General features: G+C 70.4%; 52 protein-coding genes and 2 riboswitches (2 of these 54 only partly in view). Of the genes, 30 read left to right on the top strand and 22 right to left on the bottom strand.

Annotated features, from left to right (window positions below; all coding sequences use genetic code 11):
* From gcvT to V5E28_RS19170, 5 genes are all read right to left on the bottom strand, one after another.
* On the bottom strand, positions 1–715 hold the 5' portion of the coding sequence (gcvT, locus tag V5E28_RS19190) for a glycine cleavage system aminomethyltransferase GcvT (protein WP_336208306.1). The gene continues 371 nt to the left of window position 1, outside the view; only the first 715 of its 1,086 coding nucleotides appear in the window; its start codon is at positions 713–715; its stop codon lies off the left edge, out of view.
* 34 nt (positions 716–749) lie between these two features.
* A riboswitch (glycine riboswitch) is annotated at positions 750–847 on the bottom strand.
* Positions 848–945, bottom strand: a riboswitch (glycine riboswitch).
* Positions 946–1,054: 109 nt separating this feature from the next.
* Positions 1,055–1,744, bottom strand: coding sequence for a gamma-glutamyl-gamma-aminobutyrate hydrolase family protein (locus V5E28_RS19185; protein WP_336208305.1), 690 nt, complete (start codon positions 1,742–1,744; stop codon positions 1,055–1,057).
* Positions 1,745–1,754: 10 nt separating this feature from the next.
* Positions 1,755–2,519 (bottom strand): 3-oxoacyl-ACP reductase, encoded by a 765-nt coding sequence (locus tag V5E28_RS19180; protein ID WP_336208304.1) that lies wholly within the window; start codon positions 2,517–2,519, stop codon positions 1,755–1,757.
* 5 nt (positions 2,520–2,524) lie between these two features.
* Positions 2,525–3,868: an aldehyde dehydrogenase family protein gene (locus V5E28_RS19175; RefSeq protein WP_336208303.1), complete on the bottom strand. Its 1,344-nt coding sequence runs from the start codon at positions 3,866–3,868 to the stop codon at positions 2,525–2,527.
* 11 nt (positions 3,869–3,879) lie between these two features.
* Positions 3,880–5,250, bottom strand: coding sequence for a glutamine synthetase family protein (locus tag V5E28_RS19170; RefSeq protein WP_336208302.1), 1,371 nt, complete (start codon positions 5,248–5,250; stop codon positions 3,880–3,882).
* A gap of 123 nt (positions 5,251–5,373) precedes the next feature.
* Between V5E28_RS19170 and V5E28_RS19165 the strand changes: the two genes are divergently transcribed.
* Together V5E28_RS19165 and V5E28_RS19160 are read left to right on the top strand one after the other, a co-directional pair.
* Complete coding sequence (locus tag V5E28_RS19165; RefSeq protein ID WP_336208301.1) at positions 5,374–6,078, top strand: FadR/GntR family transcriptional regulator; 705 nt, start codon at positions 5,374–5,376, stop codon at positions 6,076–6,078.
* Positions 6,079–6,142: 64 nt separating this feature from the next.
* Positions 6,143–6,898, top strand: a complete 756-nt coding sequence (locus V5E28_RS19160; RefSeq protein ID WP_336208300.1) for a hypothetical protein — start codon at positions 6,143–6,145, stop codon at positions 6,896–6,898.
* A 139-nt stretch (positions 6,899–7,037) separates the two neighbouring features.
* Here the strand turns inward: V5E28_RS19160 and V5E28_RS19155 are convergent, their stop codons facing one another.
* From V5E28_RS19155 to V5E28_RS19145, 3 genes are all read right to left on the bottom strand, one after another.
* A complete protein-coding gene (locus V5E28_RS19155; protein ID WP_336208299.1) occupies positions 7,038–8,531 on the bottom strand; it encodes a nickel/cobalt transporter in 1,494 nt (497 codons plus the stop codon).
* A complete protein-coding gene (locus V5E28_RS19150; RefSeq protein WP_336208298.1) occupies positions 8,528–9,742 on the bottom strand; it encodes a tetratricopeptide repeat protein in 1,215 nt (404 codons plus the stop codon). The genes V5E28_RS19155 and V5E28_RS19150 overlap by 4 nt, the downstream gene beginning before the upstream one ends.
* A gap of 147 nt (positions 9,743–9,889) precedes the next feature.
* The gene (locus V5E28_RS19145) at positions 9,890–11,266 is read right to left on the bottom strand and encodes a DUF4331 domain-containing protein (protein WP_336208297.1); all 1,377 of its coding nucleotides are present in this window, start codon (positions 11,264–11,266) and stop codon (positions 9,890–9,892) included.
* Between the two features lie 218 nt (positions 11,267–11,484).
* Between V5E28_RS19145 and V5E28_RS19140 the strand changes: the two genes are divergently transcribed.
* From V5E28_RS19140 to V5E28_RS19130, 3 genes are read left to right on the top strand one after another with little or no spacing between them, the layout of a single operon-like run.
* The gene (locus tag V5E28_RS19140) at positions 11,485–13,194 is read left to right on the top strand and encodes an ABC transporter ATP-binding protein (protein WP_336208296.1); all 1,710 of its coding nucleotides are present in this window, start codon (positions 11,485–11,487) and stop codon (positions 13,192–13,194) included.
* A 51-nt stretch (positions 13,195–13,245) separates the two neighbouring features.
* On the top strand, positions 13,246–14,895 hold the full coding sequence (hutU, locus tag V5E28_RS19135; protein WP_336208295.1) for a urocanate hydratase: 1,650 nt from the start codon (positions 13,246–13,248) through the stop codon (positions 14,893–14,895).
* A gap of 49 nt (positions 14,896–14,944) precedes the next feature.
* Positions 14,945–15,763 (top strand): MurR/RpiR family transcriptional regulator, encoded by an 819-nt coding sequence (locus tag V5E28_RS19130; protein ID WP_336208294.1) that lies wholly within the window; start codon positions 14,945–14,947, stop codon positions 15,761–15,763.
* On the opposite strand, the gene V5E28_RS19125 is transcribed toward V5E28_RS19130, so the two are convergent.
* Genes V5E28_RS19125 through V5E28_RS19115 form a run of 3 tightly spaced genes read right to left on the bottom strand, consistent with a single transcriptional unit; the run spans position 15,743 to position 17,985 of the window.
* A complete protein-coding gene (locus V5E28_RS19125; protein ID WP_336208293.1) occupies positions 15,743–16,492 on the bottom strand; it encodes an ABC transporter permease in 750 nt (249 codons plus the stop codon). The two genes, V5E28_RS19130 and V5E28_RS19125, sit on opposite strands and share 21 nt — an antisense overlap.
* On the bottom strand, positions 16,489–17,442 hold the full coding sequence (locus V5E28_RS19120; protein WP_336208292.1) for an ATP-binding cassette domain-containing protein: 954 nt from the start codon (positions 17,440–17,442) through the stop codon (positions 16,489–16,491). Before V5E28_RS19120 ends, V5E28_RS19125 begins: the two co-directional genes overlap by 4 nt.
* 12 nt (positions 17,443–17,454) lie before the next feature.
* Positions 17,455–17,985: a PadR family transcriptional regulator gene (locus V5E28_RS19115; RefSeq protein ID WP_336208291.1), complete on the bottom strand. Its 531-nt coding sequence runs from the start codon at positions 17,983–17,985 to the stop codon at positions 17,455–17,457.
* 54 nt (positions 17,986–18,039) lie between these two features.
* On the opposite strand from V5E28_RS19115, the gene V5E28_RS19110 reads away from it, so the two are divergent.
* The 5 genes from V5E28_RS19110 (at position 18,040) to V5E28_RS19090 (ending at position 23,541) form a co-directional block, all read left to right on the top strand.
* Positions 18,040–18,726, top strand: coding sequence for an SDR family oxidoreductase (locus V5E28_RS19110; RefSeq protein WP_336208290.1), 687 nt, complete (start codon positions 18,040–18,042; stop codon positions 18,724–18,726).
* An 85-nt stretch (positions 18,727–18,811) separates the two neighbouring features.
* The gene (locus tag V5E28_RS19105) at positions 18,812–20,038 is read left to right on the top strand and encodes an allantoate amidohydrolase (RefSeq protein ID WP_336208289.1); all 1,227 of its coding nucleotides are present in this window, start codon (positions 18,812–18,814) and stop codon (positions 20,036–20,038) included.
* Positions 20,029–21,351, top strand: coding sequence for a formimidoylglutamate deiminase (locus V5E28_RS19100; protein ID WP_336208288.1), 1,323 nt, complete (start codon positions 20,029–20,031; stop codon positions 21,349–21,351). Before V5E28_RS19105 ends, V5E28_RS19100 begins: the two co-directional genes overlap by 10 nt.
* On the top strand, positions 21,348–22,493 hold the full coding sequence (gene hutI / locus V5E28_RS19095; protein WP_336208287.1) for an imidazolonepropionase: 1,146 nt from the start codon (positions 21,348–21,350) through the stop codon (positions 22,491–22,493). The genes V5E28_RS19100 and hutI overlap by 4 nt, the downstream gene beginning before the upstream one ends.
* Before the next feature lie 106 nt (positions 22,494–22,599).
* Positions 22,600–23,541, top strand: coding sequence for a sigma-70 family RNA polymerase sigma factor (locus V5E28_RS19090; RefSeq protein ID WP_336208286.1), 942 nt, complete (start codon positions 22,600–22,602; stop codon positions 23,539–23,541).
* Positions 23,542–23,616: 75 nt separating this feature from the next.
* Here the strand turns inward: V5E28_RS19090 and V5E28_RS19085 are convergent, their stop codons facing one another.
* Positions 23,617–24,186: a TetR/AcrR family transcriptional regulator gene (locus V5E28_RS19085; RefSeq protein WP_336208285.1), complete on the bottom strand. Its 570-nt coding sequence runs from the start codon at positions 24,184–24,186 to the stop codon at positions 23,617–23,619.
* Between the two features lie 73 nt (positions 24,187–24,259).
* On the opposite strand from V5E28_RS19085, the gene V5E28_RS19080 reads away from it, so the two are divergent.
* Positions 24,260–25,063: an alpha/beta fold hydrolase gene (locus V5E28_RS19080; RefSeq protein ID WP_336208284.1), complete on the top strand. Its 804-nt coding sequence runs from the start codon at positions 24,260–24,262 to the stop codon at positions 25,061–25,063.
* Positions 25,064–25,073: 10 nt separating this feature from the next.
* The gene (locus tag V5E28_RS19075; RefSeq protein WP_336208283.1) at positions 25,074–25,853 is read left to right on the top strand and encodes an MOSC domain-containing protein; all 780 of its coding nucleotides are present in this window, start codon (positions 25,074–25,076) and stop codon (positions 25,851–25,853) included.
* A gap of 11 nt (positions 25,854–25,864) precedes the next feature.
* On the opposite strand, the gene V5E28_RS19070 is transcribed toward V5E28_RS19075, so the two are convergent.
* Complete coding sequence (locus tag V5E28_RS19070; protein ID WP_336208282.1) at positions 25,865–26,791, bottom strand: ABC transporter substrate-binding protein; 927 nt, start codon at positions 26,789–26,791, stop codon at positions 25,865–25,867.
* Between the two features lie 196 nt (positions 26,792–26,987).
* Here V5E28_RS19070 and V5E28_RS19065 point away from each other — a divergent pair, with 196 nt between their 5' ends.
* The 8 genes from V5E28_RS19065 to V5E28_RS19030 all read left to right on the top strand — a co-directional run bounded on the left by V5E28_RS19065 (position 26,988) and on the right by V5E28_RS19030 (position 36,188).
* The gene (locus tag V5E28_RS19065; RefSeq protein ID WP_336208281.1) at positions 26,988–28,304 is read left to right on the top strand and encodes an ammonium transporter; all 1,317 of its coding nucleotides are present in this window, start codon (positions 26,988–26,990) and stop codon (positions 28,302–28,304) included.
* Positions 28,301–28,639, top strand: a complete 339-nt coding sequence (locus V5E28_RS19060) for a P-II family nitrogen regulator (RefSeq protein ID WP_336208280.1) — start codon at positions 28,301–28,303, stop codon at positions 28,637–28,639. Before V5E28_RS19065 ends, V5E28_RS19060 begins: the two co-directional genes overlap by 4 nt.
* A 37-nt stretch (positions 28,640–28,676) precedes the next feature.
* Positions 28,677–30,902 (top strand): [protein-PII] uridylyltransferase, encoded by a 2,226-nt coding sequence (locus V5E28_RS19055; RefSeq protein WP_336208279.1) that lies wholly within the window; start codon positions 28,677–28,679, stop codon positions 30,900–30,902.
* A 225-nt stretch (positions 30,903–31,127) separates the two neighbouring features.
* Positions 31,128–33,950 carry a sensor histidine kinase gene (locus tag V5E28_RS19050; RefSeq protein ID WP_336208278.1) on the top strand — a complete coding sequence of 941 codons (2,823 nt, stop codon included), beginning with the start codon at positions 31,128–31,130 and terminating at the stop codon, positions 33,948–33,950.
* 22 nt (positions 33,951–33,972) lie between these two features.
* Entirely contained in the window at positions 33,973–34,395 is a 423-nt protein-coding gene (locus tag V5E28_RS19045; protein WP_336208277.1) for a roadblock/LC7 domain-containing protein, read from the top strand.
* Between the two features lie 26 nt (positions 34,396–34,421).
* Positions 34,422–34,784 (top strand): DUF742 domain-containing protein, encoded by a 363-nt coding sequence (locus V5E28_RS19040; protein ID WP_049575903.1) that lies wholly within the window; start codon positions 34,422–34,424, stop codon positions 34,782–34,784.
* 7 nt (positions 34,785–34,791) lie between these two features.
* The gene (locus V5E28_RS19035) at positions 34,792–35,343 is read left to right on the top strand and encodes a GTP-binding protein (RefSeq protein ID WP_336208469.1); all 552 of its coding nucleotides are present in this window, start codon (positions 34,792–34,794) and stop codon (positions 35,341–35,343) included.
* Positions 35,344–35,420: 77 nt separating this feature from the next.
* Entirely contained in the window at positions 35,421–36,188 is a 768-nt protein-coding gene (locus V5E28_RS19030) for a hypothetical protein (protein WP_336208276.1), read from the top strand.
* Between the two features lie 286 nt (positions 36,189–36,474).
* Here the strand turns inward: V5E28_RS19030 and V5E28_RS19025 are convergent, their stop codons facing one another.
* The 6 genes from V5E28_RS19025 to V5E28_RS19000 form a co-directional block, all read right to left on the bottom strand.
* Positions 36,475–37,251 (bottom strand): TetR/AcrR family transcriptional regulator, encoded by a 777-nt coding sequence (locus tag V5E28_RS19025; protein ID WP_336208275.1) that lies wholly within the window; start codon positions 37,249–37,251, stop codon positions 36,475–36,477.
* A gap of 54 nt (positions 37,252–37,305) precedes the next feature.
* Positions 37,306–38,961, bottom strand: a complete 1,656-nt coding sequence (gene betA, locus V5E28_RS19020) for a choline dehydrogenase (protein WP_336208274.1) — start codon at positions 38,959–38,961, stop codon at positions 37,306–37,308.
* Positions 38,958–39,893 (bottom strand): ABC transporter substrate-binding protein, encoded by a 936-nt coding sequence (locus V5E28_RS19015; RefSeq protein WP_336208273.1) that lies wholly within the window; start codon positions 39,891–39,893, stop codon positions 38,958–38,960. Before V5E28_RS19015 ends, betA begins: the two co-directional genes overlap by 4 nt.
* Positions 39,894–39,959: 66 nt before the next feature.
* Complete coding sequence (locus tag V5E28_RS19010) at positions 39,960–40,928, bottom strand: ABC transporter substrate-binding protein (protein ID WP_336208272.1); 969 nt, start codon at positions 40,926–40,928, stop codon at positions 39,960–39,962.
* Positions 40,925–42,838 carry an ABC transporter permease gene (locus V5E28_RS19005; RefSeq protein WP_336208271.1) on the bottom strand — a complete coding sequence of 638 codons (1,914 nt, stop codon included), beginning with the start codon at positions 42,836–42,838 and terminating at the stop codon, positions 40,925–40,927. The genes V5E28_RS19010 and V5E28_RS19005 overlap by 4 nt, the downstream gene beginning before the upstream one ends.
* Positions 42,835–43,884: a quaternary amine ABC transporter ATP-binding protein gene (locus V5E28_RS19000; protein WP_336208270.1), complete on the bottom strand. Its 1,050-nt coding sequence runs from the start codon at positions 43,882–43,884 to the stop codon at positions 42,835–42,837. Before V5E28_RS19000 ends, V5E28_RS19005 begins: the two co-directional genes overlap by 4 nt.
* 347 nt (positions 43,885–44,231) lie before the next feature.
* On the opposite strand from V5E28_RS19000, the gene V5E28_RS18995 reads away from it, so the two are divergent.
* From V5E28_RS18995 to V5E28_RS18980, 4 genes are read left to right on the top strand one after another with little or no spacing between them, the layout of a single operon-like run.
* Entirely contained in the window at positions 44,232–46,970 is a 2,739-nt protein-coding gene (locus tag V5E28_RS18995; protein ID WP_336208269.1) for a sensor histidine kinase, read from the top strand.
* Entirely contained in the window at positions 46,970–47,392 is a 423-nt protein-coding gene (locus V5E28_RS18990) for a roadblock/LC7 domain-containing protein (RefSeq protein WP_442945840.1), read from the top strand. The genes V5E28_RS18995 and V5E28_RS18990 overlap by 1 nt, the downstream gene beginning before the upstream one ends.
* Positions 47,393–47,404: 12 nt before the next feature.
* On the top strand, positions 47,405–47,773 hold the full coding sequence (locus V5E28_RS18985; RefSeq protein WP_442945839.1) for a DUF742 domain-containing protein: 369 nt from the start codon (positions 47,405–47,407) through the stop codon (positions 47,771–47,773).
* A complete protein-coding gene (locus tag V5E28_RS18980) occupies positions 47,754–48,326 on the top strand; it encodes a GTP-binding protein (protein WP_336208268.1) in 573 nt (190 codons plus the stop codon). Before V5E28_RS18985 ends, V5E28_RS18980 begins: the two co-directional genes overlap by 20 nt.
* Before the next feature lie 6 nt (positions 48,327–48,332).
* On the opposite strand, the gene V5E28_RS18975 is transcribed toward V5E28_RS18980, so the two are convergent.
* Together V5E28_RS18975 and V5E28_RS18970 are read right to left on the bottom strand one after the other, a co-directional pair.
* The gene (locus tag V5E28_RS18975; RefSeq protein ID WP_336208267.1) at positions 48,333–49,292 is read right to left on the bottom strand and encodes an SIS domain-containing protein; all 960 of its coding nucleotides are present in this window, start codon (positions 49,290–49,292) and stop codon (positions 48,333–48,335) included.
* Positions 49,289–50,314 (bottom strand): hypothetical protein, encoded by a 1,026-nt coding sequence (locus V5E28_RS18970; RefSeq protein WP_336208266.1) that lies wholly within the window; start codon positions 50,312–50,314, stop codon positions 49,289–49,291. The genes V5E28_RS18975 and V5E28_RS18970 overlap by 4 nt, the downstream gene beginning before the upstream one ends.
* Before the next feature lie 250 nt (positions 50,315–50,564).
* Between V5E28_RS18970 and V5E28_RS18965 the strand changes: the two genes are divergently transcribed.
* From V5E28_RS18965 to V5E28_RS18950, 4 genes are read left to right on the top strand one after another with little or no spacing between them, the layout of a single operon-like run.
* On the top strand, positions 50,565–51,686 hold the full coding sequence (locus tag V5E28_RS18965) for a polyamine ABC transporter substrate-binding protein (RefSeq protein ID WP_336208265.1): 1,122 nt from the start codon (positions 50,565–50,567) through the stop codon (positions 51,684–51,686).
* Positions 51,687–51,691: 5 nt separating this feature from the next.
* A complete protein-coding gene (locus tag V5E28_RS18960; protein ID WP_336208264.1) occupies positions 51,692–52,558 on the top strand; it encodes an ABC transporter permease in 867 nt (288 codons plus the stop codon).
* Positions 52,551–53,330, top strand: coding sequence for an ABC transporter permease (locus V5E28_RS18955; RefSeq protein WP_336208263.1), 780 nt, complete (start codon positions 52,551–52,553; stop codon positions 53,328–53,330). Before V5E28_RS18960 ends, V5E28_RS18955 begins: the two co-directional genes overlap by 8 nt.
* Positions 53,317–54,366: an ABC transporter ATP-binding protein gene (locus tag V5E28_RS18950; RefSeq protein WP_336208262.1), complete on the top strand. Its 1,050-nt coding sequence runs from the start codon at positions 53,317–53,319 to the stop codon at positions 54,364–54,366. The genes V5E28_RS18955 and V5E28_RS18950 overlap by 14 nt, the downstream gene beginning before the upstream one ends.
* Here the strand turns inward: V5E28_RS18950 and V5E28_RS18945 are convergent.
* A complete protein-coding gene (locus tag V5E28_RS18945; protein ID WP_336208261.1) occupies positions 54,360–54,965 on the bottom strand; it encodes a TetR/AcrR family transcriptional regulator in 606 nt (201 codons plus the stop codon). The two genes, V5E28_RS18950 and V5E28_RS18945, sit on opposite strands and share 7 nt — an antisense overlap.
* A gap of 127 nt (positions 54,966–55,092) precedes the next feature.
* On the opposite strand from V5E28_RS18945, the gene V5E28_RS18940 reads away from it, so the two are divergent.
* Complete coding sequence (locus tag V5E28_RS18940) at positions 55,093–56,361, top strand: glycosyltransferase (RefSeq protein WP_336208260.1); 1,269 nt, start codon at positions 55,093–55,095, stop codon at positions 56,359–56,361.
* 38 nt (positions 56,362–56,399) lie between these two features.
* Positions 56,400–57,024, top strand: the beginning of a protein-coding gene (locus tag V5E28_RS18935) for an aminobutyraldehyde dehydrogenase (protein WP_336208466.1). 779 nt of this gene lie beyond the right edge of the window; the window shows 625 of its 1,404 coding nt (coding positions 1–625); it begins with the start codon at positions 56,400–56,402; its stop codon lies beyond the right edge, outside the window.

The raw sequence follows: 57,024 nt of genomic DNA, 5'->3' as shown, positions 1-57,024 counted from the left end.
ACGGCATGCCGGCCTCCAGCCTGAGCGTGTCGCGGCTCGACAGCCCGGCGGGCTTGAGCTCGTACGGCTCGCCCGCCGCCATCAGCGCGTCCCAGAGCGGCACGGCGTCCTGGTTGGCCACGAAGAGCTCGAAGCCGTCCTCGCCGGTGTAACCGGTGCGGGCGATGAGCGCCTGCCGCCCGTCGACCTGGGCGGGCAGCCCGGCGTAGTACTTGAGCCCGGCCAGGTCCGCGTCGGTGAGCGTGGCGAGGATCTCCTGCGCGCGCGGGCCCTGCACGGCGATCAGCGAGTACTGGTCCGAGCGATCCTCGACCACCACGTCGTACGACTTAGCCCGAGTTTTCAGCTCAGTGCCGACGATTTCGTAGTTTGAGGCGTTGGCCACCACCATGAACTCCTCGTCCCCGAGCCGGTAGACGATGAGGTCGTCCAGCACCCCGCCGCGCTCGTTGACGATCATGGTGTAGCGGGCCCGGCCGACCGCCAGCGCCGACAGGTGGCCCACCAGCGCGTGGTCCAGCGCCTCGGCAGCCTGCGGCCCGGTCAGGAAGATCTCGCCCATGTGCGAGAGGTCGAACAGCCCGGCCGCGTGGCGGACCGCGTTGTGCTCGGCGGATTCGCTGCCGTAGCGCAGCGGCATGAGCCAGCCGGCGAAGTCGGTCAGCGTGGCGCCCAGCGCCTCGTGTACGTCTTTCAACGGTGTCGGTCGGGACATGTGTCGCACCTCAGGACAGGATCGGATGCCGGGATCCTCCCCCTCTGTCGTCGGTGCCTGAGAGCTTCGCCCGGGGATTTACCGGACTTTCACCTTCGGCGAGGCCCATCGGGCCTGCTTTCCAGAGGACACCTCGTCCGTGCGGTCCTTTGCCTTGAGAGGTTCGCGGGGAGGGCTTGCTCCTTCAGGGACCCCGACCGGCTGTCAGGGCGCTCTCCCGCACGGTTTCGACGGTGATGTCCGCAAGCCTAGTGGCGTCATGGGGGTGTTGTCGCGCCCCGGTACGCCGAGCGCGGCGTCCGTCCCCATGCCGCGGGCGTACGGTCCCGAGGGGCCGGGTCAGCAGGCCGCCACGAGGGCCTCGAAGAGGGCGCAGTCGGTGGCCGCCTCCGGATGCCATTGGACGGCCATCGTGAAGGGGTGGGAGTCCAGCTCCAACGCCTCGATCGTGCCGTCGCCGGCCGTGGCGGCCACCCGCAGGCCCGGGGCCAGGCGGTCGACGGCCTGGTGGTGGTAGTGGGGCACCTCCACCGGATCCTCGCCGAGGGCCTTGGCGACCCGGCTGCCGGGGACGGGGTGGACCGGGAGGTGGCCGAACTCGCCGGGTGCGGGGGAGTGGCCGGCGTGCCCGACCACGTCCGGCAGGTGCTGGTGCAGGCTGCCGCCGAGGGCGACGTTCAGCACCTGCAGGCCCCGGCAGACGCCCAGGTAGGGGAGCCCGGCCGTGAGGGCCGCCTCAAGGACCGCGAACTCCGCCTCATCGCGAAATTTCCGGATGTAGCCGGTCCGCTCGTGCGGCTGCTCGCCGTACCTGCCGGGATCGATGTCGCCCCCGCCCGCCAGGATCAGCCCGTCCAGCCGTCCCGTCAGCGCGGCCGGCTCGCCGGCCGGCGGCAGCAGCACGGGCTGGCCGCCCGCCCGCACCACCTGCTCCACGTAGGTGTACGGAAGCAGCGCGACGGTCATGTCCCAGACCGTGAACCGCGCCGGCTCGACGTAGGACGTGATGCCGATCACCGGCCGCCTCATCGTCGTCTCCTCATAGCGGTGTCACGTAGGCGCCGGAGATCCCGCCGTCCACCAGGAACTGCGACGCGGTGATGAACGACGCGTCGTCGCTGGCCAGGAAGGCGACGGCGGCCGCGATCTCCGACGCCTCGGCGAAGCGGCCGACCGGCACGTGCACCAGCCGGCGCTGGGCGCGTTCGGGGTCCTTGGCGAACAGCTCCCGCAGCAGCGGCGTGTTGACCGGCCCGGGGCACAGGGCGTTGACCCGGATGCCCTCGCGGGCGAACTGGACGCCCAGCTCCCGCGACATCGCCAGCACCCCGCCCTTGGAGGCGGTGTAGGAGATCTGCGAGGTCGCCGATCCCATGACCGCCACGAAGGAGGCGGTGTTGATGATGGAGCCCTTGCCCTGGCGGCGCATGTGGCCGATGGCGTGCTTGCAGCAGAGGTAGACGCTGGTGAGGTTCACCTCCTGGACGCGCCGCCAGGCGTCGATGCCGGTCTCCAGGATCGAGTCGTCGTCCGGCGGGGAGATGCCCGCGTTGTTGAAGGCGATGTCCACGCTGCCGTAGCTGTCGAGCGCCGTGGCGTACATCCGCTCGACGTCGTCCTCGCTGGTCACGTCCGCCCTGACGAACAGGCCGCCGACCTCGGCCGCGGCCTTGGTGCCCGATTCCTCGTCGATGTCCACGCAGACGACCTTCGCGCCCTCCTGGGCGAACCGGTGCGCGGTGGCCAGGCCGATGCCGCTGCCCGCGCCGGTGATGACGGCGACGCGGTCCTGCAAACGCTGCATATGTTTCACTCCGATGAGATGAAGACGTTCTTGGTCTCGGTGAACGCCGACAGGGCGTCGGGCCCGAGCTCGCGGCCGAGCCCCGACTGCTTGAAGCCGCCGAACGGGGTCCAGTAGCGGACGGACGAGTTGGAGTTCACCGAGAGCGCGCCCGCTTCGACGGCTCTGGCCACGCGCAGCGCCCGGCCGATGTCGCGGGTCCAGATGGAGCCGCTCAGGCCGTAGCGGGTGTCGTTGGCGATGCGCACCGCCTCCGCCTCGTCGGCGAACGGCACCACCGACACGACCGGGCCGAAGATCTCCTCGGTGAACGCCCGGTCCGTGACCGACGAGGTCAGCACCGTCGGCGGGAACCAGTACCCCTTGCCCTGCGGGCAGGCGCCCTGGAGGTAGGGGGCTTCGTCGACGAAGCCGCGGACCCGGTCCAGGTGCTCGGCGCTGATCAGCGGGCCCATCTCGGTGCCGGGGTCGAGGGGGTCTCCGACGCGGATGCCGCGCACCGCCTCCGACAGCCGCTGGAGGAACTCGTCGTAGGCGCCGGCCTGCACGAGGATGCGGGATCGGGCGCAGCAGTCCTGGCCGGAGTTGTCGAAGACGGCATAGGGGGCGGCTTTCGCCGCCTTTTCCAGGTCTGAGTCCGCAAAGATGATATTTGCGGACTTGCCGCCTAGTTCGAGGGTGACCCGCTTGACCTGGGCGGCGGCCTTGGCCGCGATCTCCTTGCCCACCTCGGTCGAGCCGGTGAACACGATCTTCGCCACGTCCGGATGCTCGACCAGGCGGGCTCCCGCGACCTCCCCTGCTCCAGGCAGCACCTGGAACACCCCCTCGGGGAGGCCCGCCGCCAGGGCCAGCTCGGCCAGCCTCAGCGCGGTCAGCGGGGTCCATTCGGCGGGCTTGACGATCACCGTGTTGCCCGCCGCGAGCGCCGGTGCGACGCCCCACGACATGATCAGCATCGGGAAGTTCCACGGCACGATGACGCCGACGACGCCCAGCGGCTCCTGGAAGGTCACGTCCACGCCGCCGGGCACCGGGATCTGCTTGCCGTGGTTGCGTTCCGGGGCTCCGGCGTAGAAGTGCAGGACGTCGCGGACGGCGCCCGCCTCCCAGCGGGCGTTGCCGATCGGGTGACCGGCGTTGGCGACCTCCAGCAGGGCCAGCTCCTCGCCGTGGCCGTCCACCAGGTCGGCGAAGCGGCGCAGCAGGCGCGCCCGGTCTCCCGGAGCCACCTCGCGCCAGGCCGCCTGTGCCTTCCTGGCACGCTCCACGGCCCGGTCCACCTCGCCGACGCCGGCGAACTCGACGTCGGCGACGACCTCTTCCGTGGCCGGATTGATGATCTTCATTGCCTGTCCGTTCACATCCGCTCGAAGCCGCGGAACAGCTCCCAGTCCGTCACCGCCGCGTCGAAGGCCTCCAGCTCGACCCGGGCGTTGTTGGCGTAGTGCGCCACCACCTCGTCGCCGAACGTCTCGCGGGCCAGCTTCGACCCCTCGAACAGCGCGAGCGCGTCCCGCAGCGTGTGCGGCACGGTCTCGGCGCCCGAGGCGTAGGCGTTGCCCTCGAACGCCTCCTCCAGCTCCAGCTCGCCGTCGATGCCGTGCAGTCCGGCCGCGATCAGCGCCGCCACCGCGAGGTAGGGGTTCACGTCGCCGCCCGGCACCCGGTTCTCGACTCGCAGCGAGGGGCCGTGGCCGACCAGGCGCAGCGAGCAGGTGCGGTTGTCCACGCCCCACTTGACGGCCGTGGGCGCGAAGCTGCCGGGCACGAAGCGCTTGTAGGAGTTGATGTTGGGCGCGTACATGAGGGTGAACTCGCGCATGGCGGCGAGCTGACCGGCCACGAACCTGCTGCCGAGCTCGGACATGCCGTGCGGGCCGTCGCCCGCCATGACCAGGTCGCCGCCCGTGCCGCGCAGCGAGATGTGGATGTGGCAGGAGTTGCCCTCGCGGTGGTTGGGCTTGGCCATGAAGGTGATCGACCTGCCCTCCTGGGCGGCGATCTCCTTGGCGCCGTTCTTGTAGACGGAGTGGTTGTCGCAGGTCCTCAGCGCCTCGTCGAAGCGGAAGGCGATCTCGTGCTGCCCCAGGTTGCACTCGCCCTTGGCGGACTCGACGTAGAGCCCGGCGCCTTCCATCTCGCGCCTGATCCGGCGCAGCAGCGGCTCGATGCGCGCCGTGCCGAGGAGTGAGTAGTCGACGTTGTAGAGGTTGGCGGGCGACATGTCGCGATAGGCGCGTTTCCACGCCTCCTCGTAGCTGTCCTCGTAGACGATGAACTCCAGCTCGGTGCCCACGTACGCGCGCAGCCCGCGCTCCTCCAGCCGGGCGAGCTGGCGGCGCAGGATCTGCCGGGGCGAGGCGGCCACCTCCGCGCCGCCCTCCCACGCCAGGTCGGCCATCAGCATGGCGGTGCCCTCCTGCCAGGGCACCCGGCGCAGCGTCGGCAGGTCCGGCTTCATCACGAAGTCCCCGTACCCCCGATCCCAGGACGACATCGCGTAGCCGCCGACCGTGTTCATGTCCACGTCGACCGCGAGCAGGTAGTTGCACCCCTCGGACCCGTGGTGCAGCACCTCGTCCAGGAAGTAACGTGCCGACAGCCGCTTGCCCTGGAGCCTGCCCTGCATGTCCGCGAGCGCCAGCAGCACCGTGTCGATCCGTCCGTGCGACACCTCGTCCCGCAGCTCCTCGACGGTGAGGAAGCCGGCGCCGGATCGATCGCTCACGTAGGTCGCTCCCATCTTGCTGGACGCGCTTACCAGTTGATTGGGCTAGTCTCAGACCATTGATGTGCATGCCGGGATCGCTTGTCAAGACCTGAGGACACGTTGGACGAGTCGGCGCGTTTGATGACGGTGTTGCGGCCGGTACGGGCCGGAAACGCCTTCGAGGAGACCGTGGAGCGGCTGCTCCAGGCGATCAAGCTCGGCGTGGTCGCGCCGGGCGAGAAACTCCCCCCGGAGCGCGAGCTCGCCGTCCAGCTCGGCATCAGCCGGGTGACCCTGCGCGATGCGATCCGAGCCCTGCAGGAAGCGGGCTATCTCGACGTACGGCGCGGCCGCTACGGCGGCGCGTTCGTCATCTACGTGCCGCCCACCCCCGGCGCGGCCGACCTGCGCAAGGTCGTGGCCGACATGGGCGCGGCGGACCTGGCCGACGCGCTCACCTTCCGGATGGCGGTGGAGTGCGGTGCCGCCCAGGTGCTCGCCGCCTCCGGCCTCACGCCGCTCCAGCGCGCCACCCTGGAGCGGAGACTGTCGGACCTGGACGAGGCGTCCCTCGCGGACTACCGCCGCCTCGACACCGCCTTCCATCTGTCCATCGCCGAGCTCACCGGCTCCTCCCTGCTGGCGGCGGCCTGCGCCGACGCGCGCCTGCGGGTCAGCGACCTGCTCGACGCGATCCCCATGCTCCAGGCCAACCTCGACCACGCCGCCGCCCAGCACCGGGCCATGGTGACGGCCATCGTCTCCGGTGACCCGGAGGCGGCCCGGTGCGCGGTCGCCGAGCACCTGGAGGGCACGGCGGCCCTCCTGCGCGCCTTCCTGTCCTGACGGACAAAGCAGCTCTCTTTTCCTCAAGGAGTACGAGGAGCCTCGTAGAGTCGTTCTCAAGGTCATGGGGAACTGGTTCCAGCAGAGCATCATCGCCACAGGACGGCTGCCGCTGTTCTGTTTCTTCGTCGCGCTCATCGTGGCCTTCATCGCCACCCGCATCCACGTGCGGCTGATCAGGGCGAAGGTCGGCTGGTTCCGCAACCTCAACGTGGGCGAGATGCACATCCACCACGTGGTGTTCGGCGTCGTGCTCATGCTGGTCGGCGGCGTCGCCGGGCTCGTCGTCTCCGGGGCCTCGCAGGAGGGCTACGCGGTCGCCGCGTCGATCTTCGGGGTCGGGTCCGCCCTGGTGCTGGACGAGTTCGCGCTGATCCTGCACCTGCACGACGTCTACTGGGAGGAAGAGGGGCGCACCTCCGTCGACGCCGTCTTCATCGCCGTCGCCGTGACCGGGCTGCTGCTCATCGGGCTGCGCCCGCTCACCGAGGACTACGGCATCCTCGTGAGCCCGGCCGTGCTGATCGTGGCCAACCTCGTGCTGGCCGTCGTCACGCTGCTCAAGGGCAAGATCTGGACCGGGATGGCGGGGCTGTTCCTGCCGGTGCTGCTGGTCGTGGGCGCGGTGCGGCTGGCCAGGCCGGGCTCGCCGTGGGCGCACTGGTTCTTCGCCGGGCGCTCACGGCGCAGGATGGCCAGGGCCATCCACCGCGAGGAGCGATGGCGGCGACCGGTCATCAGGGCCAAGATCGCTTTTCAGGAGTTCCTCTCCGGCCGCCACGACCTGCCGTCCAGCAGGCGCGCGCGCCGGCATATCTAGGTCGCTCCACCTGGGGCGCCGTCTAGGGCATCGGCAGCAGCCCCTCGTGGCGGACCGTCCACGAGCCGTCCGCCGGGAAGCCGGGCGCCGGTCCTGGGTCCAGACCCTCGTGCGCGACATCCTCCTGGCGGAGGCCCCGTCAGAGCGCGACGGCTGATCGCACCGCCAGGCCGGCGCCGAGCAGCACCACCATCATCGCCGTGCCCAGCGGGGCGAGGGTGGAGAGCCGGGTCGCCAGGCGGCGCCCGGCCGAGGCGCGCTGTTCGAGGCGGTCGACGAGCTTGACGAGCAGCAGGCCGGTCACGTTGAGCGTGGCGGCCATGCCGAGGCCGTAGGCCGTGACCAGCGCCACCCCGAACCAGGTGCGGCCCAGTGCGATCGCGCCCAGCAGCACGATCAGCGCCGACGGGCTCGGCACCAGCCCGCCCGCGACCCCCAGCCCCACCAGCCCGGACCGCTTCGACCCCTGCCCGTGGCCATGACCGTGGCCGTGGCCATGACCGTGCCCGTGCCCGTGCCCGTGCCCGTGGCCGTGTCCATGACCATGACCGTGTTCTTGGGCACGGCCCCGGCGGGCGTTCAGGAAGAGGCGCAGGCCGATGACGGCGATCAGCAGGCCGCTGGCCACCCCCAGCCAGGACAGCACCGACTCCCCGGCCAGTGCCGAGAACGCGCTCAGCACCAGGCCCACCACCAGGACCGCGGCCGTGTGCGTGGCGGTCACCGTCGCGCCGACGACGAACGCGTCACGCGGGCGGCCACGCCGGCCGGCCAGGTAGGCGGCCATGATGGTCTTGCCGTGCCCGGGGATGAGCGCGTGCCCGGCACCCAGCACCACCGCCAGGCCGAGCGCCAGCAGCCCCAGCGGCACGGTGAGGGCGTCGGCGCCGACCAGCCCGGTGAACACGCGCTCCAGCGCGGCCAGGGCGTCGCCGATCGGGCCGCCGATCGGGATGCCGACGGAGACGCCGGGAGCCGCCCCGGACCCAGCCGGGTCCGGCCCGGTCGCAGCGGAGAGGCCGCCGGGGGAGCCGGCCACGACGAACGTGGCCGTACGCTGGTCGAGCGGGTCGGACAGCAGGTCATTCGGATAGCGGCGCAGCTCGTCGCTCACGCTCGCGACCGGCACCGACGAGCCCGAGAGCCGGACGCCGTCGCCGACCGCGGTGATCTCGCGCCAGCCGATCCGGTCCTGCTCGAAGCCGTCGGTGAAGACCACGGTCCCCGTCACGCGGGTGACGGCGACCAGCTCGCACGTCAGCCGGCTGGTCCGGAGGCCGCCCTGGCCCGGCGCGTAGGCGTGGGCCGAGCCGGCCACCCGCCACGGCACCGCCCTGCCGTCGACCGTGAGCCGCTGCGCACCGGCCAGCGCGGCGCATCTGCGGTCCGCGTACGTGGCGTCCACGTCGGGTTCGGCCTGCAGGGCCGGCAGCTCGGCGAGGTCGACCACGGCGCGGTTGCGCACGCGGTCCGCGGCCACGCGCAGCCCGTCGTAGTGGTTGACGGTGAAGTTGCCGAGCGGGTGGGCCGTCGCCGAGTCCGCTCGCGCCATGGCGACGAACAGCACGCTCGCGCACATCGACAGCACCAGGCCGGCGGCGATGGAGAGCAGGCCGAGCCGGAGCATCCTCATGAGAACCTCGCAAGGGCGGGCAGTTCGGGATCGAAGCCGGGGGGCGGCGTGCTCGTGGCGCCGCGGGCGGACCGGCCGAGCGCGCGCTCGATCTCCGCGCGGTGATGGCGCAACAGCGGGTTGCGCCAGCCGGTCGAGGTGGCCTGCCTGGCGTAGCGGAGCGCCTCCTCGGAATCTCCCGCCCGGTGCAGGGCCCAGGCCAGCGCGTCGGCGGCGACCAGATTGGGGTTGCGGCCGTACTCGGCTCGGGCGTGCCGGACGGCCCGTGCGGGATCGCCGTGGTCGGCCTCGAACTCGGCCCAGGTGAGGTCGTCACGCACGCCGGACTGCTCCAGCAGGGTCCGCTGGGCGCGCAGCACGGTCCAGTCCGCGGGCAGGCCCGCCTTGAGCCGGGTCTCGCCCTGCTCGATGAGGTACTGGGCCAGCGGGAGCCGCTGGACCACACTCTCGTAGAGGCCGAGCGCCTCGGTCAGACGGCCATCGAGGGCGGCGACCCTGGCCCGCCCGGCGAGGGCCGGGGTGTGGGCGGGCTGGACCTCCAGTGCCTGGGCGTACCACCGGTCGGCCGTCGCCGGGTCGCCTCCGTGCAGGGCCAGCTCGCCCAGGTAGTAGCGGGTGTAGGCCAGGTCGGCGGGGGTGTGCGCGTCGTCGTGGGCGTACTCCAGGAAGCTGCGCGCCGCCTCCTGGTCGCCGCGCAGCTCGGCCGCGTACGACGCGCGGGCGAAGGCGGCCACGCCCGGCCGCAGGCTCATCATCCTGTCGACGGCCCGCTGGGCGGCGCGCAGGTCGCCGAGTTGCGTGTGGGCGTCGGCGAGGACGCCGTGGGCGCCGGCGCTGTAGGGATTGACGGCGACGGCCCGCTCGGCCAGCTCCACCGCGGCGGCGAACTCGTGGCGGCCGGCGGCCAGCGCGGCCCTGCCGGTCAGGACAGTGTCGTCGCGCGGGTCGAGCCGGGCGGCCGTGGCGAGCGCGCCCTCGGCCTTCACGTAGTAGGACGGGTCGCCGGTGACCCGGGCCTGGTCCACGTACTGGGCGCCGAGCTCGGCCCAGCCGCGGTGGTCGGCGGGCAGCCGCTTCAGGCGTTCCTGCAGGGTCTCCGCGGGACGTCCGGCGGCGGTCTGCTGGATGGCGACGGGTGCGGAGACGGCGAAGGCGGTGAACAGCAGCGCGCCGGCCAGGATCAGGCCGGCGGCCAGGAGGAGTGGGCGCATCGAGGGCTCCGGTGCTGTGGAAGGTGGCCGGCCGGCCGCGACGGGGAGAGCGGCCGGCCGGCCGTGGGGGCGGCGGGCGTAGGGAGAAGGCGGCCCGCCGCGGGGGAGTGACCGACCGGCCTGGAGAGGGGCCGGCCGGTCAGGGGGTCAGCGCTGGTTCACCGAGACATTGCTGGGGAGCGGGATGTACGGGAACACCTGGCCGAAGGGCTTGTCGTTCTTGTCCACCTTGTCCGTCAGGCCGGGGACGAGCTTGCCGGACTGCGCGGCGCCTGCCACGGCCTGCAGTTCGATGTCCACGACGTCGTCGACGAGCCGGCGGCCGTTCGGGAAGCCCTGCAGGTCACCGGCGAGCACGCCGAGCCTGTTCGGGTCCTTGGTGGGCGGGATGGAGGTGTTCAGCCGCAGCATCTCGGCCGGTCGCACCTTGCCCGCGTCCTTGTTGAGCGACTGCGAGTTGAGGTCGGCCGCGATCGGCCCGTTGCCCTTGGCGATGCCGGTCAGGAAGATCTGGACCAGGTCGTTGCGCGGGGTGGCGGGAGCCTTGATGCCGTAGATGGACTGGAGCAGCCTGGCCACCTCGGGGTCGGTGACCCGCTTGACCAGGGCCGGCACGTCGGCGTCCTTGGCCGGCGGCAGCGCGTTGAAGGCGTCCTTCAGCCCTGCGGGCGCGACCAGCTCGTTGACCAGCGGGTTGCCCAGGCGGGAGACCTGGACGTGGCCGTTGGGGCTGAACTTGTCGGTGGTCGACCAGATGCCGATCACCGGGTTGCGCTTGGCGTCGCCCTTGAGCGCCAGATCCTTGATCGGCACCTGGAGGCCCAGCGTGTTGACGTTGTAGCCCTTGGTGGTTTCCTCGCCGACTTCCGACAGGTCGCCGCCGTAGAGCAGGTCGAACACGTGCAGGTCGAGGAAGAACGCCTCGTCCGACTGGCCGGCGAAGGTCTTGCCGCCGCCCGGCAGGCCGGTGATGGACTGGGCGCGCAGCGTGCCGTAGTCGGGCATGGAGGCCGGCCCGACGTTGCTCGGCGCCACGATGCCGTTGGAGACCAGCGTCTTGCTGCCGCCCGGGGTGATCCGCTTGAGCGTGTAGCGCTGCCGGTAGAGCAGGTTCTGGTCGTCGAGCGAGGTCACCGGGCCGTTGTTGTAGAGGAAGGTGTCGTTGCCGCGCCGGTCCTCGTCGCGGAACGTCCACTGGTAGGTGATGTCGGGCTTGGCGTCGCCATCGTTGTCGATCTTGATGTTGTAGCGCGACTTGGTGTCGAAGGTGTAGAAGTTCGGCCCTCCCTGCGGCTCCTGGAACGGGATCCAGTTGGACAGGAGGGTCACGGTGTCGGCCTTGTCGGGGCTGACGAACGCGTACACGTCGGTGTTGTCGTTACGCGGGTCGCCCGCGATCGCCGGGGCCTCGCGGTGCGAGGAGGCATTGCCGGAGTCCGTACGGAGCATGGCGAACGAGGAGGCGGTCAGTGCCGCCGCGACGCCGAGTCCGATGAGGGCGCGCCGGTTGATCCGGAGCTCCATGTTCGGTCCTTTCGAAAGTGCTGATCGTCTGAGAGGTGCCGGCCGGGTCCCTCGAGCCCCTATTCGTCCCAGCGCGACCGGTGGATGCGCCGCGTCCTCCTGAAGGAGGAGCGTCAATATAAGTTGACATACTTAGGTCGTCAATTTAAGTTGACCGGTGCGGATCTGGTGTTGCCGTTCGTTGGGTGTTGTCGGGATATATCGCGAGAGGAGATCTGGTGATCAAGGAGTTGTTCGTCTACCTGCGCCCGCACAGGTGGGTCCTGGTCGTGGGCGGAGTGCTGGGCTTAGTCGGTTCGGCGGCGGGGCTGGCGATGCCGCTGCTGGCCAAGTACGTGGTGGACGCGTTCGGCGCCGACCAGTCGATGGCCGGGCCGCTGACCGGGCTGGCCGTCGCGGTCGTGATCGGGGCCGTGGTGTCCGCAGCCGGCAGCTATCTGATGGAGCGCACCGGCGAGGGCATCGTGCTCGGCGCCCGGCGCGGGCTGGTGGACCGGATCCTGCGGCTCCGGGTGGCGGACGTGGACCGGCTCAAGCCCGGCGACCTGTTGTCGCGGGTGACCGGTGACACGACGTTGCTGCGCGCGGTGCTGACCAACGGGGTCGTCGACTCGGTCACCTCGCTGTTCATGCTGGTCGGCGCGATCGTCCTGATGATCACCATCGACGGCGTGCTGCTCCTGGTCACGCTGCTGGTGATCGTGGTGATCGGCGGGCTGACCGGACTGGTCATGCCGAAGATCCAGCGCGCGCAGACACATGCGCAGGAGGCCGTGGGCGACATGGGCGCGGTGCTCGACCGGGCGCTGCAGGCTTACCGCACGGTCAAGGCCAGCGGCGCCGAGGAGCGCGAGATCGAGGTCGTCGCCGAGGCGGCGGGGCGGGCTCGCGACCGGGGGCTGCAGGTCGCCGGGTGGACCTCGCTGGCCGGGGTGGCGACGTGGATGACCGTGCAGGTCGCGTTCCTGTGCGTGCTCGCGGTCGGCGGCTCCCGGGTCGCCTCCGGCGCCCTCGAGGTGTCGTCGCTGATCGCGTTCCTGCTCTACCTGTTCTACCTGGTGTCGCCGATCGGCCAGCTCGTCCAGGGCGCGGTGCAGCTCCAGCAGGGCCTGGCCGCGATGAGGCGGATCAGGGAGATCGAGGAGCTGCCCGGCGAGCCGGTCGCCGGACTGCTGCCGGCGGAGGACTTCACGCCGCTGGGCGTCACGTTCGAGGACGTGGTCTTCAGGTACGGCGACGACCGGCCGATCGTGCACGACGGAGTGACCTTCGACGTGCCGCCGGGTGGGCTCACCGCGCTCGTCGGGCCGTCGGGTGCGGGCAAGTCCACTGTGTTCGCCCTGCTCGAACGCTTCTACGAGCATCAGGGCGGGACGATCACGCTGGGCGGCAGGCGGATCGAGGACTGGCCGCTCGGCGAGCTGCGGGCCTCGCTCGGCTACGTGGAGCAGGACGCTCCCGTGCTGGCCGGCACCCTGCGGGAGAACCTGGTCTTCGCCGCCCAGGACGCCACCGAGGAGGAGGTGCTGCGCGCCGTCGCCCGCACCCGCCTCGACGACCTCGTGTCCAGGCTGCCGGAAGGGCTGGAGACGGCGGTCGGGCACCGGGGCGTGCTGCTGTCGGGCGGCGAGCGGCAGCGGGTGGCGATCGCCAGAGCGCTGCTGCGCAGGCCCAGGCTGCTTCTGCTCGACGAGGCCACCTCGCAGCTCGACGCGGTCAACGAGCTGCGGTTGCGCGAGGTCATCGCCGAGGTGGCGGCGGAGACGACCGTGCTCGTCATCGCGCACCGGCTGTCCACCGTCACCAACGCCGACCGCATCGTGGTGATGGAGGCGGGCGGCGTGCGCGCGGTCGGCACCCACGCCGAGCTGGTCGGCGCGGACGAGCTCTACCGGGAGCTGGCGGCCACCCAGTTCCTCGTGAGCTAACCGTTGTAGTCTTCGGGTGACATAGGTGAATATGTTCATTCAGGAGGTCGCATGAGCCGCACCGTGCGCGCGCAGCGAGGCACCACCCTCACCGCCAAGGGCTGGCCGCAGGAGGCCGCGCTCCGCATGCTCCAGAACAACCTGGACCCGGAGGTCGCCGAGCATCCGCAGGAGCTCGTCGTCTACGGCGGCTCGGGCAAGGCCGCGCGCGACTGGCCGTCGTTCGACGCGCTGGTCAGGACGCTCACGACGCTGGAGGGCGACGAGACGCTCCTGGTCCAGTCGGGCCGGCCCGTGGGCGTCTTCCGCACCCACGAGTGGGCGCCCAGGGTGCTCATCGCCAACTCCAACCTGGTGCCCGACTGGGCCAACTGGGAGGAGTTCAGGCGGCTGGAGGCGGCGGGGCTCACCATGTACGGGCAGATGACCGCGGGCTCCTGGATCTACATCGGCACGCAGGGCATCCTGCAGGGCACCTACGAGACGTTCGCCGCGGTGGCGGCCAAGCGGTTCGGCGGCTCGCTCGCCGGCACGATCACGCTCACGGCCGGGCTCGGCGGGATGGGCGGCGCCCAGCCGCTGGCCGTGACCATGAACGGCGGCGTCGCCATCTGCGTCGACTGCGACCCGCGCTCCGTAACCCGGCGCATCGAGCACCGCTATCTGGACGTCCAGGCCGACTCTCTGGAGGAGGCGCTGCGCCTGGCCTACGAGGCGCGCGACGCCCGCCGCCCCCTGTCCATCGGCGTGGTGGCCAACGCCGCCGAGGCGCTGCCCGACCTGCTCACCCGTGGCGCCGAGATCGACATCGTCACCGACCAGACCTCGGCCCACGACCCGCTGATGTACCTGCCGGCCGGCGTGGCGTTCGAGGACATGGCCACCGAGCGGGACAAGGACCCGGCGGGCTTCACCGACCGTGCCCGCCAGTCGATGGCCCGGCACGTGGAGGCCATGGTCGGCTTCAAGGACGCCGGGGCGGAGGTCTTCGACTACGGCAACTCGATCCGGGGCGAGGCCAGGCTCGCCGGCTACGCGCGGGCCTTCGACTTCCCCGGCTTCGTGCCCGCGTACATCAGGCCATTGTTCTGTGAGGGCAGGGGCCCGTTCAGGTGGGCGGCGCTCAGCGGCGACCCGGCCGACATCGCCGCCACCGACCGGGCGATCCTCGAGCTGTTCCCCGACAACGAGCCGCTGGCCCGCTGGATCAGGAAGGCGGAGGAGAAGGTCCACTTCCAGGGGCTGCCCGCGCGCATCTGCTGGCTCGGCTACGGCGAGCGCGACCTGGCGGGCGAGCGCTTCAACGACATGGTGGCCTCGGGCGAGCTCCAGGCCCCGGTGGTGATCGGGCGCGACCACCTCGACAGCGGCTCGGTGGCCTCCCCCTACCGCGAGACGGAGGCCATGGCCGACGGTTCCGACGCCATCGCCGACTGGCCCCTGCTCAACGCCATGCTCAACACGGCGTCCGGCGCCTCCTGGGTCTCCATCCACCACGGCGGCGGCGTCGGCATCGGCCGCTCCATCCACGCCGGGCAGGTCACCGTCGCCGACGGCACCGCGCTGGCCAGGGAGAAGATCTCCCGGGTGCTCACCAACGACCCCGGCACCGGCGTCATGCGGCACGTCGACGCGGGCTACGAGGAGGCCGCCACGGTGGCGGCCGAGCGAGGTGTACGGATCCCGATGCGTGAGTCCTGATACTCCAGTGGCGGGATGATAATGCCGGGTCTCCGGTGTTGGAGGAGGCGTGACGGGGTTCGACGAGTTGCTCGACGGCCGGAGACTCTCACCGGTGCAACGCAGGATCGCCCATTATCTGGGGGAGCATCTGGAAGAGGCGATCTTTCTGTCCAGTGTGGAGCTGGCCGAGCGGGCCGGGGTGAGCCAGCCGTCGGTGACCAGGTTCGCGGTCGGGCTCGGCTTCGCCGGTTATCCGGAGCTGCGCCAGGCGCTGCGGCCGCTGGTGCTCGGCGGGGCTCCGGAGGGCTCACAGGAGAGTGTGCTCCGAGGGGCCGTCGACCGTGAGATCCGCAACCTGACCGTGGTCCGGGACCGGCTCGGGAGCCTGCCGCTGAAGGAACTGGGGGAGGCGCTGGCCGCCACCGAGCCGCTGCCCGTGCTCGGGCTGAGGGTGTCGGCGGGGCTGGCCACCACCTTCGCCTACTACACCCGGCGCATCCACCCCGACGTGCGGCTCCTCACGCACGGCGGCTCGGAGCTCACCGACGGCCTGCACGCCGCCCGCCGCGCCGGGGCCGAGTGGATGGTGGCCGTGGTGCTCCCCAGATATCCCACCGAAGCCCTCCATGCTCTGCAGTACGCCGAAAAACTGGGATATCGGGTAGCGGTGATCTGCGACCGACCCGACTTCCCCGCCGAGGTGGTGCTGGACGCCCCGGTGGGGGACCGGCTGGTGTTCGACTCGCACGCGGGGCCACTGGCGCTGGCCATGGCCCTGGTGGAGGCCATGGCCGACGCCGCGCCGCTGCGCACCCAGGCGCGGCTGGAGGAGTACGAGAGGATGACGGACGAGACCGGCGCCTTCCTAACCGGCGATCTTCCTTAGCGAGCGCACCGACCAGGTCACGGTCAGCGCCGCGAGGCCCAGCATGATGCCGAACGCCACGGGCACCGACAGGTCGGTCAGGTCGCCGGCGAACAGCGCCCGGCCGGCTTCGACGGGGTGGTAGAAGGGCGTGAACCAGGCGACCCGCTCCAGCCAGTCCGGGCCGAGAGCCATCGGCAGCAGCGCGCCCGACAGCAGCATCAGGGGCAGCGCGAAGAACTGCATGATCTGCCCCATCGCGTTCTCGTCCTGGAGGCTGAGCGCCAGGCCGTAGGCCACGCCGGAGGCGAACAGCCCGGTCACGCCCAGGAGCAGCAGCATGAGCAGCGCCTCCACCGGGCCGATCCGCAGGCCCATGACCAGCGCGATGAGGATCACCATCAGCGACTGGATCATCAGCACCGCCACGTCCCTGAACATGCGGCCCAGCACCAGCGCGGGCCGCCAGGTCGGGCTGACCGCGATGCGCTCCAGCACGCCGCTGCGCATCTCGTAGATGGTGCCGTAGGCGACGCCCATCGAGCCGAACAGCGCGGTGATGACGAGCATGCCGGGCGCGAAGGAGGTCAGGGCCTGGCCGAGGTCGCCGCGGAAGGCCATCCCGGCGTACAGCGGGGCGAACAGCAGCAGGTACATCACCGGCTGGATGATCCCGAACAGCGGCCAGATCGGGTTGCGCATGGTGTTGCGGACCTCGTGGCCGAGGAAGAGCGCGGTGTCCCTGATCATGCGGCGGCTCCCGTGTCGCGCAGCGATCTGCCGGTCTTGGCGAGGAAAACGTCGTCGAGCGTGGCGCGGTCCAGCGAGATGGAGGTGATGCCGAGCCGCTGCTCCTCCAGCGTGCGCAGGAGGACGGGCAGGGTGTGCTCCCCGTCGTCCACGTACACGCGCAGCACGTCGTCGTCGACGCGGGTGTCCCTGGCCATCGGCGCCAGCGTGGCTGCGGCCCGGCCGGGCTCGTCCAGCCTGAGGGTGACCACGTCGCCGGACACCTCCCGCTTGAGGGCGGAGGGGGTGCCGTCGGCCACGACCACGCCGTGGTCCACGATGGCCAGGCGGTCGCAGAGCGTGTCCGCCTCTTCCAGATAGTGCGTGCTGAGCAGGACGCTGGTGCCCTGGTCGCGCAGCTGCTTGATGCGGTCCCACAGGTTGGCCCGGTTCTGCGGATCCAGGCCGGTGGTGGGTTCGTCGAGGAACAGCAGCGGCGGGGTGTGCACCAGCCCGAGCGCGATGGCGACCCGGCGCTTCTGGCCGCCGGACAGGGTGCGGCCCGGCCGGTCGGCGATCTCGGCCAGCTCGAACCTGTCGAGCATCTCGCCCGCCGCCTTCACCGGATCCGGCACCCCGTACAGCTTGGCGGCGAAGACGATCTGCGCCCGTGCGGAGATCTGCTCCTCCACCCCGCCGGCCTGGCTGACGTAGCCGAGCCGGCGCCGGATCTCGCCCGGCTGCTTCAGCAGGTCGTGCCCGGCGATCATGGCGCTGCCCGAGTCCGGCCTGATGAGCGTGGCGAGCATCCTGATCGTGGTCGTCTTGCCGGCGCCGTTGGGGCCCAGCACGCCGTAGATCTCGCCGGCCTTCACCTCCAGGTCGACGCCCCTGACGGCCTCGACCGTCTGGACGCCCTTGCGGCTCCTGGTGGTGAAGGTCTTCTTTAAGCCATGCGCATTGATGATCACGCTTTTGCTCCTTTATGGAAGCTCGTCGTTCTCCACTTTGGTCAGCGCCTGCTCGCACCAGTCGAGCTGGGCGCGCAGGGTGCCGAGGTTGAGCCTGAGGTTCTCGTCGATGTGCCGGGGGGCGCCGAAGCGCTGCTTGACGCCGAGGGCCCGCTCGGAGGTCGCGACGCCCAGCCTGAGCTGCTCGATCCTGGCCTGCAGCGCGCCCACGAGCTGGTGCCGGTCCAGCCGGTCGAGGTAGGTGACCGCCACCTGGAAGGGATCCACGATGGGCTTGAGCTCGTGCCAGGTGGACATGAGCAGGCGGTAGAACTCGAAGCGGCCGTCGTCGGTCAGGGCGTAGACGGTCGAGCCGCCCTTGCCCGTCTCGACCACCTCCATCAGGCCTTCCTCGGCCATCTTGCCGAGCCCGTGATAGATCGAGCCGAACTTGACGTTGGCCCAGCTGTCGGCGCCCCACGTCTCCAGAAGGCGGCGGACCTGGTAGCCGTTCAGCGGTCCGTCGAGGAGGGTGCCGAGGATGAGGATGCGAGTCGTTGACACACTCAAGTTTGAGTTCAAATTTGAGCACCTGTCAAGCGTGAGAGGCTTCCGTTCATGAACGAACGACCTACGGCCCTGGTCACGGGGGCCTCTCGCGGGGTGGGCGCGGCCGTCGCCCGGGCCTTCGCCCCGACCCACCACGTCATCCTCGGCGGACGCGACGAGCAGGCGCTCGCCGCTCTGGCCGCGGAGCTGCCCGACGCGCGCGCCTGGCCGGTCGACCTGACCGGGGTGACCGAGGCGGACGTCGCCGGTGTCGAGCGGCTCGACGTGCTGGTGCACAGCGCCGGCGTCACCACGCTCGGCAAGGTCGGCGACCTGCCCGCCTCGGTGTGGCGCGACACGATGGAGCTCAACCTCTTCGCCGCGGCCGAGCTCACCCGGCTGGTCCTGCCCGCGCTCAGGAGGGCCGAAGGCCACGTCGTCTGCGTCAACTCCGGCGCGGGGCTGCGCGCCAATCCGGGCTGGGGCGCCTACGCCGCCAGCAAGTTCGCGCTGCGGGCCTTCGCCGACGCGCTCCGGCAGGAGGAGCCCGGCCTCCGCGTCACGACGGTCTACCCCGGCCGGATCGACACCGACATGCAGAGGAGCGTGCGCGAGCAGGAGGGCGGCGCGTTCGAGCCGGACAGATACCTCCGGGCCGACAGCGTGGCCCGCGCCGTGCTGGCCGCCGTCAACGCCGGCCCCGACGCCCACCTCACCGAGCTCACCCTCCGGCCGAGCGCGGGTCCCGTCACGTAGAACCTCGCCGTACGGACTTCCGGCCGGGCGTGAGTCGGGCCCGGCCGCATGGTCGGTGAATGGATCCATTCACTAAGGTGAGTCCATGCTTGAGGAACTCGCGCGTATAGGACGGGACCCCGCCACCGACGGTTACCTCAGAGACGCCTGGTCACGGGCGGATCTGGAGCTGCGCGAGTGGTTCGCCGGCGAGACCGCGCGCAGGGGGCTGGACCTGCGCGAGGACCGCAACGGGAACCTCTGGGCCTGGTGGGGCGATCCGTCGCGGGAGCCGGGGGTGGTCACGGGCAGCCATCTCGACTCGGTCCGGCAGGGCGGCGCGTACGACGGGCCCCTGGGGGTGGTGTCGGCCTTCGCCGCCCTCGATGTGCTGAAAAGTCGGGACTTCCTCCCGAGGAGGCCGCTCGGCATCGCCTGCTTCGCCGACGAGGAGGGTGCCCGGTTCGGGGTGCCGTGCGTCGGGTCGCGGCTGCTCACCGGGATGCTCTCGCCCGAGCGGGCGCTGGCGCTGCAGGACGACGAGGGCGACACCCTGGCCGACGTCCTCACCAAGTCCGGCCGCGACCCCCGTGGGCTGGGACGCGACGACGAGACGCTCGCCCAGGTCGCCACCTTCGTGGAGCTGCACGTGGAGCAGGGCCGAGGATTGGTACGCCTCGGCAGGCCGGTGGGCGTGGCCAGGGCGATCTGGCCGCACGGGCGCTGGCGGTTCGACTTCCACGGCAGGGCCGACCACGCGGGCACCACCAGGCTGCCGGACCGCGACGACCCGATGCTGCCGTTCGCCCGCCTGGTGCTGGCCGCCCGCGACGCCGCCGCCCGGCGCGACATCGTCGCCACGATCGGCAAGGTGCGCGTCTCACCCAACAACGCCAACGCGGTGCCCGGTCTGGTGTCGGCGTGGCTAGACGCACGCGGCCCGAACGAGGCGGACGTCCACGCCCTGGTGGAGGAACTGACCGCCCTGGCGGACACAGCCGAAGGCGAAGCGGCCGCAGGCGCGGGCCCGGGTGTGAGGCCCGGGGTGACGGTCGAGGTGAGTGAGGAGTCGTGGACGCCTGTCGTGGACTTCGACCACGGGCTGCGGGAGCGGCTGGCCGCCGTCGTGGGCGGTGACACGCCCGCGCCGATCCTGCCCACCGGCGCCGGGCACGACGCCGGCATCCTGGCCGCCGCGGGCGTCCCGAGCGCCATGCTGTTCGTACGCAACCCCACCGGCGTGTCCCACTCCCCGGAAGAGCACGCGGAGCAGGCAGACTGCGAGGCGGGAGTCGTCGCCCTCGCGAGCGTGCTGGAGGAGCTGTGCCGCTGACCTACTGGTGCGAGCAGGCATGGTTGCCCGGCGGCGTCGTCGCCGGCGTCCTCGTGGAGATCGACGGGACCCGGATCACCCGCGTCGGACAGGGAGAGCCGGGCACGGCGCGCCGCCTGCCGGGGCTCACCCTCCCGGGCCTGGCCAACGCCCACTCGCACGCCTTCCACCGGGCACTGCGCGGCGCGACGCAGGTGGGCAGGGGCGACTTCTGGACCTGGCGCGACCGGATGTACGAGGTGGCGGCCGGTCTCGACCCCGACGCCTACTTCGCGCTGGCCAGGGCCGCCTACGCCGAGATGGCGCTGGCCGGCGTCACGTGCGTGGGCGAGTTCCACTACCTGCACCACGCGCCCGGCGGCCGGCCGTACGACGATCCCAACACGATGGGGCACGTGCTCGTGCGGGCCGCCCGCGAGGCGGGGCTGCGGATCGCGCTGATCGACGCCTGCTACGTCTCGGGCGGCCCCGGCAGGGCACTGGCCGGGGCGCAGCTGAGGTTCGGCGACGGGGACGCCGACGGGTGGGCCGTGCGCGCCGAGGAGCTGGCCGCCGCCTACAAGGGCCAGCCGGACGTGGAGATAGGCGCGGCCATCCACTCGGTCAGGGCGGTGCCGCCGGAGCAGATGCCGGTGGTCGCCGAGTTCTCCCATCGGCACGCGGCCCCGCTGCACGCGCACGTGTCGGAGCAGCGGGCCGAGAACTCCGCGTGCGTGGAGACGTACGCGGCCACCCCCGTGCAGCTGCTGCACGAGCACGGCGCGCTCGGGCCGCGCTCCACCGCGGTGCACGCCACCCACCTGTCCGAGGTCGACATCCAGTTGCTCGGGCACTCAGGCACCTACGTGTGCATGTGCCCGACCACCGAGCGGGACCTGGCCGACGGCATCGGGCCCGCCAGGACGCTGTACGAGCACGGGTCCTCGATGACGCTCGGCTCCGACAGCCACGCCGTGATCGACCTGTTCGAGGAGGCCCGCGCGGTCGAGCTGAACGAGCGGCTGGCCAGCGAGCGGCGCGGCCACTGGAGCGCCGCCGAGCTGCTCGGCGCCGCCACCGTCGCCGGCCACACCTCGCTCGGCTTCCCCGAGGCGGGGCTGCTCGTCCCGGGCGCGTGGGCCGACCTCGTCTCGGTGCGGCTGGACTCGGTCCGTACGGCGGGCACGGCGGGGTTGGAGGCGCTGGCGTTCGCGGCCACCGCCGCCGACGTGCACTCGGTGATCTCCGGCGGTCGCCCGGTCGTCACCGATGGGCGGCACGAACTGGGCGACATCGGGGCCATGCTGGCCGAGGCGACAGGACGGATGCGATGACCACGACGCTGATCGACGGGATCGGGCTGCTCTACACCGGCGACCCTGAGCAGGAGGAGATCGAGGACGCGGCCCTGGTCGTCGAGGACGGTCTGGTGGCCTGGGTGGGGCCGGCCGCTCGGGCGCCGCAGGCCGACGGCCGGGTGGCGGTGGGCGGCCGGGCGGTGATCCCGGGCTTCGTCGACAGCCACGCGCATCTGGTCTTCGCCGGTGACCGCACCGCGGAGTTCCGGGCCCGCATGTCCGGTCAGCCCTACACCGGGGGCGGCATCAGGACCACGGTCGCCGCCACCCGGGAGGCGGGCGACGCGGAACTGGCCACCCGCGCCGCGGCCCTGGTGAGCGAGATGCTCGCGCAGGGCACCACCACCGTGGAGATCAAGAGCGGCTACGGCCTGACCGTCGAGGACGAGCGCCGCTCCCTGGAGATCGCCACCGGCCTGACAGACGAGACCACCTTCCTGGGCGCCCACGTGGTGCCCTCGGACATGGACGCCGACGACTACGTGCGGCTCGTCACCGGGGAGATGCTCCAGGCCTGCGCGCCGTACGCCAAGTGGGTGGATGTCTTCTGCGATCGCGGCGCCTTCGACGGCGACCAGACCGAGGAGATCCTTCGAGCGGGGCTCAAGGCCGGGCTGCAGGCCAGGGTGCACGCAGGTCAGCTCGGCGAGGGGCCGGGCGTGCGCATCGCCTGCGAGCTCGGCGCGGCCTCGGCCGACCACTGCACCCACCTCACCGACGCCGACGTCGACGCGCTCGCCTCGTCGGGCACCGTCGCGACGTTGCTGCCCGGGGCCGAGTTCTCCACCCGGTCGCCGTACCCGGATGCCAGGAGGCTGATCGACGCGGGGGTGCCGGTGGCGCTGGCCACCGACTGCAACCCGGGGTCGTCGTTCACCTCGTCCATGCCGTTCTGCGTGGCGCTGGCCGTGCGGGAGATGGGGATGACGCCGCTGGAGGCCATCAGGGCCGCGACCCGCGGCGGTGCGCGCGCTCTGCGCAGGGCCGACGTAGGCTGTTTGCGTCCCGGAGCGCGCGCCGACCTCGTCGTCCTCGACGCCCCTTCCTATGTCCACCTGGCCTATCGCCCCGCCGTTCCCCTCGTTCACCAGGTGTTCCAGCAAGGTCTCCTCCTTTAGGAGGACATCCAGAACCCTCCGCTGGTCGTAGTCCTTTAGGGAATCTTTGCTTCTGGCCGGACGTTGGCCGGATAAGAACGCAGCTGCGGGAACGAGGTGCCTGGGGATGGCAAGGCCTACGGGGAGTCGCGGACAGGAGCAGCACGTCGCTGATCGAGATCTGCTGGGGACCTACCTGGCGGAGATCGGCAGGGTTCCGCTGCTCACGGCGGAGGAAGAGGTGGAGCTCGCCAAGCGTATCGAGGCGGGCCTCTTCGCCGAGCAGCTGCTCGACAGCGGGGGCTCGGAGCCGCGCACGGGGGATGCGGCGGACGAGGAGCTGGAGAGGCTGGCCATCTCGGGCCAGCGGGCGAAAGACGAGTTCATCCAGGCCAACCTGCGCCTGGTCGTGGCGGTGGCCCGCAAGTATTCGGGGCGCGGGATGCCGCTGATCGACCTGGTCCAGGAGGGCAATCTGGGATTGGTCCGCGCGGTGGAGAAGTTCGACTACAAGCGCGGCTACAAGTTCTCCACCTACGCGACCTGGTGGATCCGGCAGTCGGTCGGCCGGGCCATCCACGAGCAGGCCAGGCCCGTGCGGCTGCCCACGCACGCCGGGGAGCAGATGACCCGGCTGATGCGGGTGCGCAGGGACATGCTGGCGGAGTTCGACGTGGAGCCGACCGACGAAGACCTCGCGGCACTCCTGGAGCTGCCGATCGAGCGGGTGCGCGAGCTGCGCCGCTGGGCGTCCGACCCGGTCTCGCTCCAGCTCGGCGTGGGTGACGAGGACGAGACCGAGCTCGGCGACATGATCGCCGACGAGACGTGGGCCGATCCCGAGCAGCAGGCCATCGACATCCTGGAGCGCGAGCGGCTCGACCAGTGGCTGACGGGCCTCGAAGGCGATGCCCGCGACATGCTGCGCTGGCGCTACGGGCTGGTGGACGGCCGCGAGCACACGCTCACCGAGGTGGGCGAGCGCTATGGCATCGGCCGTGACCGGGCCCGCCGCATCGAGCGCGACGCCCTGGCCAGGCTCCGCAGGATGGCCGACGCCGCCGCCTGACGATCGGGAAGGGGTGCGGGGCCGCCGTCGGCGGCCCCGCACCCCTTCCGCTTGCGGCGGGTGCGCCGTCCCGTGTCAGTCCTGCCGCAGCAGGCGGCGCAGGAAGTCCTCGACGGCGGCCTCCGCCGCGGCGTGGTCGCCGCCCCTGGCCACCAGCAGCGCGCTTTCGTTGATCGCCGCCAGCAGCATGTGGGCGTGCAGGTCCAGGTAGGCGGCCGGAAGGGCACCCGTGGCCTGTAGGGCGGCCTTGAGCATGCCGAACGAGTAGCGCTCCTCCATGGCGCGCCATCGCTCCCAGCCCATCACCGAGGGGGCGTCGATGAGGACGATGCGCTGGATCACCGGGTCTCCGGCGAGCCTGATCCAGGCGAGGACACCGGCCCTGAGCGCCTCGGCGGGATCGGCGATGCCCCGGACGGCTTTCATGAGCTTGACGCCGATGGCCGACTCCGTGGCCTCCAGCACCGCTTCGAACAGCGCGTCCTTGCCCGCGTAGTGATGGTAGAGGGCGCCTCTGCTGAGCCCTGACTCCTGCAGGACCGTCTCGATGGAGGTGCCGTCGTACCCCAGGTCGGCGAACAGCCGCGTGGCGATGGCCAGGACCCTGTCGCGGGTTGCCGCACCGCGTTCCGCCTTGAGGTTCATGGGTCCACTGTAGACAAACCGACTGTCAGTCTGTAATTTCATAGACCGACAGTCGGTTTGTTATGGAGGCATCGTGGAAGGCATCAACTACGTCGACGTCGGGCAGGGCGACGTGGCCCTGTTCGTGCACGGCGTCGGCACCAGTTCCTACCTGTGGCGCAACGTCATCGCCGAGCTCCGCGACGAGCGGCGCTGCGTCGCGATCGACCTGCCGCTGCACGGAGGCAGCGCATCGCGCGACGACCTGTCGATCCCCGCGTTGGCCGAGGCGGTGGAGGAGCTGTGCGCCGGGCTCGGCCTGGACCGGGTCGACCTCGTCGCCAACGACACGGGCGGAGCGGTCGCGCAGGTCTTCGCCGTCACGCACCCCGAGCGCCTGCGCAGCCTCACCCTCACCAACTGCGACGTGCACACCAACACCCCGCCGGAGTCGTTCAAGCCCACGATCGAGCTGGCCGCCCGGGGCGAGCTCGCCCCCTCGGTGGCCGTCCTGCTGGAGAGGCCGGACCTGCTCGCGCACAGCGCGTACGGCGACGGCTACGAGCGCATCGACGACCCCGCCGCGCTGGTGGAGGCCTACGTGCGGCCCATCCTCGCCAAGCCGGACGGCGGACGCGCCCTGGAGCGCCTGCTGACCTCCATCGACGCCAAGGACCTGATCGCCATCGAGCCGCTGCTCACCGTGCTGGCCGTGCCGACGCTCGTGGTGTGGGGCACGGCGGATCCGACCTTCGACCTGAGCTGGGCCCGCTGGCTGCGCGACACGATCCCCGGTGTCAGGGAGATCGTCGAGATCGAGGGCGGGCGGCTGTTCTTCCCCGACGAGCGGGCCGCCGAGCTGGTGCCGCACCTGCGCCGCTTCTGGGGCCGGCCGTAGGCTCTGGGGCATGCATGTGGGGGAGATAGAGACGCTGCACCGCTATCCGGTCAAGTCGATGCTGGGCCAGGAGGTCGCCACGAGCCGGGTGACCGAGCGTGGGCTGGAGGGCGACCGGGGCAGGGCGGTGCTCGACGTCGCCACGGGAAAGATCGCCAGCGCGAAGAACCCTCGGCTCTGGCGGGGCCTGCTGACCGTCGAGGGCGGCGCGGTGCCCGGTGACGAGGAGCTGTCGAAGCTGCTCGGCCGCGAGGTGCGGCTGGTGGACGTGCCCCCGGAGCGGGCCGAGCTGGAGCGGTCGGTGCCGGAGGAGGTGCTCGGTCAGGGAATCGAGGCAGAGGTGGCGTTCACGGTCAGCTGGCTCGGCGGGGCATCGCCCGAGGGCACCTTCTTCGACTTTGCGCCGGTGCACCTGATCACCACCTCGGCGCTGGCCAGGATCGGCGCGCTGGGGGATCGCGGCACCGTGGAGGCCGTGCGCTACCGGCCCAACCTCGTGATCAGGACCGGCGGGGACGCCTTCGTGGAGAACGGCTGGGTCGGAGGCGAGCTGGAGATCGGCGACGAGCTGGTGCTCGGCGTCATCGCGCCCACCCCGCGCTGCGCCGTGCCGACGCTGGCGCACGGAGAGCTGGCGCGTGACACCGAAGCGCTGCGCACGGTGGCCCGGCACAACCGCGTCGACGTGCTCGGCTCGGGGCCGCAGCCGTGCGCGGGGGCGTACGCGCGGGTGCTGCGGCCCGGCACGATCGGGCGGGGCGATCAGGTGCGGCTCAGACCGGCGGCCTGAGCCACCAGGGGTCACGCGAGCGGCGTGAGGTACTTGTCCAGGTCGTCGAGGATCTTGCCGGCGGCCGTGACGCCGATGCCGGTCATCCAGATCTCGTCGTCGACGTTGTGGGCGTTGCCCGACTTCACCGCGCCGAGGTTCTTCCACAGCGGGCCGCCGGTCACCTCGGCCTGCGACTTGGCGGCAGCCTCCCCGTAGGCGGTGTAGAAGACGGCGTCGCCGTCGGCCTGGGCGATGTTCTCCTGGCTCAGCTCGCCGAAGCGCTTGTCCTCCTGCGCGGCCAGCTGCTGGACCTCGGGCCGGGGGATGCCGGCGTCGCCGACCACGATGCCGCTGAACGACTCGGGACCGTACATGCGGATATCCGTCGGCATGAAGCGCACGATGCTGACCTTGAGCTCGGTGAACTTGGCGCCGACCTGCTCGGCCCTGGCCTCGTAGGCCGAGACGAGCTGGGTGGCCCGGTCCTTCTTGCCCACGGCCTCGGCGTCCAGGAGGAAGTTCTCCTTCCAGGTGATGCCGACCCTCTCGGTGAACACGGTGGGGGCGATCTTGCTGAGCTTGTCGTAGAAGGCCGCCTGGCGGAACTTGCTGCCCAGGATGAGGTCCGGCTTGAGGGCCATGATGGCCTCGATGTTCGGCTGCTGGAGGGTGCCGACGGGCTTGGTGGCCGACAGGGAGGAGCCGAGGTACTTCGGCCACGCCTGGTTCTCCGAGGCCTGGGCCGCGCCCACCGGGCTGAGCCCGAGCGAGACCAGCGAGTCGAGCTTGTCGGTGTCGAGCACCACGACCCGCTTGGGCGTCATCGGCACCTTGGTCTCGCCCATGGCGTGCTTGACGGTCCTGGTGGGGCCCGCGTCCTGGGATCCGGTGGCGGTGCCGCAGGCGGCCAGGGCGAGAAGGGAGAGCATGGCGGCTGACGCCAGGGGGAAGCGCATGAGAATCCTTGATCGATTAGGTTAGGCAATCCTAATTTATCGCCTCAAAGGCTCTTAATGATGTCGGTGAGGTGGCCGAAACTTCTGCGAAACACCAGCGCGGCGAGATTCACGAATGTGAAACACACCAGGTCGAGCCACGAAACCGTCGGCGAACACGCTGTGGCAACACGTCACATTTAAGGAGGGTCGCGTCGTGAAGATCGATAGCGGCACCACGGCCTGGATGCTCGCGGCCACAGCGCTGGTGCTGTTGATGACTCCGGGCCTCGCGCTTTTCTACGGCGGCATGACCAGGGCCAAGAGCGTCCTGAACATGATGATGATGTCGTTCGCCGCCATCATCACGGTCACCGTCGCCTGGGTTCTCTTCGGGCACTCGCTCGCGTTCACCGACAACCCCAGCTCCGCCATCAACAACTTCGTCGGCGGCTTCGACGCACTCGGGCTGCAGAGCCTGGTCGACCTTCCCACCAAGGACGACGGCACGGGCATGCCCAGCCTGGTGTTCAGCGCCTTCCAGCTGACGTTCGCCATCATCACGGTCGCCCTGATCAGCGGCGCGATCGCCGACCGGGCCAAGTTCGGAGCCTGGGTGCTCTTCAGCGTCGTCTGGGCGACGATCGTCTACTTCCCGGTCGCGCACTGGGTGTGGGGCACCGGCTGGCTCAACACGATGGGCATCGAGGACTTCGCCGGCGGCACGGTCGTCCACATCAACGCGGGAGCCGCGGCGCTGGCACTGGCCCTGGTCATCGGCAAGCGGAAGGGCTGGCGCAAGGAGCCGATGCGGCCGCACAACCTGCCGCTGGTCCTGCTCGGCGCCGGCCTGCTGTGGTTCGGCTGGTTCGGCTTCAACGCGGGCTCCGAGCTCGCCGTGGACGGCACCACCGGTCTCGCCTTCATGAACACCCAGATCGCCACCGCGGTCGCGGCCGGCGCCTGGCTCATCGTCGAGAAGCTGCGTGACGGTCACGCCACCAGCCTCGGCGTCGCCTCCGGCGCGGTGGCCGGCCTGGTCGCCATCACCCCGGCCTGTGGCTTCGTCGACCCCTGGGCCGCCATGGTCATCGGTCTCCTGGCCGGCGCGATCTGCGCCTTCGCCGTCGGGCTGAAGTACAAGCTCAACTACGACGACTCGCTCGACGTGGTCGGCGTCCACCTGGTGGGCGGCGTCGTCGGCGCCGTCTCCCTCGGCTTCCTCGCCGCCTACCCCTTCCTGGAGCAGCAGAGCGAGGGCCTGTTCTACGGCGGCGGGTTCGGCCAGCTGGGCCTGCAGGTGCTCGGCCCCGTCGCGGTCGGCGGATACTCCTTCATCGTCACCTGGGTCATCGGCAAGATCATCGACAAGACGATGGGCTTCCGGATCAAGGAAGAGGACGAGGTCACCGGCGTCGACATCACCACCCACGCGGAGACCGGCTATGACCTCGGCTCGGTCCACGCCTCGGGTGTCTCATCCCCCAACGGTCCCGTCAGCACCGTTCCGGCACCCAAGAAGGTGGAAGCATGAGGCTCATCACAGCCGTCATCAAGCCCTTCAAGCTCGATGACGTGAAGGCCGCCCTGGAGCAGTTCGGCGTCAAGGGCATGACGGTCAGCGAGGCCAGCGGCTACGGCCGCCAGCGCGGCCACACCGAGGTCTACCGCGGCGCCGAATACCAGGTGGACCTGGTCCCCAAGGTCCGGCTGGAGGTGCTCATCGAGGAGGACGACGCCGAGGACGTGCTCGACGTCATCGTCAAGGCGGCCCAGACCGGCAAGATCGGCGACGGCAAGGTGTGGTCCGTGCCGGTGGACACCGTCATCCGGGTACGCACAGGGGAGCGAGGGCCCGAAGCCCTGTGACGACGGCGTCCAGGCGGAGCTCGGCTAGGGGGAACAGTTGAGGGGCGAGGCGCGCTCATACTCCGCGGCCCGCAAGGAGCGGGCCGCGGACACCGACCGCTGGCTCAAGGACCTCTTCCGTACGGCGAGCGACGGGGAGCACGTCTCCCTGGTGGCGGTGGGCAGCCTGGGACGAGGTGAGCTGGCTCCGGGCAGCGACCTCGACCTGGTCCTGCTGCACAACGGCCGGGACGACGTCGCCAGGATCGCCGACAGGATCTGGTACCCGATCTGGGACTCCGCCGTCGGCCTCGACCATTCGGTGCGAACCGTGGACGAGGCCGTGGCGGTCGCCAGGCAGGATCTCAAGGCCGTGCTGGGCCTGATCCAGGCACGGCACGTGGCCGGGGATCCCGAGCTCACGAGGAAGGCCAGGGAGGCGGTGCTCGCCGAATGGCGGGCCGACTCCAGGCGCAGGCTGGGCGAGCTGCGCGAGGCGGCGGACCAGCGGGCGCAGGTCAGCGGCGAGCTGGCCTTCCTCCTCGAACCCGACCTCAAGGACGGCCGCGGTGGGCTCCGCGACGTCCAGGCGATGCAGGCCGTGGCAGCGGCCTGGGTGGCCTCCGCGCCCGGCCCCCGGGCGCGTGAGGCCTACGAGTTCATCCTCGACGTCAGGCACGCCCTGCACGTCGTCACCGCGCGCGGCGCCGACCGGCTCGTGCTGCAGGAGCAGGACGCCGTGGCGGGACTGCTCGGGCTGCTCGACGCGGAGGCGCTCATGCGCAGGCTCGCCGAGGCGGGCCGGACCATCTCCCACGCCTTCGACGCGACCTGGCGATCGGTTGACCGGTTGCTGTCAGGCCCGGCCCCGCGCGGGCGCCGTCCGCTGGCCGACGGCGTGGTCGAGCATGGTGGCGAGGTGGTGCTCGCCAGGGGGGTCACCCCGCGCAAGGACCCGGTCCTGGTGCTGCGCGCCGCCGCCGCAGCGGCCGAGTCAGGGCTGCCGCTGGCGCCCGCGACCGTGTCCGTTCTCGCAGCTCAGTCCGCCCCCATGCCGGTGCCGTGGCCCGAGGAGGCCCGAGACGCGCTGGTGTCGATCCTCGGTGCCGGCCGCGCGGCCGTGCCCGTGTGGGAGGAGCTCGACCAGGCGGGCATCGTTGTCAAACTCCTTCCTGACTGGGAGCGCGTGCGGCACCGCCCGCAGCGCCACCCGATCCACCGTTTCACCGTCGACCGGCATCTGATCGAGGCCGCGGCGAACGCCGCCAGCCACACGCGCGAGGTCTCGCGCCCCGACCTGTTGCTGATCTCCGCGCTGCTGCACGACATCGGCAAGGGCTGGCCGGGCGACCACTCCTCCACGGGCGAGGTCGTGGTCCGCGACATCGGCGCCCGCATCGGCCTGCCGGCGCAGGACGTGGACATCCTCGCCACGGTGGTCCGCCATCACCTGCTGCTGCCCGAGACGGCGACGCGCAGGGACCTGGACGACCCGGTGACGATCGAGAAGGTCGCCGCCACGGTCGGCACCCGCGAGGTGCTGGAGCTGCTGGCCGCGCTGGCCGTCGCCGACGGCAACGCCACCGGGCCCGCCGCCTGGAATGCCTGGAAGGCCGGGCTGGTCGCCGATCTGGTGCGCCGGGTGCGCTCGGTGCTGTCCGGCTCGCCGCAGCCCAAGGCTCCCTCACTGTCGGCGGAGCAGGCCTCGCTGGCCCGCCACGGGGGCGGCGCCATCCGCGTCAACGGCGGCGCCGTCACGGTGGTGGCCCCCGACCGGGCCGGGCTGCTCTGGAGCGCCGCCGGGGTGCTGGCCGCCCATCGCATGGTGGTCCGTTCCGCCTCGGCCGCCTCCGCGGGCTCCACCGCGGTGATCGAGTTCTCCGTCATCCCCGAGTACGGTTCGCCGCCGGATCCCGCCACGTTGGAGGCGGACCTGCGTCTGGTCCTTGCTGGCCGTCTTGACATCGAGCAGCGCCTGGCACGCCGTACCCGGTCGATGCGGCCCGCCCGGGTTCCCGTCGCCCCACCCCGGGTGACGTTGGTGGACGACGCCTCCGCGACCGCCACCGTGGTGGAAGTCAGGGCCCATGACAAGCCGGGGCTGCTGTGGCGCATAGGCAGGGCGTTCGGGGAGTGCGGTCTTGACGTGAGAGCCGCCCGCGTAGAGACTCTCGGCGCGGAGGCGGTGGACGTGTTCTACGTGGTTGACCGCGCCGGACGCCCCCTCAGCGACGACGCACAGCGCAACCAGGTGCGCGATGCGGTCCTTGCCGCGCTGCGATAACCAGGAGCACACGACTGGCGGTCACATTTGTAACGATTGTGTCCGATTTGCCTGATACGTCAGATGCTGCGGATACCTTGTGGACGGCCTGACGACCCGTGCGGGAAACGGGATGATTGAGGGGTAGCGGGAGCAGTGACTACGGGGAACTCCGACAGCGGCTTCGCCGCCGGGCGGGACCGCGGAAGGCGGTCACTGCCACGACTCGCGCTACGCAACTGGCGTGTGAGATGGCGTCTCACGGCGCTCGTCCTGGTCCCCACGATCGCCGGAGTCGTGCTCGGGGGAGCGCGCGTGGTGGGTTCGGTCCAGAGCATCAGTGACTACGACCGCACGGCCGTCGCCGCCGAGCAGGCCGGCCGGATCCGGGACCTGGTCCAGGCGCTGGGTATGGAGCGTGACACCGGCGGCTGGTCGGACGCCGCCAGGTCGCTGCGCAAGAGGCTCAGCAAGCCCTACGCCGACCGCAAGGCCGAGGTCGACCGGCTGGTGAAGTCCGTGCGGACCGACCTGGCGTCGATGGACGAGTCCTACGGCGACCGCGTCCTGCGCGTCGTCGAGCGCGCCTACACCGACCTGAACTTCCTGCCCAGGACCCGGGCCGAGGGCCAGCGCGACACGACCCGGTACGACACGCTGCTCGACACGCTGCTCCGCCTGCACGACGAGCTGAGCCTGCTCAGCGACGACTCCCAGATCATCGGGCAGTTCCGCGCGCTGAGCGCCCTGACGCGGGCCAAGGAGCAGGTCTCCCGGCAGCGCGTCCAGCTCCTGCGGGGTCACTACAACTCCGCGAGCGTGGACGCCAAGGAGGTCGAGCGGTTCATCGCCGCCAACGCCGCCCAGCGCAGCGAGATCGCCACGGTCGGCCAGGAAGCCGGCGTCGAGATCGGCATGGACCTGCAGAAGGCCCTGACGATCCCCGAGTACTACAACTCCGAGCTGACCAAGTCCCGCGCGGTCACGCTGGCCAGCGGCAAGGCGCCCGGCGTCCGGATCAGGCAGAACCTGCTCGCCCAGACCACGCCCGACAAGTCCGCCCCCGACCAGTGGTTCGACGAGAACAGCACGACCATCGCCGCCCTGCACAGCGTCGAGGGGAAGCTCAGCGAGCAGGTGGCCCTGCGCAGCCAGGAGCTGCGGGACGCCGAGATCCGCAACGCGATCATCGCGGGCGCCCTGATCCTCGGCCTGCTGCTGCTCGTGCTGCTCCTCACCGTCGCCATCGCCCGCTCGATGGTCTCGCCGCTGCGTCGCCTGCGCACCGAGGCGCTGGAGATCGCCGGGTTCCGGCTGCCGGACGTGGTGCGCAAGCTGCGCGTCTCCGGCGACGCCGCACCCGAGGTGCAGCCGATCGAGGTCGACGGCAACGACGAGATCGGCGAGGTGGCCAAGGCCTTCGACCAGGTCCACCGCCAGGCGGTGCGGCTCGCGGGCGAGGAGGCCGAGCTGCGCGGCAACATCAGCGCGATGTTCGTCAACCTCTCGCGACGCACCCAGACGCTGGTCGAGCGGCAGATCTCGCTGATCGACGGCCTGGAGAAGGGCGAGCAGGACGGCGGCAGGCTGTCGGACCTGTTCAAGCTCGACCACCTGGCCACCCGCATGCGCCGCAACTCCGAGAACCTCCTGGTCCTCGCCGGTCACGAGCCCACCCGCAGGCGCAGCCAGCCGGCCAAACTGGTCGACGTGGTGCGCGCCGCCCTCTCGGAGGTCGAGGGGTACGAGCGCGTCCAGGTCAAGGTGCACCGGGCCACCTCCGTGCTCGGCAGCGCCGCCAACGACCTGGTCCACCTGGTGGCCGAGCTGGTCGAGAACGCCATCCAGTTCTCGCCGAACAACTCCCAGGTCGTGGTCTCCAGCAGCCTCATCGAAGGCGGTGGAGCCCTGCTGTCGGTGACCGACTCCGGCATCAGCATGACCGAGGAGGAGCTGGCCGAGGCCAACCGCCGCCTGGCCGAGCCGCCCGTCGTGGACGTGTCGGTGTCGCGCCGCATGGGCCTGTTCGTGGTCGGCCGCCTGGCCCTGCGTCACGGCATCCGGGTCCAGCTCCGCAGGGGTGACGGCAGCGGGCTGATCGCCATGGTGCTGCTGCCGCCGTCGCTCATCCAGGACGGCAACCAGCCGCCCATGCCGCAGCGGCCGGGCTTCGCCGCGGGCGGCGCGCCCGTCGTCCCGCCACGGGCCGCGGTGCCGTCGCAGAACGGCTTCCGCTCCTACGGCACCTTCGACTCCTTCGACTCCGGCGCGGACCGCCAGGCGGGCACCCCCTTCACCGCCGACACCGACGGCGGCGCCTTCAGGCAGCAGTCCTTCGACTCCGGCACCTTCCCGTCGTACCCGAGCGCTCCGCCGCAGGGTCCGCCGCCGCAGGTCCCCCCGCCGAGCGGCCTGCCCTCGCGCGGAGCTCCGCCGAACGGTGGGCTGCCCTCGCGCGGTGCCGCGCAGCAGGGTCCGGGCTCCTACCCGTCGAGCCCGTTCTCGCCGGGGCCCGCCCGGCCGCCCGGTCCCGAGCGGATCGGCTCCTTCCCGTCGTATCCGAGCCCGGACAGCTCCTATCCGACGCCGCCGCCGGCGAGGTACAACACCAATGACGTGCGCAGACCGGAGCCGCCGCCCTCGGTCGAGGTCTCGCCGATGGAGGCCGAGCAGGAGGAATACCTGCCGATCTTCGCCTCCGTGGAGTCCGCCTGGTTCCGAAAGCCGCCGGAGGAGCGGGTACCGGAACCGAACCGGGATGAGCAAACCCCCGCGCAACCCGTACCCTCTGTGGAGGAAACGTGGCGAACCGCCGCGGACGCCGGATGGCGTGCGGCCGCCGCCGCGAGCGATCCGAGCCTCGGCGGCGTCACCTCCGCCGGACTCCCGAAGCGCACGCCGAAGGCCAACCTGGTTCCAGGAACCGCCGGTCAGTCGGAGCAGCCGCAGCAGCGGCAGGCCCCGGCGCCGCCGGTCTCCGCGAACCGGGTGCGCAGCCGGATGGCCAGCTTCCAGCAAGGAGTGCGGCGGGGTCGTGCAGAAGTACGTGAACAGGAGGAACGAGAGTGAGCAAGCGTCCTAGGGAGGGCGAGTGACGACCCTCAGCCATGAGGCGCACCGGTTCGACTGGCTGATCACCGACTTCGTGCGTAACACGCCCGGAGTCGCGCACGCGGTCGTTGTTTCGGCGGACGGGCTGTGCCTGGCCGCTTCCGAGGGCTTCCCGCCGGACCGGGCCGACCAGCTCGCCGCGGTGTCCGCCGGTCTGCTGAGCCTCACCGTGGGCGCTTCACGGGTGTTCGAGGGCGGCTCCGTGTCGCAGACCGTCGTCGAGATGCAGCGCGGGCTGCTGCTCGTCATGGCGATCAGCGACGGCTCGGTGCTGACCGTGCTGGCCGGGCCCGACTGTGACATGGGGTTGGTCGCGTACCAGATGACGCTGCTCGTCGACCGGGCAGGCCAGGCCCTGACACCGGCGCTGCGTGCGGAGCTGCAGGCAGCCAGGACGCGGTGATGCAATGGAGATGATGGGACAGGACCGTGTACGGCAGTGATGGGGCTGGGGACGACGAGCCCCTGTTCCGTCCTTACGCGGTGACCGGCGGCCGCTCAGAGCCGCGTTACCATCTGGCGATGGAGACGCTGATCTCGTCCATGTCGATCCCGGACGACGAGATGGCACTGCTCACTCCCGAGCAGGAGGCGATCATGCAACTCTGCCGCTCGTTCCGGTCGGTCGCCGAGATCTCGGCCCTGCTCCGGGTTCCGCTGGGCGTGGCACGCGTGCTGGTCGCAGACATGTCGGACGAAGGGCTTGTTCGCCTGCACGCGCCACGCCTCAGTCAGGGACAGCCAGACCTCAATATGCTCGAAAGGGTGCTCAGTGGACTTCGCAGGCTCTAGCGCCGGCCTGACCTCGACGAAGATCGTCGTGGCCGGCGGGTTCGGCGTCGGTAAGACGACGTTCGTGGGGGCGGTGTCCGAGATCCTTCCGCTCACCACGGAAGCGGTGATGACCGACGCGTCCGCGGGCATCGACGACCTCGGTCTGACTCCGAACAAGCAGACGACGACCGTGGCCATGGACTTCGGCCGGCTCTCCCTGGATCGCGACCTGATCCTCTACCTGTTCGGCACGCCCGGGCAGCACCGGTTCTGGTTCATGTGGGACGACCTGGTCCGCGGCGCCATCGGGGCCGTGGTGCTGCTCGACACGAGGCGGCTGGCGGACAGCTTCCCGGCGATCGACTACTTCGAGGAGGCCAAGCTGCCGTTCGTGGTGGGCATCAACGGCTGGGACGGGCAGTTCCCGCACACCGACGACGAGGTACGCGAGGCTCTGGCGCTGTCGGCGCACGTGCCGATCGTGCGCACGGACGCGCGTAGCCGGGAGTCGGTCAAGTCGACGCTGATCTCGCTCGTCGAGCACGTCGTCCGTCTGCGTGCGGCGCCGGTTCGATAACCTGATCTCCGGAAATTTCCGGACTTATCACACTACGCTGCTAGATCTTCCGGGACAGATGGTGGAAAAGAGCGTGCATGGTGTGGATCGCAGTGGCGGTGGCGGTGGCCGTCATCGGCGTGATCGTGTGGTCGTTCCGGCGCAACGCGCCCAGCGCTGACGAGCCGGCCGGACAACCCCAGCCCGCGTGGGAGTGGGACTGGGAGTCCCGGCTGGGCGGGGATGCCCGGGTGGCGTTCATCGAGGGCGTGCGGGCCTGCCACGACCAGGTGGGCCCGCTGACCGTCAGCGAGGAGCAGGGCCTCCTGAGAATCTTCGAGCCGCCCCGGCTCATCTCCCTCTACCTGCTCGCCGACCGGTTCGCCGCGCACGGGCAGGACGGGCTGCACGACCCGGAGGGCACCCTGCGCGAGCTGGTGGCCCAGTGCGTCGCCACCGAACAGCCCGGCGTGCTGCACCTGCGCGGCGACTGGCTGAGCGGCGAGGTCGACGGCATGGACAGGCAGGGCTTCGCGGACGCCGTACGCGAGATCGTCTGCCCGGACGGCACCGCGGCCACCTGGTACGCCGACGAGAGCGGCGGCTGCCTGGAGATCACCGTGCCGGCCACGGGAGGCGAGCACACCAACACCATGCTGCTCGACCTCGCCCGCGTGCTCGACCTCTACCAGGCGATGCGCGCCGAGCGGCCCGGGATGCCCGCCGGGGCGCTGCTGCGTGACGTGGTGTTCCGGCTGATCAACGACGGGTCGCCGAGCCTGGCCTGGGCCAGGCCGCCCACCGCGCGCCACCGCGCGCTCCTGCTCGCCGCCCGCCCCACGACGGAGCAGCCGTCGGCGACCTGACGAGTGCTTTCTGCTCTCCGTGATCAGCTGAGCCGCCGTGCGGGCCTGAGTCTTTTACGGCCGGCCCGGGAGGGCCCAGTCGCCGCAGGTGGCTCGGCTCTGTCCAGGGAAACGGTTCTCCGGTGGAGCGGGCCCGGCGCCGTGACGTGCGCATGGTGGGCCGGTCGGGTGGTGAGGTGGGACGCCGAGCACTCGTCCCCCTGCAGCGGCCGGACGTGAATCGCCGGCCCTCGGCCGGTGCCCACATGGCCCGACCTCGGGCGGCGACTTCTGGGGACCTTGGAGCCTACGGGCGGGGGCCGGTGCGGCGCTGGTGCACCAGGGCCTCGATGCCGTCGAGGACGCGCTGAAGGCCGAACTCGAAGGCGGCCTCGGCGCTGTAGGCGCTGCCCTGGGCCTCGCCGGCGGCCTGGCCGACCCGCGCGGCCGTGGGGAAGCGGCTGACGTCGGCGATCCGGCTGAAGAACGGCGCGTGGGCGGCCCACCACTGCTCGTCCGACAGCCCGGTCCGGCTCTCCGCCTGCGCGGCCTCCACCGCACCCCTGGCCGTGCCGTGCACGAAACCGGTGATCAGTGTGATCACCGAGTCCATCTCCACGTCGGTGAGTCCGATGCCGTCGACGGCACGCAGCTCGTAGTCGTACTTGGCGGTGACGTTCGGGCCCAGCACCGGCCGGCTCGCCGCCACCTGCAGCAGCCACGGGTGGCGCAGATAGAGCGTCCAGTTCTCCCTGGCGATCGCCTCCAGCCGCTCCCGCCAGCCGCCGGACGGGTTGTCGGGTCTGATCGTCTCGCCGTAGACGGTGTCGAGCATGACGTCGAGCAGCTCCGGCTTGCCCGGCACGTAGGTGTAGAGCGACATCGTGCCCACGCCGAGCTTCTCCGCCACCCGGCGCATGGACAGCGCCTGGAGCCCTTCGGCGTCGGCCACCTCGATGGCGGCCCGCACGATCCGGTCCACGCTCAGATCCGGCTTGCCCTTGCGGCTGGTGCGCTCGCTGGTGCGCCAGAGCAGCGCCAGACTGCGCGCGGGGTCGCCCTTACCGCTGTACTCGACTGTCACGTACGTACGGTACACCGTACGGTTGTTGTGGTGGGGACGGAAGCGTTCCGAGGCTCACTCGGTGACCGGTTCGGGGTGCCGATCACCGCGGTGGCGGTGGAAGGGGACGGGCTCCGGGGCCAGGGGGGTGTTGCCGAGGATGAGGTCGGCCGCCTTCTCGGCGACCATCATGACCGGGGCGTAGATGTTGCCGTTGGTGACGTACGGCATGACCGAGGCGTCCACCACCCTGAGGCCGTCGAGGCCGTGGACGCGCAGCGTGTCGGGGTCCACGACGGACATCTCGTCCACGCCCATCTTGCAGGTGCACGACGGGTGGAGGGCCGTCTCGCCGTCGCGGGCGACCCACTGGAGGATCTCCTCGTCGGTCTCGACCGAGGGGCCGGGGGAGATCTCGCCGCCGTCCAGGTCCGCCCAGGCGGGCTGGGACAGGATGGCCCGCGCGTGCCTGATGGCCTCCACCCACTCGCGCCGGTCCTGCTCGGTGGACAGGTAGTTGAAGCGGAGCGCGGGCTTGACCCGGGGGTCCGGCGAGGTGATGCGGACCGAGCCGCGGGCGTCGGAGTACATCGGGCCGATGTGCACCTGATAGCCGTGGCCGCCCGCCGGGGCGCTGCCGTCGTAGCGGACGGCGATCGGCAGGAAGTGGAACATCAGGTTGGGGTAGGCGACCTCGTCGTTGGAGCGGATGAAGCCGCCCGCCTCGAAGTGGTTGGTGGCGCCGGGGCCGCCGCGCAGGAAGAGCCACTGCGCGCCGATGACCGGCCTGCGCCACTTGGCCAGCGACGGCTGCTGCGACACCGGCCGGGTGCAGGCGTGCTGGACGTACACCTCCAGGTGGTCCTGAAGGTTGGCGCCCACGCCGGGCAGGTCGTGCACCACCTCGACGCCGAGGGGCTCCAGCAGCGAGGCGGGGCCCACGCCGGACAGTTGCAGAAGCTGGGGGGAGTTGATGGCGCCGCCGCTGACGATGACCTCGCCGGCGGAGATCCGCTCGCCGTCGCAGATGACGCCGGTCGCCCTGGTGCCCTCGAAGACGATCCGCTCGACGAAGGCCCGGGTCCTGACGGTCAGGTTGCGGCGGCGCCGTACGGGATGCAGGTAGGCGCGCGCGGCGCTCAGGCGGCGGCCGCGGTGCAGGTTGCGGTCGAAGGCGGCGAAGCCCTCCTGCTGGAAGCCGTTCACGTCGCCGGTGAGCGGGTGGCCGGCCTGCTGGACGGCCTCGAAGAACGCCTCGAACAGGGGGCCCCGCGCGGGGCCGCGCTCCAGCTTGAGCGGCCCGGCGCCACCCCGGAAGTCGGAGCCGGGGTCGGCCAGGCAGTTCTCCATCTTCTTGAAGTACGGCAGGCAGTGCGCGTAGTCCCAGTGCTTCATGCCGGGATCGGCCGCCCAGCGCTCGTAGTCGAGCGGGTTGCCGCGCTGGAAGATCATGCCGTTGATGCTGCTGGAGCCGCCGAGGACCTTGCCGCGGGCATGGTAGACGCGGCGGTCGTTCATGTGCGGCTCCGGCTCCGACTCGTACTTCCAGTCGTAGAACCGGTTGCCGATGGGGAACATCAGCGCGGCGGGCATGTGGATGAACACGTCCCACCGGTGGTCGGCCCTGCCCGCCTCCAGCACCAGCACCGACACCGACGGGTCGGCGCTGAGCCGGGCGGCGAGGGCGCAGCCCGCGGAGCCGCCGCCCACGATGACGAAGTCGTACCTCACCGGGGGACCCAGTCCTTCCAGACGATCTCGTTCTCCTCGACCCACCGCTTGGCGGCCTGCTCGGCGGTCAGCTTGCGGTTGATCATGTCGCTGGCGACGGCGTTCTGGTCGTCGTTGCTCCAGCTGAAGTTGCGGACCAGCTCGTAGGCCTTGCCGCCGCGCTCGGCGAACCGCTTGCTGACGATCTTGTCGAGCAGGTAAGGGGGATAGTCGCAGGCGACCTTCGCCGCGTCCTTGTCGCAGCCTATCGCGTGCGGCGGAAGATTGATCTTTACCAGCTTCACCTTCGTGAACAGCCATTGCGGCTCGTAGAAATACATCAGCAGCGGCGTCTTGTTCTTGGTCGCCGCCTGGGCGGCCTTGATCAATGCGGCTTCGCTGCCGGAGTAGACGACCTTGTAATTCAGGCCGAGGTTCTTGACGATCGCCTCGTCATTGGTGACGAACGTCGGGTCGCCGTCGAGCACTTGTCCAAGATCTCCGGATCTTGATGTCTTGAAGAGATCCGCATACTTGTTCAGGTTCCGCCAGTTAGTGATGTCCGGATATTTCTTGACCATCCACTCCGGGACGTACCACCCGATCACCCCTTTGTTGCCCGTGAGGCCGGCGGAGAGCGCGACCTTTTTGCGCTCGATGAACTCCTCTTTGAGGTGGTTGTGGCCCCAGTTCTCGACGATGACGTCGACCTCGCCGTTTTCGAAATCGCCCCAGGAATCGTCCTCCTTGGCCTTCCGCGTCTCGACCTTGTATCCGAGCTCCCGTTCGAGCAGGTAGGCCAGCACCGCGGCCTGGGCCTCGTAGCCGGCCCACGCGTGGATGTCGATCCTGACCGTGCGGTCCGCCCCGGCTGCCGGGGCGGGGGCCTCACCGGTGCAGGCCGTCAGGAGCAGGGCCAGCAGCAGCGGCCCGGCGAGCGTCTTGGTTCGCATGAGAGTCTCCGCGACCGTGACCCCGCCCTGGCGGCGAGGTCACGGGTCAACAGGGGGCGGGGAGTGTTACTTGGGGATCCAGGCCTGCCACTTGGCCGTGTTGGCCTCGACCCACTTCTTGGCGGCCTCTTCGCCGGACATGCCGTTGTTGGTCATGTCGTCGGCGACGGCGTTCTGGTCCTCGTTGGTCCAGCTGAAGCTCTTGACCAGGTCGTAGGCCTTGCCGCCGCTGTCGGCGAACTTCTTGCTCACGATCTTGTCGAGGTCCATCTCCGGGTAGTCGCAGGCGACCTTCTTCGGGTCGGCGTCGCAGCCCTCGGTGTAGGCCGGCAGCTTCACCCTGACGAGCTCGGTCTTGCTGAACAGCCAGTGCGGGTCCCAGAAGTAGAACAGCAGCGGCTTCTGCTGCGCCTGCGCCTGCTGGGCGCCCTTGATCAGCGCGGCCTCGCTGCCGCCCGTGACGATCTTGTAGTCCAGCTTGAGGTTCTTGATGAGCGCGGCCTCGTTGCTGACGTACGACGGGTCGCCGAACAGCAGCTGCCCCTTGTCACCGGACTCGGAGGTCTTGAACAGGTGGGCGTACTTGTTGAGGTTCTTGTAGTCGGTGATGTCGGGGTACTTCTCCGCCATCCACTTGGGGATGTACCAGCCGATGACGCCCTTGTTGCCGGTCGAGCCGGCCTCCACGGCGATCTTCTTCTCCTCGATGAACTGCTTCTTGAGGTCCGGGTGTCCCCAGTTCTCGATGATGACGTCGACGTCCCCCGTGCCGAAGCCCTCCCAGGCGAGCTGCTCCTTGATCTCCGGCAGCTCGACGGTGTATCCCAGCTCGTTCTTCAACAGGTACGCGACGACGTTGGCACTGGCCTCGTAACCCACCCACGGGTTGATCGCGATCTTCACGGTCCCGGCCGCGCTGGAGGCGGAGGCGGTGCCCTGCGGAGCGGCGGAGCTGGGCGAGGTCTCCACCGTGGCCCCGCCGCATCCCGCGGCGAGCCCGAGGGCTAGCAGGCCTGCGAGCAGGCGAATCTTCATGTGACTTTCCTTTTGTGGGGGGATGAGCGCCTGTCGGCGCCCTGCGTGATGCGGTCGAGCATGACTCCGAGCAGGACCGTGGCCACACCGGCGACGAATCCCATCCCGAAGTCGGTCCGCTGGGAGAAGCCGAGCACCACGTCGTAGCCGAGGGCCCCGGCCCCGACCAGCGCACCGACGACCACCATGGCCAGCGTCATGACGATGCCCTGGTTGGCGGCGAGCAGGATGGCCTTCCTGGCCATCGGCAGCTGCACCTTCCACAGGAGCTGCCCCGAGGTCGAGCCGGCGGAGGCGGCCGCCTCGACCACGGTCGCCGGCACCGTCCTGATGCCGTCCTCGACCAGCCGCACGACCGGGGGGACGGCGAAGATGATCGAGGCGAAGATCGCGGTGAACCGGGTGGTGCCGAACAGGGCGAGCGCCGGCAGCAGGTAGACGAACGCCGGCATGGTCTGGGCCGCGTCGAGCAGCGGGCGCTGGACGGCCGAGTATCGGTCCGACCGGGCGGCGGCCACGCCCAGCAGCAGGCCGATGACGAGGGTGACGACGACGGCGACGGCGACCGTGGTGAGCGTCCGCATCGAGTGCTCCCAGGTGCCGAGCAGCGCGATCGCCAGCAGGCAGCCGAGGGCCGTGAGCGCCGGTCGTAGCCCGCTCACCCGCCACGCCACGAGCAGCACCGCGGCGGCGATCAGCCACCACGGCGCCGAGGTGAACAGGTTCTCCAGCGGGTTCAGCAGGAGGTTCGAGGTGGCGTCCTTGATGAAGGTGGTGACGCCGTACCAGCTCGTCTCCGCCCAAAGGACGGCGTCGTTGATCTCGGAGACGAGGTTGACCGTCAGGTTCTCGGGCCACTCGCGCGGCAGCAGCTGGGCGGCGACCAGGCCGGTGGCCGCCAGGACGGCGGCGGCGATCAGGCTGGTCCAGCCGATCTTGTTACGCGGGTCGCGCCTGGCCACCGAGACCATCATCCGGTCCAGCACCACGGCCATGACGACGATCGCGATGCCGGCCGGGAGCATGATGCCGACCTGCGCGCGCGACAGGCCGCGGATGATGTCGGAGCCGAGGCCGGGGGCGGAGATCAGGTTCGCGATGACCACCATGGACAGCGCCATCATGATGGTCTGGTTCACCGCCAGCGCCATCGTGGACCTGGCCAGAGGCAGGTGCACCTTGAACAGGGTCTGCGTCCGGGTGGCGCCGAGGGAGGCGGAGGCCTCGACCGCGGTGGGGGAGACCCGCTCGATGGCCAGCGCGGTGATGCGGATCGCCGGGGGGATCGAGTAGATCATCGTCGCGATGGCGCCGGCCGGCGCGCCGATGTGGAAGAACAGCGCCAGCGGAGCCAGATAGGCGAACGTCGGCATGATCTGCATGACGTCCAGGACCGGCGTGATCGTCCTGCGCATCCGCTGGGAGAGCCCGGCCCAGATGCCCAGCGGGACGCCGATCGCCAGCGACAGCAGCACGGCCGAGGCGACCAGGGCGAGGGTGTCGACGCTCGACTCCCACAGCCCGAGGACGCCGAAGGAGCAGAACCCGGCGACGGCCAGCAGCGCGACGCGCCAGCCGCCCGCCAGCCACGCCAGCGCGCCCATGACCCCGATCAGGCCAGGCCACCCCAGCGCGTACAGGGTGGTCTGGAACAGGCCGAAGACCGCGCCGACGAAGACCCGGATGTAGTTGAGGAAGTACAGGAAGACCGGGTTGTCGTTGCGGTGGTCGTCGATCCACTCGCGCAGCTCGGTGACCGCCGCGAACTGCGGGGCCTCGCTGTTGTGCGGCAGCGTGCCGCTGCCTCGGAAGACCAGGTACGCCGCCACGAACAGCAGCGCGATCCCGGTGGGGGCCGCCCACCCCGGTATCCGGAGTCTGGAAGGTGTGCTGACGGCCGTGCTGCTCATGCGGTCGTCACCGCGTCCTGACCCGAGAGGAAGGTGAGCAGGTCCACCCGGTCGACCACGCCGGTCAGCTCGTCGCCGTCGACCACCCTGATCGGGCGGGAGGAGGACGAGGCCGCGCCGATGGCGTCCTTGATCAGCGTGGTGGCGGGAAGCCGGGGGCCGTCCAGGGGCTCGCCCGGCTCGGGAGAGCGGGCGATCCAGCGCAGGGTGAGCACGTGGCTCCGGGGGACGTCGCGCACGAAGTCGGCCACGTAGTCGTCGGCGGGCGCGCCCACGAGCTCCTCGGGTGTGCCGAGCTGCACGATCGAGCCGCCTCGCATGATCGCGATGCGCTCGCCCAGCTTGAGCGCCTCGGACAGGTCGTGCGTGATGAACACCATGGTCTTGCCGACTTCCCGGTGCAGGCGGATCACCTCGGCCTGCATGTCCCGGCGGATCAGCGGGTCGAGCGCGCTGAACGGCTCGTCGAACAGCATCACCTGGGGCTCGACCGCGAGCGCGCGGGCCAGGCCGACGCGCTGCTGCATGCCGCCGGAGAGCTGGTCGGGATAGGCGTCGGCATAGCCGTCGAGCCCGACGAGCGAGAGGATGTCCGCGGCCCGCGCGTGCCTGGCGGCCTTGGCCGTGCCCTGGATCTCCAGGCCGTAGGCGACGTTGTCGATCACGCGGCGGTGCGGCAGCAGGCCGAAGTGCTGGAAGACCATGCTGACCTGGTGGCGTCGCAGCTCACGCAGCCGCGACGGGGAGGCGGCGCCGACGTCCTCGCCGCCGATCGTGATCCGGCCGCAGGTCGGCTCGATGAGCCGGGTCAGGCAGCGCACCAAGGTGGATTTGCCGCTGCCCGACAGGCCCATCACGACGAAGACCTCGCCTGGGCGTACTTCGAAACTCACGTCTCTCACGGCAGCGGTGCAGCCGGTCTTCTCTCTTAGTGCGGCGGGCTCCAGAAACCTGTCATCGCAGTCCAGCACCCTTTCGGCCTTGGGACCGAAGATCTTCCACAGTCCTTCGACGCCGATGGCCGCACTGTCGGGAGAAACCCGCACCACTCGCCTCCTCAACTTGAGGGGCTCAACATATGTGCTGAATAACGGAAATCTCAACGCTGTGACCCTCTGGAGACCTGCGTGCTCCTGTGGTGTTACGGGCTTGGAACGTGACAATCGCCCATAAGTGGACATTTATCCGCTTAATGGATTATTTCGCGCTGGGGGCTCTATATAAGTGGAGCTCCAGGTTCTATGCTCATGCGTCACACTGCTCGACTTATGTCGCGTTATGTTCGCTTGGCCGGGCTGGCCGGTATGTGTTCCAATTACCCGAGCTTGCTGGATTTTCCCCACGGGTCACAGGACCTTCATATAGCGCCGATTCGGGCGAGAGGTTGCGTTCGGTGAGTACAGAGTTAGGACAGCGGCCACCAGAGGAAGGCAACTGGCGGCTGCGCAACTGGCGCGTCCGAGCGCGGCTCGTCGCGCTCATTCTCGTCCCGACGGCCGCGGCCGTGCTGCTCGGCGGCTTCCAGGTGTTCGCCTCGACCGGCGCCGCGGCCGACTACGCACGCACCAACCAGCTCGCCCAGCTCTCCGAGCAGGTCGGCGAGCTCACCCACGTGGTCGCCGGCGAGCGCGCGCGGACCTCCTGGTACATCGCCAGGAACCGCCCGGCCAGCGGCCTGCCCCCGGTGCGCGAGCAGATGGACCAGGTGGACGCCGCGATCAAGGAGGTGCGGGGCAGCGCCGACCAGCTCCTGTCCGCCGTCACCGGCCGCACCGCCGACCAGATCGAGAACATGCTCAACCGGCTCGACGACCTCACCGGCCTGCGGGAGCAGGCACTCGACGCCGACCTGCTGCCCGCCGCCTCCGTCGAGCTCTACACCACCGTGATCAACGACCTGCTCTCCGTCCACAACGAGCTCATCAAGGGCAGCCAGGACGACGAGCTGTTCCGCCAGTCGCGCATGCTCGACGCGCTCGCCCGGGCCAAGGAGAGCGTCTCGCTCCAGCAGGCCATGCTGACCACCGTGCTGGCGGAGGGCGCGTTCAACCAGGAGCAGCTCAAGCGCTTCCTCGGCGAGCTGTCGCGGGAGGACAACGAGCGCAAGGCCTTCGCCGACGAGGCCACCGCCGTCGAACGGCGCTACTTCGACGAGACCGTCAACGGCCGATCCGCCGACAACATGCTGTTCCTGCGCGAGCTGGTGCTCATCAGGGCCACAGCCGGGCAGGCCCTGCGCGGGCTCGACCTCGCCAACCGCGACGACGCCGGGCAGTGGTTCGAGGCGTCCAACGTGGTCGTCGACTCCATGCGCGTGGTCGAGCAGCGGCAGGCCGCGGGCATCGTGACCCGCAGCGAGGCGCTCAGCGCAGACGAGCGGCAGCGCGCGTACGTGATCGCGGGCGCGGTGATCGCGCTGCTCCTGGCCGTGCTGCTGATCACGACCGGGGTGGCCAGGTCCCTGGTGCGCCCGCTGCGCCGGCTGCGCGCCGAGGCTCTGGAGATCGCAGGCAGGCGGCTGCCGGACTTCGTGCAGCACCTGCGCGAGTCGCGGGACGGCGTGGTGGACGCCGAGGTGCCCCCCATCAACGTCTTCTCCAGGGACGAGGTCGGCGAGGTCGCGCGGGCCTTCGACGAGGTGCACCGCGAAGCGGTCCGGCTGGCGGGCGACGAGGCCCGGCTGCGCTCCAACGTCAACGCGATGTTCGTCAACCTGTCGCGGCGCAGCCAGACGCTGGTCGAGCGGCAGCTCAGCCTGATCGAGCGGCTGGAGCGCGGCGAGCGCGACGACGGCAGGCTCGGCGACCTGTTCAAGCTCGACCACCTGGCCACCCGCATGCGCCGCAACAGCGAGAACCTGCTGGTCCTGGCGGGCCAGGAGGCCGCGCGCCGGTGGAGCGAGCCGGTCGAGCTGATGGACGTGGTACGGGCCGCGCTCGGCGAGGTGGAGAGCTACGACCGGGTCAGCATCCAGGTCCAGTCGGAGGTGGCCATCGCGGGGCAGGCCGTCAACGACGTGGTCCACCTGCTGGCCGAGCTGATCGAGAACGCCGTCTCGTTCTCCTCCCGCGACACGAAGGTCGTCATCTCCAGCAGCCGGATCGACGGCGGCGGGCTGATGGTCTCGGTCACCGACAACGGCATCTCGATGAATCCGGAGGAGCTCTCCGAGGCCAACTGGCGCCTGGCGAACCCGCCGGTGGTGGACGTGTCGGTGTCGCGGCGGATGGGCCTGTTCGTGGTCGGCCGGCTGGCGTTGCGGCACAGCATCAGGGTGCAGCTCCGGCGCCAGGACATCGGCGGGCTGACCGCCATGGTGCTGCTGCCCGAGACGCTGCTCACGGCGATGCCCGGCGCCGAGCCGCCGTTCGCCCGCGTGCCTGCTCCGGAGCCGATGCCGTACGCGAAGGTGCCGATGCAGGCCACGCCGTCGATGCCGGGTCCGGGCCACCCGTCGCTGGACCTGACCCCGACACCGGAGCCCACGTCGTGGTTCGGCTCGCAGCACACGCACTCCGTGGAGCTGCCGCCCGAGCCGCCGGCTCCGTCCGAGCCACCGCCGCAGGGCGACTTCCTGCCCATCTTCGCCTCCGTCGAGTCGAGCTGGTTCACCAAGCCGTCGTTCACTCCCGACCGGAGAGAGTCCGTCCCGCCGCCGGACCCCGCCTGGTCGTCGTCGGGCGAGCCGTCGTGGTCTTCTACGGACGAGCCGTCGTGGTCTTCGACGGGCGACTCCTCGTGGCCGTCGCAGGCCGAGCCCTCGTGGCCCGGCGACACCTCCTGGCCTCCTCGGCGCGAGCCGTCCCAGGACGACGGCCCGCGCCCGGCCGCACGGCTGGACGACGGCCCCGCGATGCCGCCGCCCGCCGGGCCCGGCGAAGCCCCTGGCTGGTCCTCGCCCGCGGACAGCGGCTGGCAGGCGGCCGGGGCGGCCCGCGAGCCGGCTCTCGGCGGGACGACCAGCTCGGGACTGCCCAAGCGGACCCCGAGGGCGAACCTGGTGCCGGGCTCCGCGACGCCCGCGCCGTCACCGATGCCCGCGCCTCCGGTGTCCCCTGATCGGCTTCGCAGCAGGCTCTCCAGCTACCAGCAGGGCGTGCGCAAGGGGCGCGCCGAGCTAGAGGAGGACTGATGGTGAACCTGAGCCAGGCGGCCAGGGACGTGAACTGGCTCGTCAGCGGCTTCGTCGAAGAGGTGCCCGGGGTGGCGCACGCCGTGGTGGTCTCCGCGGACGGGTTGCCGATGGCCTTCTCCCGCGGGTTTCCGCAGGACCGCGCCGACCAGCTCTCCGCGATCGCGGCGGGGCTGGTCAGCCTCACCGCGGGATCGGCGCGGGTGTTCGAAGGCGGCGAGGTCGTGCAGACCCTCGTCGAGATGCAACAGGGCCTGATGCTGGTGATGTCGATCAGCGACGGGTCGAGCCTGGCGGTGCTGGCCGCGCCGGACTGTGACATGGGCCTGGTGGCCTATCAAATGACGATTTTGGTGGAACGTGCGGGGCAGGTGCTCACGCCTGACGTGCGCGCGGAACTCTCGAACGCGCGCCCCTGGTGATGGGAGTGGACGTTGGCATCGTGGCATGGCGGGGAGCCGGAGCCCGAGCGCAGCTCATTGGTGAGGATGTACGCCGTCACCGGCGGCAGGACCGCGCCGCGCAGCGCCCTCGCCATGGAGGCGCTCGTCTCCTCGGCGACGTCGGTGCAGCTCGGCCCGATCTACGCCCGGGAGTTTCGGCAGATCAGCGAGCTGTGCCGCCAGATCAGATCGGTGGCGGAGATCTCCGCGCTGCTGGCCATCCCACTCGGCGTGGCCCGGGTGCTGGTCGCAGACATGGAGGCGGAAGGGCTGGTCAGGGTCTACCAGCCGCAGTTGGAGGCGGGCCTGCCCGACAGGAGCCTGCTCGAAAGGGTGCTCAGTGGACTACGCAGGCTCTAGCCCAGGCCTGACCTCGACGAAGATCGTGGTGGCCGGTGGCTTCGGCGTCGGCAAGACGACGTTCGTCGGCGCGGTGTCGGAGATCATGCCGCTGACGACCGAGGCGGTGATGACGGACGCCTCGGCGGGGGTCGACGACCTGTCGCTCACGCCGAACAAGACGACCACGACCGTGGCGATGGACTTCGGCCGGGTGTCGCTGGACCGCGACCTGATCCTCTATCTGTTCGGCACGCCGGGCCAGCACCGGTTCTGGTTCATGTGGGACGACCTGGTGCGCGGCGCCATCGGCGCGGTGGTGCTGGTCGACACCCGCCGCCTGGCCGACAGCTTCCCGGCGATCGACTACTTCGAAGAGGCCAAGCTGCCCTTCGTGGTCGGGGTCAACGGCTGGAACGGGCAGTTCCCGCACATGGAGAACGAGATCCGCGAGGCGCTCACCCTCTCGCCGCACATCCCGCTCGTCCGCACCGACGCCCGCCAGCGCGAAGCGGTCAAGGGCACGCTGATCACCCTCGTGGAGCACGCGCTGGCGGTCCGCCCGGCCTACTGAGGTGGTCTACCCGGCCGACCACCAGCTGGCGGCCACCAGCTCCGCCACCAGCGTCTCGGTCAGCAGCCGCACGTCGGCGTCGCCGTCGTGGACGTACCTGACGGCGGCCGTGGCGTCCTTCACCTCGGCGCCCACGGCCACGACCGTGGACCCGCGTTCGCGCACCCAGTCCATGGCCTGCTCGTCGTAGCGCGAACCGGGATAGAGCAGGGCGCGGTAGTCGAGGGTCTTGGTCAGGTAGACGTCCACGTGCGCCCAGTCGCCCGTTTCGCAGGCGTCCGCCGGGCGGCGCGGGCCTTCCCTGACCATCAGCGCCGACTGCTCCGCCGACGACAGCCGCTCGGCCGGGGCGATCGCATACACGCCGTGCGGGCCGTCGAGCAGCTCCAGCACCGGCGGCAGCCACTCGTCCCTGCGTTCCAGCAGGTCGGCGGTGGCCTCGGCGCTGCGTCGCACCAGTGCCGCCACGTCCCTTCCGGACCCCGTGAGCCGGGACTCCAGGGCGAGCAGCAGGGCGAGCGTGTGCTGGAAGGTGCGGCACGACACCCCGCCCGCCTCCACGCCCGCGTGCATGGGGATCACCAGGTCGGCCGCCCGCGCGAGCGCGGAGTCCGGCGTGTTGGTCAGCGCCGCCACCGGTGACGCGCCGCCCGCGTAGCGGGCCACCGCGTCCAGGGTCTCGCGGCTGGTCCCGGTCGCCGAGATGGGCACGACGAGCGTACGGCGATCCTGGGGGAAGGCGGCCGACGCGGAGGCGTACTCGGCGTAGGCGTCGACCCCCGCCGCGCGCAGGCGCAGGGCGGCGACCCCCGCGGCGTAGCGGGAGCTGCCCATGCCGAGGAACAGCACGCGTTCGACGTCCCCGGGCAGCGCCCCGAAGGGGTCGGCCGTCTCCAGCGCCTCGGCCAGGGCGGCCAGGGCGGCCGGCTTGGCCTCCAGGTCGGACAGGTAGAGCTCGGGGTTCATCGGTTCTCCTCGGGATACCAGCTGCGCAGCACGCCCATCGGGGCGTAGCGCCATCGAGGCAGGTGACGGGCCGCGTAGATCAGCTCCCGGCACTCCTGCTCGATCTCGAAGGGGCGGATCAGGGACTCGTCCAGCAGCCCGGCGGCGTCGCGCCCGGCCAGGCGGTCCCGGTAGGCGGCCAGCATGAGCGCGCGGGCCTCGGCGGCCCAGCGGGCGGCCGCGCCCGGCGGGGTGCCGCGGCGTCTGATCGCCACCTGGGCGACGTGCTGGAGGCTCGTGGTGAGCTGGGCGACGTCCCGGGCGGCGGGCTGGTAGAGGTCGCCGCCGGTGACGGTGGGGTTGCCGTCGAAGTCGATCACCGCGTAGCCGTCGCGCCACTGGAGGATCTGGCCCACGTGGAGGTCGCCGTGAATGCGGATCCTGGGCGAGGTGATGGGCTCGGCCAGGGGCGCCAGCTCGGCCCGCATCCGCCCGGCCCAGGCGGCCAGCCAGTCGCCGTCGTCACCGTCGGTGAGCTCCAGGGCGTCGCGCAGCGCGGACTCGCCCCTGACGGCCGCGTCGGCACCGGGTGGGGGCGGGTCCTCGCCGGGGAAGGTGGCCAGGGCGAGGTGCAGGTCGGCGGCGAGGTGGCCGAGCGCGGGTGCGAAGGCGGTGCGGTCCGCCTCGGCCTCGTCGGCGCACCACTCCCAGCCGTCCCTGGCCTGCGGCAGATAGCCCGTCACCAGCGCGAGCAGGACCTCGCCCGATTCGTCAGCCCGGGTGAGCGCGGCATACGGCGGCGCGGTGTCTTTGAAGCCCACGTCAACGAGGTGAGCGAACACCTCGGGCGTGGGGTGCGGCAGCGGGACCGGAGGTGTGAGCCATTTCACGACGACCCGGTCATCCACCACCACCGAGTAGTTTGTCTGATCTACGTGCGGCCCGAAGTCTCGCTCGGCCGGGACCCCGGTGTGGAGATCCGGGAGACCGTGCGAGATGGTGGGCAGCGGAAGGTACCGGCGGACGGCGAACGGCGTCGGCACCGGCCCTTCCAACAGGGCGAGGAGAGCGGCTGTGAGACCGCGGTCTCGGCCGGTGAGTGGATTATCACCGAGTGAGATCAACCGGTTCCATATTGAATCCGAATTCAACAGTTAGACCAAACTTCCAGCTAGCAATGTCCGCCAAAGTCTTGCTCATGTTGATTTCTGCTGCAACACTCCTGCTCTGGTCTGCCGTGCCCGGTTGGTCGCGCGACCCCCCGTACATCGAAATTCATAAGGAGTAGCGGCCGTGTTCCGTACCCGGTTCACCCGTCGTCTTCCGGCTGCTGTAGCGGTGGCCGGCCTCGCGCTCGCCGTCGCGGCGTGCGGCGGTGAGTCGACCAACAGCGCAGAGACGGCACCTCAGGCGACAGCCGCCCAGCTCAAGGCGGACGCCGATCTGTCGAAGCAGTCACTCACAGTGACCGTTTGGGACGGTTACACGCCCAAAGAGCTGCAGGAGATGGTGAAGAAGGAGCTGAAGATCTCCGATCTGAACGTCACCCTGCACGAGACCAACGAGGTCGCGATGACCAAGCTCACCACCGGTGGTGACAGCGGCATCGACGTGGCGTTCGTCTCGGGCCAGTACGCGCAGGCGCTCAACGAGCAGGGCCTGCTGGAGCCGATCCACCCTGAGCTGATCCCCAACCTGTCGAACCTCTACCCCGAGGCCACCCAGCTCTCCTACGACAAGGGCAACAAGTACTCGGTGCCCTACACCTGGGGCACGACCGGCATCTGCTACCGAAGCGACCTGGTGAAGGCGGAGCCGAAGAGCTGGAACGATCTACTCAAGCCGCCGGCCTGGGCCGAGAAGAAGGTCACGTTGATGACCACCGAGCGCTGGCTGGCCCTGCCCGCCCTCAAGTCGCTCGGCTACTCGGTCAACACCGACAAGGACGAGGAGATCGCCAAGGCCAAGGAGCTGCTGCTCGCGGCCAAGCCGCACCTCCTCGGGTTCGACGACACGACGTTCGGCGACAAGCTGATCAGCGGCGAGGCCGTCATGGTCGAGGCGTGGGACGGCTGGTGCCCGACCACGGACGCGAAGCAGAACATCAAGTTCACCGTGCCGAAGGAGGGTAGCGACCTCTGGGTGGACACCATGGTGATCTTGAAGTCCTCCAAGAACAAGGAGGCCGCGCACGCCTTCATCAACTACATCCTCGACCCTGAGGTCCACCGCTGGGCCGCCGAGAACATCAACTACAAGGTGCCGAACAAGGCCGCCATGGACAAGGTCAAGATCGCCCCGGGATCGCTGCTCGGCATCAAGCCGGCCGAGCTGCTCAACGGTGAGGCCATCATCGACCTGGGCCAGGCGTCGACCAAGTTCACGCGCCTGTCGTCCGAGGTCAAGGCCGACTAGTTGCAGTGAAGGTCGAGACTCGAGCCCGGCCGGCGTCCCCCGCGCGGGGGCGCCGGCTGGGCGCATTCGTTTTCCTGGCGCCGGGGCTGACCTATCTGGTCGTGCTGCTGCTGGTGCCGCTGGCCCTGGTGCTCAGCTACACGGTCTTCCAGCGTGGCCGCTTCGGCGGCGTCATCTACGAGTTCACCCACGAGAACTTCACCCGCCTGTTCGACCCCCTCTACCTGGGCGTGGTCGGCACCTCGATGAAGATCGCGGGACTCACCACGCTGATCGCGCTGCTGATCGGCTACCCGACGGCCTACCTGATCGCGCAGCTTCCGCGTAAGTGGAAGACGATCGCGCTGGTCGCGATCGTGCTGCCGTTCTGGACCAACTTCATCATCCGGGCCTACGCCTGGATCATGCTCCTGAGCGGCCCCGGACTGATCAACTCCGGCCTGGGCGTCCTGGGGCTGGAGCCGGTCGAGCTGCTCTACAACCAGGGCGCCGTCGTCACCGGCCTGCTCTACTCCTACCTGCCGCTGATGGTGCTGCCGCTGTACGCGACGATCGAGAAGCTCGATCCGCAGTTGCGGGAGGCGTCGGCCAACCTGGGCGCCTCGGCGTTCACCACCTTCCGCAAGGTGACGCTGCCGCTGACGGTGCCGGGCGTGATGACCGGCTGCCTGTTCGTGTTCGTGCCGAGCTTCGGCAACTTCGTCATCCCCGAGATGCTGGGCGGCGGCAAGACGGTCATGGTGGGCAACCTGATCCGCACCGAGTTCCTCTCGGCCCGCGACTGGCCGTTCGGCTCCACGCTGACGCTGGCCCTGATCGCGGTGCTGCTCGTGCTGCTGATCGCGCAGGCCTGGGTGGCGCGCCGTGCGTAGGTCGAGACTCCTGCACGTGCCGTTCTGGGCCACGTACGTGTTCCTGTACGCGCCGATCGTCGTGCTCGTCGTGATGTCGTTCAACGCCGGCGAGTCGGCCTACACCTACGAGGGCTTCAGCCTCAAGTGGTACGGCGAGCTCGCGGCCGACGAGCGGATCATGGACGGCCTGGTCAACACGGTCATCGTGGCCGCGGGCGCGACGGTGATCGCCACCGTGCTCGGCACGCTGCTCGCCGTCGGCCTGGCCCGCTACACCAGGTCCAAGACGCTGGACGCGGTCGCGCTGATGCCGGCCGTGCTGCCTGATCTGGTGCTGGCGATCGGGCTGCTGCTCTTCTACGGCATGATCCAGCTCACGCTGGGCCTCTACTCGGTGATCCTGGCGCACGGCGTGTTCGCGATGGCGTTCGTGGCCGCGGTGGTGCGCACCAGGCTCTCGGGCAGCGACACCTCGCTGGAGGAGGCCTCGCGCGACCTGGGCGCCGGTCCGGTGACCACATTCATGAAGGTGACGCTGCCGCAGCTCGCGCCGGGCATCGTGGCGGGCGCGCTGCTGGCGTTCACGCTGTCGCTGGACGAGTTCGTGATCGCCTTCTTCACGGTCGGCAACACCGAGCAGACGCTGCCGATCGTCATCTATTCAATGATTCGTTTCGGGGTGACCCCGAAGATCAACGCGCTGGCCGCGGTCCTGCTCCTGGTGAGCTTCACCGCGGTGATCGTGGGGCAGCGCATGACCAAGATCGGGGAGTCACGTGCTCAAGATTGACGGGATCACCCGCAGGTTCGGCGACGTCACCGCGCTCGACGGCGTCTCGCTGGAGATCGGGCAGGGGGAGTTCTTCGCCCTGCTGGGCCCCTCCGGCTGCGGCAAGACCACGCTGCTGCGCATCATCGCCGGGTTCGAGACGCCCGACAGCGGCACGGTGACCCTCGACGGCCAGGATCTGCTCGCCAGGCAGCCCAACCAGCGGCCGATCAGCCTGATGTTCCAGTCGTACGCGCTGTTCCCGCACATGACCGTGGCCAAGAACGTCGCCTACGGACTGGAGCGCGAGAAGCTGCCGCGCCAGGAGATCAAGCAGCGCGTCGGCGAGGTGCTGGAGACGGTGGGGCTGTCGGCGCACGCGGGCAGGAAGCCGCAGCAACTGTCCGGCGGCCAGCGCCAGCGCGTCGCCCTGGCACGCTCCATCGTCAAGCGCCCGCGCCTGCTCCTGCTGGACGAGCCGCTGTCGGCCCTGGACAAGAAGGTCCGCGCGGACATGCAGTTGGAGCTCAAGCGGCTGCAGCACGAGGTCGGCATCACCTTCGTGGTCGTCACCCACGACCAGGAGGAGGCCATGTCGCTCGCCGACCGCATCGCGGTCTTCGACACCGGCCAGGTGCGCCAGGTGGACGAGCCCGTCGCGCTGTACGAGCGGCCCCGCACCAGGTTCGTCGCCGACTTCGTCGGAGCCAACAACCTGTTCGAGGGCACGTTCGGCGCCGAGGGGGCGGTGCGGACCGAGGACTTCGGCCTGCTGCCGGGAAGGCCACTGCGTGAGCTGGAGACGGGGACCAGGGCGCTGCTCGGCATCCGGCCGGAGAAGCTGGAGCTGCGCGACGCGTCGGCGGGGCGCGGTCTGCGGGGCTCCGTGCTCGACGTCAGTTTCTACGGCGGCGTCTCGCACATCTCGGTGGACGTGCCCGGCCGCGCCAAGCCGGTGCTGGTCGCGGTGCAGGGCGCGAGCGAGGTCAAGCCGGGCGCCGAGGTCAAGCTGCACTGGAAGACCGACGACGCCGTGATCATCCCGGTGGATCAATGAAGCAGGTCGTTGCCCGTCACCGTGCGCGCGTAGCTCAGGATCAGCTCGGCCGCCTCCTCAGGGCCGATGAGCGGATGCCTGGCCGTGATGCGGTAGCCGTAGGCGTCCTCCAGCGCCACCAGGTTGCGCGAGATCGACAGCGCGTCGGCGGTGAGCCTGAAGACCCCGAGCGCGGACCCCGTGTCCAGGATCGACTGGTACATCGACACCTGCCGGTCGTAGAGGGAGGTGAGGAGCACCCCGTAGACGCGGTGGCGTCCCGCGGCTCCGCCCAGCTCGTTGAGCAGCCGCACGTCCGGGTCGAGCGGCCCGGTGGGCAGTCCCGACTTGATGGTCAGCACGAGCTTGGTGACAGGGTCGGTGAGGGCCGCGATCTGCCGCAGCCGCTGCTCGTAGAAGCGCTCCATGCCGGCGTGCTGCGCCTCGACCAGCAGTTCGCTCAGGTCGGGGTAGTGGTAGAGCACGGCGCCGGAGGTCAGCCCGGCTTCCTCGGCCACGTGGGAGAGCTGGACCCCGTCGATGCCGTGCCGGATGATGGCCCGCCGTGCCGCCTCGATCAGGTCGATGCGCCGGTCAGTACGGCTCTTGCGCTGGGCCATCTTCACCACCTTGCCCTTTTCTTCGACCGCAGTTCAGGAATCCGTGACCATAGTGCCCTGAAGTTGACCTTCACGCTAGACAAGTATTTGAATTCCCCTTCAAATCGCTAGTTCTCCCGGAGTGTCCATGTCTCTCACCATCCTGTTCATGCCGGAAAGCGCCTACGGGCCGACCAACAACTCCATCGGCATCGGCGACATCCTGCGCCACCGCGGCCACCGCGTCGTCTTCGCCGCCGAGGCGTCGTGGAAGGGCAAGCTGGAGGCGCTCGGCTTCGAGGAGGACCTGGTCGACCTCGCCCCTCCCGCCGAGGAGGAGCAGGACGCCGGGCAGTTCTGGAAGGACTTCATCCGCGAGACCGCTCCTGAATACCGCAAGAGCACGCTGGCGCAGCTCGAGACCGTCACCAAGCCCATCTGGGACTCCCTGATCGACGGCGCCAAGTACTGCGAGCCGCAGCTCAAGGAGATCATCGAGCGGGTCCAGCCGGACGTCATCGTCGAGGACAACGTGATCACGTTCCCGGCGCTGCTCACGGCCGGCAAGAAGTTCGTCAGGATCGTCTCCTGCAACCCGCTGGAGGTGCGCGGCGAGGGCATCGCGCCGGTCTTCTCCGGCCTGCCCGCGGACGACCGCACCGAGTGGGACGCCTTCCGCGCGGAGTACGACCGCACCCACCGCGAGATCTGGAGCGCCTTCAACGAGTGGTGCGTCGAGCAGGGCACCGAGCCGCTGCCCGACCTCGACTTCATCCACGAGGGCGACCTGAACCTGTACGTGTTCCCGGAGATCCTCGACTACGCCGACGCCCGGCCGCTCGGCGAGAGCTGGCACCGGCTCGACTCCTCGGTCCGCGAGACCGACGAGGAGTTCGAGCTGCCCTTCGAGCGGAACGAGGGGTCGCTGGTCTACTTCTCGCTCGGCTCGCTCGGCTCCTCGGACGTGGAGCTCATGCAGCGAGTGGTCGACGTGCTGGGCACCACCCCGCACCAGATCATCGTCTCCAAGGGCCCGCTGCACGAGGAGATCAAGCTCGCCGACAACATGTGGGGAGCCGAGTTCCTGCCGCAGACGAAGATCATTCCGCTGTGTGACCTGGTCATCACGCACGGCGGCAACAACACCACCACCGAGGCGCTGCACTTCGGCAAGCCGATGATCCTGCTCCCGCTCTTCTGGGACCAGTACGACAACGCGCAGCGCGTCGACGAATTGGGTTATGGTGTCAGGCTTTCGACCTACGCTTTCACGGACGAGGAGCTGAAGGGCGCGCTCGACCGCCTTCTCGGTGACGGCGAGCTCCGTGCGAGGCTCGCCGCCGCCGGTGAGGAGATCCGCGGCCGCGACGGGCTGCGCAAGGCCGCCGACCTGATCGAGCAGCTCGGCCGGAAGTAGGCACGGCCTCCCCGGGCCGGCAGGTACCAGCAGGAAAGATATCCATGCGTGAATTGATCAACCCGGCCACCGGGCTCGTGTGCGCCGAGGTGCCGGACACCCCCGTGGCGGCCGTGGCGCCGATCGTGCGGCGGGCCAGGGACGCGTTCGGCGAGTGGGGCCAGACCACGCCCGCCGAGCGTGCCCGGCTGCTGCTGCGGGTGGCGGACCTGGCCGAGGCCGACGCCGAGGAGCTGACCAGGCTGGAGGTGGAGGAGACGGGGAAGCCCGCCGCCGTGTTCAGAGACGGTGAGCTGCCCTTCGCCATCGACAACCTGCGCTTCTTCGCCGGCGCCGCCCGCTCGCTCGACGGGACGGGGGCCGGGGTGTTCAGCGCCGGCTACACCTCGGTCATGCTGCGCCGCCCCGTCGGGGTGGTCGGGTCGATCGCGCCGTGGAACTTCCCGTTCGTCATGGCGGTCTGGAAGGTCGGCCCGGCCGTCGCGGCCGGCAACGCGGTGGTCATCAAGCCGGCCCCGCAGACGCCGCGCACCACGCTGCGCCTGGCGGAGCTGTTCGCCAAGGCGGGCGCGCCCGACGGCCTGGTCCAGGCCGTCACCGGCGGCGCCGCGGTGGGGGAGGCGCTGGTCACGGATCCGGGCGTGGACATGGTGAGCGTGACCG

The sequence above is a fragment of the Nonomuraea sp. LPB2021202275-12-8 genome (assembly GCF_037044575.1).
In the GTDB taxonomy this organism is placed as follows: domain Bacteria; phylum Actinomycetota; class Actinomycetes; order Streptosporangiales; family Streptosporangiaceae; genus Nonomuraea.
This window is presented reverse-complemented; position numbering and strand designations above follow the sequence as displayed.

Excerpts from the sequence above, each read along its gene's own strand:
- V5E28_RS19185 (WP_336208305.1), bottom strand. The coding sequence starts at position 1,744 with ATGAGGCGGCCGGTGATCGGCATCACGTCCTACGTCGAGCCGGCGCGG.
- V5E28_RS19180 (WP_336208304.1), bottom strand. The coding sequence starts at position 2,519 with ATGCAGCGTTTGCAGGACCGCGTCGCCGTCATCACCGGCGCGGGCAGC.
- V5E28_RS19175 (WP_336208303.1), bottom strand. The coding sequence starts at position 3,868 with ATGAAGATCATCAATCCGGCCACGGAAGAGGTCGTCGCCGACGTCGAG.
- V5E28_RS19165 (WP_336208301.1), top strand. The coding sequence starts at position 5,374 with ATGACGGTGTTGCGGCCGGTACGGGCCGGAAACGCCTTCGAGGAGACC.
- V5E28_RS19160 (WP_336208300.1), top strand. The coding sequence starts at position 6,143 with ATGGGGAACTGGTTCCAGCAGAGCATCATCGCCACAGGACGGCTGCCG.
- V5E28_RS19155 (WP_336208299.1), bottom strand. The coding sequence starts at position 8,531 with ATGAGGATGCTCCGGCTCGGCCTGCTCTCCATCGCCGCCGGCCTGGTG.
- V5E28_RS19150 (WP_336208298.1), bottom strand. The coding sequence starts at position 9,742 with ATGCGCCCACTCCTCCTGGCCGCCGGCCTGATCCTGGCCGGCGCGCTG.
- V5E28_RS19145 (WP_336208297.1), bottom strand. The coding sequence starts at position 11,266 with ATGGAGCTCCGGATCAACCGGCGCGCCCTCATCGGACTCGGCGTCGCG.
- hutU (WP_336208295.1), top strand. The coding sequence starts at position 13,246 with ATGAGCCGCACCGTGCGCGCGCAGCGAGGCACCACCCTCACCGCCAAG.
- V5E28_RS19125 (WP_336208293.1), bottom strand. The coding sequence starts at position 16,492 with ATGATCAGGGACACCGCGCTCTTCCTCGGCCACGAGGTCCGCAACACC.
- V5E28_RS19110 (WP_336208290.1), top strand. The coding sequence starts at position 18,040 with ATGAACGAACGACCTACGGCCCTGGTCACGGGGGCCTCTCGCGGGGTG.
- V5E28_RS19105 (WP_336208289.1), top strand. The coding sequence starts at position 18,812 with ATGCTTGAGGAACTCGCGCGTATAGGACGGGACCCCGCCACCGACGGT.
- hutI (WP_336208287.1), top strand. The coding sequence starts at position 21,348 with ATGACCACGACGCTGATCGACGGGATCGGGCTGCTCTACACCGGCGAC.
- V5E28_RS19090 (WP_336208286.1), top strand. The coding sequence starts at position 22,600 with ATGGCAAGGCCTACGGGGAGTCGCGGACAGGAGCAGCACGTCGCTGAT.
- V5E28_RS19085 (WP_336208285.1), bottom strand. The coding sequence starts at position 24,186 with ATGAACCTCAAGGCGGAACGCGGTGCGGCAACCCGCGACAGGGTCCTG.
- V5E28_RS19075 (WP_336208283.1), top strand. The coding sequence starts at position 25,074 with ATGCATGTGGGGGAGATAGAGACGCTGCACCGCTATCCGGTCAAGTCG.
- V5E28_RS19070 (WP_336208282.1), bottom strand. The coding sequence starts at position 26,791 with ATGCGCTTCCCCCTGGCGTCAGCCGCCATGCTCTCCCTTCTCGCCCTG.
- V5E28_RS19060 (WP_336208280.1), top strand. The coding sequence starts at position 28,301 with ATGAGGCTCATCACAGCCGTCATCAAGCCCTTCAAGCTCGATGACGTG.
- V5E28_RS19030 (WP_336208276.1), top strand. The coding sequence starts at position 35,421 with ATGGTGTGGATCGCAGTGGCGGTGGCGGTGGCCGTCATCGGCGTGATC.
- V5E28_RS19015 (WP_336208273.1), bottom strand. The coding sequence starts at position 39,893 with ATGCGAACCAAGACGCTCGCCGGGCCGCTGCTGCTGGCCCTGCTCCTG.
- V5E28_RS19010 (WP_336208272.1), bottom strand. The coding sequence starts at position 40,928 with ATGAAGATTCGCCTGCTCGCAGGCCTGCTAGCCCTCGGGCTCGCCGCG.
- V5E28_RS19005 (WP_336208271.1), bottom strand. The coding sequence starts at position 42,838 with ATGAGCAGCACGGCCGTCAGCACACCTTCCAGACTCCGGATACCGGGG.
- V5E28_RS18990 (WP_442945840.1), top strand. The coding sequence starts at position 46,970 with ATGGTGAACCTGAGCCAGGCGGCCAGGGACGTGAACTGGCTCGTCAGC.
- V5E28_RS18975 (WP_336208267.1), bottom strand. The coding sequence starts at position 49,292 with ATGAACCCCGAGCTCTACCTGTCCGACCTGGAGGCCAAGCCGGCCGCC.
- V5E28_RS18945 (WP_336208261.1), bottom strand. The coding sequence starts at position 54,965 with ATGGCCCAGCGCAAGAGCCGTACTGACCGGCGCATCGACCTGATCGAG.
- V5E28_RS18940 (WP_336208260.1), top strand. The coding sequence starts at position 55,093 with ATGTCTCTCACCATCCTGTTCATGCCGGAAAGCGCCTACGGGCCGACC.